Source organism: Bacillus sp. THAF10 (assembly GCF_009363695.1).
Lineage (GTDB): Bacteria > Bacillota > Bacilli > Bacillales > Bacillaceae_I > Sutcliffiella_A.
In genome coordinates this window covers 2,222,742-2,280,412 of the sequence record NZ_CP045403.1, presented here as the reverse complement: position 1 = coordinate 2,280,412, position 57,671 = coordinate 2,222,742, and the positions used below count along the sequence as shown (strand labels likewise).

Here is a 57,671-nt window from a genome sequence, read left to right as displayed (position 1 = left end):
CCTATGGCAATCGCAAAATATAATATTTTCTCAAAATAAAACGCCTGTACGTCTCTTTGGCGAACAGGCGTTTTTCCTATTCATTGCGCTTTCTTGCTTCTTCAGGCCCTTCCATTGCAGTTGCTCCTGGATATTTTAAAGATTGATCACGATCAGATTCCGTTCTTCTTTGTTCCTTTAGCTTTTTTTCTTGACGATCTTTTCCCATGTGACCATTCACCTCTTTCTATTTCAACTGACATTTATTATTTGCCTTCCGATCAAAAACATACACTTGATCATGATTAGCTTTCGGGATTATTAGGCATAATGAGATGGTGAGAGGAGGGGAACTGCATATGGAATCTGCGGGTTTATATTTCTATTTTTTATGCTGGGTTGTTTGGATTATAAGTACATTCTTTTTCCAAAAATCAACCATCAGAACGTTTCTATCTGTTGTTTTGTTATTACTTATTGCAAGCTCTACTACGTATGTAGACATTTTTGGTTTTACTACAAATGTTGCTTTTTTGGTTATACTGGCAACTTCCTTCATTTTATTAATAAAAACGATGAAGCAAAAGTACATACTACTTTACCTGTCCATTACAACATTATCTTTAGCATATGTTTGTTTTTGCATTTTTGAGATTTTTGACCCTGTTTGGATTTTGTTTAATCGAACATGGTTGCTTTCTTTTATCCTATTATATTTAGCGCTAATGTTGTTTAAAGGTAGGATGGAGAGATTTGTATTTATGCTTGCTGGCATTACGCAAGGAGAGATCTTTAAATGTTTATTATGGAAGAATGTTTTTGCGTATTCTGTTATGGGCGAATTTGATTTTCTAGCAGTTCTCACCCTTTCATTGGCAGGCATGTCCACGTGGGTATTGTTCGAAACGATTACAGTTTACTTGGATGCTGTCATACAAAAACGTGTGAAGGAGAAACAAGGATGAACGAATATACGTACCCCATCATTTTTGGTGTAATCGTTGGACTAATAACAAGATTATATATGCTGGTAACGGATTATCGTCAGTATCCCACATACCTTCACGGGAAAATCATTCATTTATCGCTTGCATTTATTGCTTCTGGACTAGGTACCATTGCTGTTCCTGCGATTATGGAACAAGAGTTTGCAGCAATAACCTTTTTAGCATTGGCTGCTTCACAATTTCGTGATGTCAGAAACATGGAACGAAATACGCTTACAGAACTGGATTCCTATGAATTAGTCCCTAGAGGAAGCACCTATATTGAAGGAATTGCCATCGCTTTTGAAGGTAGAAATTACTTGGTCATGATTACGGCATTTTTGTCAACGTTAGCCTATTTAGCGGCTAATTTATGGGTTGGAATAGTTGTGGGACTTCTGGCAGCCTTGACTTCCCATAAATTAATGACAGGAGGCAATTTGAAGGACATTGTCGATATAGAATATGTAAAGCCTCATTTTGAGGGGGCTGGGCTTTATGTTGATAACATTTACATTATGAATATAGGTCTCCCCCAAAGGCAAAAAGAAGTATTAAGGTACGGAATGGGATTTATTTTAACGCCAAAAAATTTCAATGCAAGAAGTACGATTGCTAATCTAGGGCAAAGACAGGCGATATTACATGATATGTCGACAGCACTTGGTGTGTATCGAGATTCAGGAACACCTGCACTCGTTCCACTAGCAAAAAGAGATTTAGATGACGGTAGAGTGGGGGTATTTCTACTTCCTCAAGAGCAGGACCTAGACGTTGGGATAGCGATTTTAGAACGTGTACCAACGCTTGAAAATGCGATAAGAATGCCCACAAAGCACCTGAAAGAAAAGGTGAATAAGCATGAGTAGTGTAGAGCTTCAAAAATACATACTAGCTGTTATAACGACAAATGCCTCGAAAATTGGTGGGGGAGCTCCTGTGTTTTTATGTGAGTCAAAAGAAGAGATGGAGTTCATCTCTGCAAATCTTGAGGCCATTCTTGATGGCATTGCTCATGGACTAGGGGAGGAGATGTATATTATCGTGAAGCATTAAAAATGCTTCCTTCTTTTGTTGAATAGTGTTAAGATAGTCAAGTTAGACCTTCCTAATACAGGAGGGTTCTTTTAATGAGACAAGGGAAATTATTTATTTTATCGGCATTTTTGTATAAACTAAGAAAATAACATTACATACATCAACAGAATAGATTGGGAGGGTGGTTGTTATGCCAAAACCAACCGTAGCGATAGTAGGAAGACCAAATGTGGGGAAATCCACGATTTTTAACAGAATTGTAGGAGAAAGAATTTCTATTGTAGAAGATATACCTGGTGTGACGAGAGATAGAATATATAGCTCTGGCGAATGGTTAAACCAATATTTTAACCTTATTGATACTGGTGGAATCGAAATTAGCGATGCGCCTTTTATGACACAAATCCGTGAACAAGCAGAAATAGCCATTGATGAAGCAGATGTAATTATCTTTATGACAAATGGTAGAGAAGGATTGACTACTGCTGACGAACAAGTAGCGAAGATTTTATATCGTTCAAACAAACCAGTCGTTGTTGCTGTTAACAAGGTAGACAACCCTGATATGAGAGAGAACCTGTATGATTTTTATGCATTAGGTTTTGGGGAGCCTGTTCCGATTTCTGGATCACATGGTTTAGGGCTTGGAGATCTCTTGGACCTTGTTGTTGCAAACTTCCCGAAAAAGGCTGAAGAAGAATATGATGAAGACACGATAAAATTCTCCTTAATCGGAAGACCCAACGTGGGAAAATCCTCATTGGTGAATGCACTTCTTGGAGAAGAAAGAGTAATTGTTAGTAATGTTGCAGGAACAACTAGGGATGCGATTGATACCCCATATAAGTACGACGGGAAAGATTACGTCATTATTGACACAGCAGGTATGCGTAAAAAAGGGAAAGTATACGAGACAACCGAAAAATATAGCGTTTTACGTGCATTGCGTGCCATTGAACGTTCAGATGTCGTCTTAGTTGTCATTGATGGAGAAGAAGGCATTATCGAGCAAGATAAAAAAATTGCTGGCTATGCGCATGAGGCAGGTCGTGCTATTGTGGTCGTCGTAAATAAATGGGATGCGGTCGATAAAGATGATAAAACAATGAAAGCTTTTGAACAAAAGATTCGTGACCATTTTCTCTTTCTTGATTACGCACCTATTGTATTTCTTTCTGCAAAAACAAAGAAACGTATTCATACGCTGATTCCTAAAATTGATCAAGCTAGTGAAAATCATTCCATGCGTGTTGTTACTACGGTATTAAACGATGTCATTATGGATGCAGTTGCAATGAACCCAACACCAACGGACAAAGGACAACGCTTGAAAATTTATTATGCCACTCAAGTAGCAGTGAAACCGCCAACTTTTGTGATTTTTGTCAACGATCCCGAGCTATTACACTTCTCTTATAAACGCTTTTTGGAAAACCGTATTAGAGATGCATTTGGTTTTGAAGGAACACCGATAAGAATTATTGCACGACCACGAAAATAATAATAGGTTGGTGAAACTATGAAAAAAGTTGCTGTTCTAGGAGCAGGTAGCTGGGGGACAGCTCTAGCGATGGTCCTTGCAGATAATAATCATAAAGTATGCTTATGGGGGCATAAGCAAGCTCAAATTGAAGAAATCAACACTAGCCACACAAATGAAAAGTATTTAAAGGGCATAAAGCTTTCCAATAATATAGTTGGATATACTTCCATAGAGGAAGCTGTTCAAGAAGTAGAGGCGATCGTATTAGCCGTCCCAACAAAAGCAATGAGAGAGGTTTGTCAAAAAGTAAAGCAGTATGTAACGTCCCCTACCCTCTTTGTTCATGTTAGTAAGGGAATAGAACCGGATTCACATTTACGAGTATCAGAAATAATTGAAGAGGAACTACCAGAAGCTATCAGAGAGGCCGTTGTGGTATTGTCAGGACCAAGTCATGCAGAAGAAGTAAGTTTGCGTCAACCAACAACGGTAACTGCCGCATCTTTAAACATTGAAGCGGCTGAAAAAGTGCAAGACTTATTTATTAACCAGCATTTCCGTGTTTATACCAATACTGATGTTGTTGGTGTAGAAATTGGTGGTTCCCTTAAAAATATTATTGCCTTAGCAGCAGGAATAACAGATGGACTAGGCTATGGAGATAATGCTAAAGCAGCCCTCATTACTAGAGGTCTTGCAGAAATTGCTCGCCTCGGCAGCTGTCTTGGTGCCAATCCATTGACCTTCCTGGGCCTTACGGGAATGGGCGATCTTATTGTTACTTGTACAAGTGTCCATAGTAGAAACTGGCGTGCAGGGAATATGCTAGGAAAAGGGATGAACCTAGAAGAAGTACTTGAAAATATGGGAATGGTAGTGGAAGGTGTAAGAACAACAAAAGCAGCCTATCAGCTGGCACAAAAGCTTCAAGTTAAAATGCCGTTAACTACCGCACTCTACCATGTTCTTTTTGATAATGTGCATCCAAAAGACGCCGTGGACGAGCTTATGAGCCGTTCAAAGACGACAGAGCTTGATGATCTGTCCCAACTGCTTGGAGAAAGATAGTAAAGCGACTTAGTCCTGTGAAAACATCAAATCCATGCCTTTAAAAAGATAAACAAACACCCATCTAGGTAACGTGCATAACTTATATAGAAGAAACAATAGGAGGGTGCAGAGGGGTAAAAATCCATAATTTTTACAAGCTTTTTTGCTTTAAATAGGCATTTGGCGATACATGCATGATAGTTGTCGCATAAGATGTGTATGAGGATATCACTGGTTGAGCTGTGGGATTGGATTATTTAGTCTTCTTTTAATAGCGCTGAAGCAAAGTTGGCCCCTTTTGCTTCAGCTTTTTTTGTGTTTAGATCAACAAACAAAAATGCGTTTGTTGCACGAAAAGTGAAGCGGCTCGTTCATGTCTAACAAGCATAAGAAGGCTTTTTACAGGAGGCTGTTTGGCCTTTGAAGGAAAGAGGGCTTATGACTAGTGGAGTTACATCTGGAACTAGACAACGCATGTTCGTCGTATACCTTGCGCTTTTGCTCTTTTACATATTATGCTATAATGTTTCACGGAAAAGGAGAGATGAGGATGTCACCTGCATTGATGAAAATGTGGATCTCATTCATTGCGATGGGCTTCATGATTATTTCTGTTTTAACGGTCTATTTTACAAGATTTAAAGTCAAAAATAATATTATCAGAGGGATTTTAAACACAATTGCTTTTCTATTGATTGTACTTGCAGGTCTAATAATTTTTTATGTTGTATTTAGCGGTCCAGTACCAGAGCAATAAGAAGAACAGATGCAAAGGGTGGAAAATACTATGAATCTAAATAGGTTCCTCCTACTAGTAGGAATGGTTGTGGTAAGCAGCGTGCTATCAGGCTGTTTATACCCACAAGAAAGGTTATCGCAAAATCAAGTTCCTTATTTAGACCAACTAGAGGCTGTTCAAACCTCTGTTGACCAATATCAAGAAGCAAATGGTGGCATTCTGCCAATTAAAGATAGGGACATGTCTACACCGATTTTTCAAAAATATCCAATTGATTTTAATAAACTCACTCCACGATTTATGCAAGAGGCGCCTGGAACAGCGTATGAAAGCGGTGGTGTGTACTTGTATGTTCTTGTAAACGTTGAAGAAGACCCAAAAGTCAAACTAATTGATTTACGCATGGCAGAAAAGGTTAGAGACATAAACATTCGGATCGACATGTATAAGAGGGCTAACAATGGGTTTGCTCCTGTAAAAGAAGTCATCAATGATCAGGCGTTCAAAATTGATTGGGACAAGCTTGGCTATAAAAGTGAGCCTACTACAGAAAGTCCTATTTCAGGGAAGAATCTGCCGTTTATTCTAAATAACAAAGGGGAGGTTCAGGTCGACTATTCTATAGACCTTTATCAATACTTAGAAGAACATGAACACTCCTATCAACCTGGCGAGGATATTCGTTCTATCATTGTTGAAAATTCTGTATTTGTCCCAGCTTTTTCTCTGCCTTACACAATAGACGAAAACAACGAACCAATTATTATGGATAAGAAATAGAATTTAGTCATAGACCCTTTTTTAGAGAATACATTCTAAAGAAGGGTTTTTGTTTTTTTAAAATAAACAAAATACCTCCAATTACTAAATGGATAAATATACTGTTTTTATAATAGCGGGATAAATTTTCTAAGAAAAAATAGTCATATTTAATTAGGACAACATCATACACATATAGTGTCATAGATTCTATTCTTACTAGAAAATGTATATCCCAAGATAAATGTCGGGAGGGAATCACTTGGAAAAAGTAGATATTTTCAAAGATATCGCTGAACGTACGGGCGGCGATATATATTTAGGGGTCGTAGGAGCTGTTCGTACAGGGAAATCAACGTTTATTAAAAGGTTTATGGAGTTAGTGGTTCTGCCGAATATCGGAAATGAGTCAGATAAAGCGCGTGCACAAGATGAACTACCACAAAGTGCAGCAGGTAAGACAATCATGACTACAGAGCCTAAATTTGTCCCAAACCAAGCTGTGAAGGTAAATGTGGATGAAGGGCTTGATGTAAATATCCGTTTAGTAGACTGTGTTGGTTATACTGTACCTGGAGCCAAAGGCTATGAAGACGAAAATGGTCCAAGAATGATTAACACCCCTTGGTATGAAGAACCTATACCTTTTCATGAAGCAGCAGAGATTGGAACGAGAAAAGTTATCCAAGAGCATTCCACCATCGGAGTCGTAATAGCAACAGATGGGTCAATTGGGGAAATTCCTCGCAGGGATTATATTGAAGCTGAGGAAAGAGTTGTGGAGGAATTGAAAGAGGTTGGCAAACCATTCATTATGGTCATCAATACCGTTCAACCATTTCACCCAGAGACCGAAGCGTTAAAAAGAGAATTATGTGAAAAATACGATATTCCTGTAATTGCTATGAGTGTGGAAAGCATGAGGGAATCTGATGTCTACAATGTTCTTCGCGAAGCATTGTTTGAGTTTCCTGTGCTCGAGGTTAACGTTAATCTTCCAAGCTGGGTAATGGTCCTCAAAGACAACCACTGGCTGCGTGAGAGTTATCAAGAAGCGGTGAAAGATACGGTGAAGGATATTAAACGCCTGCGTGATGTGGATCGAGTGGTCGGTCAATTTAGCGAATATGAGTTTATTGACCGCGCTGGACTTGCAGGCATTGAAATGGGTCAGGGTATAGCTGAAATCGACCTTTATGCCCCAGATGATCTCTATGATCACATTCTGAAAGAGGTTGTGGGGGTAGAAATCAGGGGGAAGGATCATCTATTGCAGCTCATGCAAGACTTTGCTTTTGCTAAAGCTGAATATGATCAAGTGTCAGATGCCTTAAGAATGGTCAAACAAACAGGATATGGAATTGCCTCTCCAGCTTTATCAGATATGAGTTTAGAGGAGCCGGAAATCATCCGTCAAGGCTCAAGATTTGGAGTGAGACTAAAAGCGGTTGCGCCTTCTATTCACATGATAAAAGTAGATGTGGAGTCTGAATTCGCCCCAATCATTGGGACGGAAAAACAAAGTGAGGAATTGGTTCGATATCTCATGCAAGACTTCGAGGATGACCCACTTTCCATCTGGAATTCAGATATATTCGGGCGTTCCCTAAGCTCCATCGTCCGTGAAGGAATTCATGCAAAGATTTCGTTAATGCCAGAAAACGCAAGATACAAACTAAAAGAAACCTTAGAGCGCATTATTAACGAGGGCTCTGGCGGGTTAATCGCGATCATTCTATAAAAAATGATGTCGAATATGTTTTTTAGCTCTCCTTGAGTGGTATATACATTCAAAGGAGAGCTGTTTTTGTTTTAAAAAATCGAATAAACACTTGATATATAGCTATTCTTGTGTTAATCTACAAACAGAAAATCTTCTCTTAAATGGCGAAATATTCCTATTATTATCTCGTTTTCTAAGAAATTTGTTGAATTGTGGAGGGTAATGGGGTAATATTAGCCTAGTTGTAAGATTATCGCGATTCTATCATGTATAGAATCAATGAAAATTGTGAAGAAATGTATGTAACAAAGGCTTTTACTAGACTAAAACTAAGTTTTGGTTTAGAATAGCGATTAACTCCTTTGGGAGGAGGTGAATGGCATGAACAAGACAGACTTAATCAATGCAGTTGCTGAAGCTAGTGAACTTTCTAAAAAAGACGCTACTAAAGCGGTTGATGCTGTTTTCGATACAATTCTTGACGCACTTAAAAACGGTGACAAAGTACAATTAATCGGTTTTGGTAACTTTGAAGTACGTGAGCGTGCTGCGCGTAAAGGTCGTAACCCACAAACTGGGGAAGAGATCGAAATCGCTGCAAGTAAAGTACCAGCTTTCAAACCTGGTAAAGCTCTTAAAGACGCTGTGAAATAATTGACAGCTACATAGTCAACGATTGTCAGCATAAAGAGGCGCAGTGTTTGCGCCTCTTTATTTTTGCTTTTATTAAAAAACTTATGCTAGAATCACATTACAGCTATTAATGGGTATGTAGGAGGACATAGATCAATGACAGAAGTTAATAAAGCACAAATAGAACAAGCAGTAAGGATGATTCTTGAAGCAATTGGGGAAGACCCAAACAGAGAAGGATTACTAGATACACCAAAACGTGTTGCTAAAATGTATACAGAAGTGTTCTCCGGTTTAAATGAAGATCCAAAGGAACATTTTAAAACTGTTTTTGGCGAAGCACACGAAGAGCTTGTGCTTGTAAAAGATATCTCCTTCTTCTCGATGTGTGAGCACCATCTTGTTCCATTCTTCGGAAAAGCACATGTAGCATACATACCGAAGGGCGGCAAAGTGACAGGCTTAAGTAAACTCGCACGTGCGGTGGAGGCGGTTGCAAAGCGTCCGCAGCTGCAAGAAAGAATAACATCTACTATTGCTGACTCGATTGTAGATTCCCTTGAGCCTCACGGTGTGATGGTTGTGGTTGAGGCTGAACATATGTGTATGACAATGCGTGGAGTGAAAAAACCAGGAGCTCTTACCATCACCTCTGCTGTTCGAGGTGTGTTGGAAAAAGACAATGCAGCTAGAGCAGAAGTACTTTCTTTGATTAAAGGATAAATGAACATCTATATATAAAGGAGGATTGCTATGAGTCAGACAAACTCAAACGATTTTATTGTGATAAAAGCAAAAGAAGACGGGGTGAGCGTTATTGGTTTAACTCGTGGCACAGACACCAGGTTTCATCATTCCGAAAAGCTTGATAAAGGAGAGATAATGATCGCCCAGTTCACAGAACATACCTCAGCAATTAAAATCAGAGGAAAAGCGCTCATTCAATCTTCCCACGGTGAAATGGAAACAGACTAAAGTAAAATGTTGAAAGCAGATGAATACATTATTTCTCTGCTTTTCTTATTTTTTAGACCGTTTCAGGGGTAAACTATAGAAAATCGCGTATTTTAGACAATAGGCACCCCTTATGTGCTATAATTAACACTGTCTATTTTGGATTTTGCTTATCTAGTGAAATCAGGGAACAAGGGTGGTCTTTCGTGAGTCATATACATATTTTATCTATAAAAGAAAAGCTGCATAGCTTAATTACACATCCATACTTAATAAAACATATTGAATATCCAATCGTTGATGATGACAAGCTCTTGCTTCTTTATTCCATCCTGGAGGAGATTGATATGCCACAGGATAAGAAGGAGCAATACATACTTTCTACGATGCTTGTTCAAATCGCCCTTGATACTCATGATATGGTAGCAAATTCAAAGGCCAATCAGCTGGAAGAGGATCAAGTGATCAATCAACAATTGACTGTTCTAGCAGGAGATTATTATAGTGGTCTTTACTACAGACTACTTGCAGAGGTAAATGATGTTTCGATGATTAAAACATTGGCTCACGCCATAAAACAAATCAATGAACATAAAATTGCTTATTACCAAAAGGATTTAGAAGGCATGGAGATCTTAATGGAAAGCATCACAAAAATTGAGTCCTCCCTTATAGAATCGGTATCATGTTATTTCTCTAATGTTCTATTAAAAGATTTGAGTGCAAACTTCTTGTTGTTAAAGCGCTTAATATTGGAGAGGAACCTTTTTTGCAAAGAGAATTCCTCGTTTCTCTTTGAAACGATAAGGAGAATCTCATTTGCCAAAGGAGAGAAACAAGAAATCTCCAAAGACCAGGATACGTATTTGCTTTATATGTTGGACAGGTACATCGAGCATATTAGTAAAACGATAAATGCTCTGATGAAATCCTTGCCGAATAAAAATAAACTATTGGAAACAAGAATAGAAGAATTATTCTTTGAAGTACCATTCTCGTCTAAAAAGTATGTGGAAGAAGGGTAAGCGATGCAACAACCATCAAAGGAAGAAAGAGTTCATCGTGTTTTTGAAAAAATATATAAAAATTATGATCAAATGAATTCTGTCATTAGTTTTCAGCGTCATATCGCATGGCGTAAAGACACGATGAGACGAATGAATGTTCAAAAGGGTGCAAGCGCTTTAGATGTCTGCTGTGGCACAGGTGATTGGGCAATATCTATGGCAGAAGCTGTTGGATCAAACGGAAAAGTCACTGGACTAGACTTTAGTGAAAATATGCTCTCTATTGGGAAAGAAAAAGTGAAAAAACTCGGAATGGAAAACCTCGAATTAGTGCACGGCAATGCGATGGCTCTTCCATTTGAAGATGATTCGTTCGACTATGTTACCATTGGTTTTGGACTTAGGAATGTTCCAGACTACTATCAGGTATTAAAAGAAATGTACCGAGTCGTAAAGCCAGGAGGACAAGTCGTATGCCTAGAGACTTCCCAACCGACAATGCCTATTTTCAGGCAAGTATATTTTTTGTATTTTGGTTACATGATGCCTTTTTTGGGAAAGGTCTTTGCAAAAAGCTACAAAGAATATGCATGGCTACATGAATCTGCAAAGGATTTTCCAGGTATGAAAGAACTAAAGGAAATGTTTGAAGAAGTAGGTTTCCGTCCAGTAGATGTCAAGGCTTATACAGGTGGAGTTGCTGCCATGCATTTAGGAGTAAAACCTAAAAATTAATGTTTAAAGGTGACCTGCATGAAATTAAAGATGATGTATTCTTTTTTAAATAATGATTTGCAAGTTATTGAAGATGAATTGGTTTCCACCATTCAGTCTGAAAGAGCATTACTGCAAGAGGCGTCTATGCACTTGCTGCAAGCTGGAGGGAAAAGAATCCGTCCTGTTTTTGTATTGCTTGCAGCGAAGCTAGGTGACTATAATATCCAAAAGGTAAAAGATGTTGCTGTTGCACTCGAACTGATTCACATGGCTTCTTTAGTGCATGATGATGTTATTGATGATGCGGAAATTAGACGAGGAAAACCAACGATAAAATCCAAATGGGATAACCGAATTGCAATGTATACGGGCGATTATATTTTTGCCCGTTCGCTCGAATTAATGACCAATGTGGAGAGCATCGAAGCTCACCGTATTTTATCAAACACCATTGTGGAACTATGCAAAGGTGAGATTGAACAAATTAGAGATAAATACAATTATGATCAAGACCTCCGTACCTACCTTCGTAGAATCAAAAGAAAAACCGCCATCCTTATTGCTGTAAGTTGTCAGCTGGGAGCAATCGCAGCAAATGTTCCCGAAGATGTGCATAAAAGACTTTACTGGTTCGGATATTACGTAGGGATGTCCTTTCAAATTACCGACGATATTTTAGATTTTACTTCCACCGAAAAAGAGTTAGGCAAGCCAGCCGGAAGTGATCTCCTTCAAGGAAATGTGACATTACCAGCTTTATATGCGATGGAGAACAAAAAGTTAAATCAAAAAATTCGTCAAGTCAATGAAAGTACATCTCCAGAAGAGATAAAAGAAATTATTAAAGATATTAAGGAGTCAGATGGTATTTCTCGGTCTTTTGCCCTTAGTGACCGTTATCTTCAAAAGGCATTCTTAGAGCTTGAGATGCTCCCAGCAGGAGTTGCCAAAAGAACGTTTAATAATATTGCCAAATATATCGGAAAACGGAAATATTAGGCTCTTTTCTAAAAGATTGTTGCTAAAAACTGAAGAAAAAGTCGCCTTAGGACTTTTTCCACTCATTAAGTAAAGGGAATTTGCTACATATTTATTTATCCCTTCACGAAAAGAGAACGACAGCAACCTTGATTACGGAGGTATAAAATATACCCAGAGCAAAAAAAATGCGAAAACAGCCAAATATTAAGATAATTCTCCATCTTCTGTTGCGATTCTATAAAAAGCGTGATATATTTTGATAGGTTAGAGTTTACCTAACCTTACATAATCGTAATGGGGTGGAGAATTATTATGGAAAAAACATTTTTAATGGTGAAGCCTGATGGCGTACAACGTAACTTAATCGGGGAGATTGTTTCTCGTTTTGAAAAAAAAGGCTTTCAACTTGTTGGGGCAAAATTAATGCAAATCCCTACAGAACTTGCAGAAGAGCATTACGGTGAACATAAAGAGCGTCCGTTCTTTGGAGAGCTTGTAGATTTCATCACTTCTGGTCCTGTATTCGCTATGGTTTGGCAAGGTGAAAATGTAATCGCTACCGCGCGTCAAATGATGGGCGCTACAAACCCTAAAGATGCAGCACCTGGAACCATTCGTGGTGAATATGCTGTTATCGTTGGAAAGAACATTATTCATGGTTCTGATTCTCCAGAGAGTGCAGAGCGTGAAATTGGTCTTTTCTTCAACGGCGAAGGTATTGTAGAATACAAACGTGACATTGATAGCTGGGTAAACTAATACCACTATAAATTGAAAACGCTTTAGCAAGCAAAACACCTTTTCTATTATCATGGAGGAGGTGTTTTGCTTTATCATACATATAACTACTTATAGAAGAGAAAGAGATGAATATATTGAGGGACGATTACACGATGTTCATAGAAAAAATAAAAAGGAAAACAGGAATTGATCTTTCTTTATACAAAGAGGGGCAAATGAAACGAAGACTGACATCCCTCTATGAAAAAAGCGGCTATGATAGCTTCTTAACGTACTATCAAGCACTTGATTCTGATCACAAAGAGCTTCATACATTCCTCGACAGAATGACCATAAACGTCTCTGAATTCTACCGAAATTATAATCGCTGGGAAATACTAGAGAAAAAGATTCTCCCAGATATTATTCAACAAGAAAAACGACCGAAAGTGTGGAGTGCGGCCTGTTCAACAGGTGAGGAGCCGTACACTCTTGCAATGGTGTTAAGTAATTTTATGCCTTTTGGTAGCTTTCAGGTTTTAGCTACAGATATCGATGAAAACGCCATAGCCCGAGCAAAACTCGCCACTTATCAAGAACGGGTATTACAGGAAGTCCCTCTAGATAAGAAAGAGCGTTTTTTTACCACGCAAAACGGTCTTTATAAAGTAACAGAAAATGTGAAAAAATCGGTACTCTTTAAAAAGCAAAACCTTCTTGCAGACCCCTTTGAAAAGGATTTGAGTTTAATCGTTTGTCGCAATGTGCTTATCTACTTTACAGAAGAAGCAAAGGAACATCTTTATCATAAATTTAGTAAGGCTTTGAAAAAGGGTGGCATATTATTTGTAGGAAGCACAGAGCAGATTTTTCAGCCAGCAAAATATGGTTTTGAAGTGGTAGATACCTTCTTTTATCGAAAAAAATAAAAGTTGCCATAGGCAGCTTTTTTTATTGAACGTGCATGCTTTTTTCTAAGTCTGCTTTTTTTTACTAGTACAATCCGCTACACTTATGGTATAGTATTACATAATTATTTTACTTACACGCTTAAAAGCTTTAAAGAGATAAAGGAGAGCTGATAAGAATGAGATATTTAACAGCAGGCGAGTCACATGGACCACAATTAACAACCATTTTAGAAGGAGTTCCAGCCGGTCTACCATTAACGGTAGATGATATTAATGAAGATCTCGCCAGACGCCAAAAAGGCCATGGCCGAGGAAGAAGAATGCAGATTGAAAAGGATACCGTTCAAATTTTAAGTGGTGTTCGTCATGGTTACACACTAGGTTCCCCAATCACCTTAGCTGTAGTAAATGATGATTGGAAGCATTGGACGAAAATTATGGGCATAGAAGCCATTTCAGATGAAGCACAAGAAGAGGTAAAGCGAAAAGTAACCAAGCCTCGCCCAGGTCACGCAGACCTTAATGGCGCGATTAAATATGGCCATCGAGATATGCGGAATGTTCTTGAACGCTCTTCAGCACGGGAAACGACAGTCAGAGTGGCTGCAGGTGCCGTTGCTAGAAAATTTCTAGCAGAGCTTGGAATAGTAGTAGCAGGGCATGTGACAGAAATTGGTGGAGTAAAAGCTGCGCCAAAAGAAATTAAAAGTCTTCGTGATCTAAAAGAGAAAACAGAAGCATCTCCAGTTCGCTGTTATGACAAGGTGGTAGAGCAGGAAATGATGGATGCCATTGATACTGCTAAACAAAATGGAGATTCCATTGGTGGAATAGTCGAAGTTATTGTTGAAGGAATCCCAGCTGGTGTCGGAAGCTATGTACATTACGACCGAAAGCTTGATGCGAAGCTAGCAGCAGCTGTGATGAGCATCAATGCTTTTAAGGGTGTTGAGTTTGGAGTAGGCTTTAAAGCTGCAAGTCTTCCAGGTAGCAAAGTGCATGATGAAATTGCATGGAGTGAAGAGCGCGGATATTACAGGCTCTCCAATAATTTAGGTGGCTTTGAAGGCGGTATGACAACTGGCATGCCGATTGTGGTAAAAGGAGTAATGAAACCAATTCCTACGCTTTATAAACCACTACAAAGTGTGGACATCGATACGAAAGAGCCTTTCCAAGCAAGTATCGAGCGATCGGACAGTTGTGCCGTACCTGCCGCTAGTGTTGTAGCAGAAGCAGTAGTTGCTTTTGAAATAGCCAAGGCGATTGTAGAACAATTTGGACAGGATCAAATGAATTCTATCAGAGAAAATGTACAAAGGATGCGAGAAGATGCTAGAAGGTTCTAACATCAAAGAGATTTGTGTGCAGACTGAAACAAAGACCTATCCTGTTTTAGTTGGAAGAAAGGCTTCTACTCATCTTCACGACATTTTACAAAGAATTCCAAACAAGCCATCCAAACTTTTAATTGTAACAGATGATTGTGTAGAGAGGCTTTATCTTCCTTCGATTGTGTCACAGCTAAGCGATGCTTACACTGTTCATACGTTCGTACTGAAACACGGCGAAGATGCAAAATCCTTTGAAAATTTTTATGCTATTCAAACAGTAGCTTTAGAAAAAGGACTAGATCGTCATTCCGCAATTCTTGCCCTTGGTGGAGGAGTTGTTGGAGACATTGCCGGCTTTGTTGCTTCTACCTTTATGCGAGGAATTTCCTTTATCCAACTTCCTACTACACTGCTTGCGCATGATAGTGCAGTAGGGGGAAAGGTGGCTATCAACCATCCACTTGGGAAAAACATGATAGGCTCCTTTTATCAACCAGAAGCGGTAGTGTATGATGTGAACTTTTTGCAAAGCCTTCCAAAAGAAGAATTGCGCTCTGGATTTGCAGAGGTAATCAAGCATAGTCTAATTTGGGATGCTGCCTTCTATAAGTGGTTAAGACATGAAGTATTTACAATGGACGACCTAACTCCCGAGCGTTTACTTGTTTGCCTTGAAAATGGCATAAAAATAAAAGCAGAAGTGGTTGCACAGGATGAAAAAGAACAAGGGTTAAGAGCTATTTTAAACTTTGGTCATACGCTTGGTCATGCACTTGAAGCTTCTTACGGCTACGGTAAGATATCTCATGGTGACGGTGTGGCACTTGGTATGCTATTTGCAACGAAATTAAGCGAACGGCTAAATCCAGAGCTTGTGCTGTCAGAAGAAATGAGTGCTTACTGGAAAATGCTAGGCTTCCCAACTTCTATTAAGAGTGATTTGACACCTTCCCAGATACTAGAATGGATGAAAAAAGACAAGAAAACAAAAGATGGTCATATACATATGGTATTGATGGAGAAAGTGGGCCATGTAAAGGTCAAGAAGGTGCAGGATGATCTCATTTTAGATGTATTAAGTGAGTGCTATTAAGAAGCTTATGGTAAAGGGGGAATTCGGTGATTAGAGGAATTAGAGGTGCTACAACGGTGGTACAGAATTCAGAAAACGAAATTATTGGAAAAACAGAGGAATTATTACACAAGATGATTGCTGCTAATCGCATTGATCCAGACGCCGTTGCTCAGGTTCTGATTTCTGTCACGGAGGATATAACTGCATGTTTTCCTGCAAAAGCATTGAGAAAGTTTGCTGGATGGGATTATGTTCCGGTTATGTGCACGAGAGAAATTGCTGTGCCAGATTCTTTGCCCTTCTGCATTAGAGTGATGCTGACAGTTAATACAGAAATAGAACAGAAGAACGTGCATCATGTCTATTTACATGATGCAGTTTCACTAAGACCTGATTTGAATCAGACAATTTCAGTTGACAATTAAAGGCACCTGTCATAGAGTATGGAGTAAGTAATTGTTAGATTTTTAGATTAGTGTAAGTTAGTTTTAGTTTAGGGCGAAAGCGCCAATATTTGTTAGAGTCGAGTTGAGAAGAGAATAGCTGAGAATGAGTAGAGCTGAGGTTAGGATGTATATTGATTTATATACCCAAAGACTATCCTCTGTCTTTGGGTTTTTATTTTTTCCTCATTCTTTCACACCTCTATATGTTGCTCATTCTCCATTTCTAAAAATGGAGGAGATACGATGCACACTCAAGCGTTTGCTACTTTTTTGAAAGATAGCAAATCATGTAAAACTATCCCAATTGTTGAAACATTTTTTGAAGATACCTTAACACCTGTAGCCATCTTTCAGCGTTTAAGGGAACAAGCTTCCTATATTCTTGAAAGCAAGGAACCTAATTCGGAATGGGCAAGATTTTCATTTATCGGTCTGAACCCTTTTATGAAAATAATAGCCACAAATGCCACAATAGAGTTGAAAAAAACGGGCTCAGGAGAAGTGTTATATTCCTCACCTAGTCTAAAAAAGGTATTAGAGCACACGAATAGTCTTTTGCAAGTGAAGCTTTTGGATAAAAAACTGGGCTTTACAGGGGGAGCAGTTGGCTACTTGAGCTACGATTTTATCCCAAGTATGGAGAAGGTTCCCGTCCATCCTCAATATGGTGGAGAACCGACAGTCAACCTCTTATATTGTGAAGATATTGTCGTATGCGATCATAAAAAAAATGAATTGCATTTCATTCATTACATCCGCTTGAACGGAAAAGAAAGTAAGAATGAGTTAGAACAACGTTATTCCGATGCGAAAAGACTTATAGCCCAAAACGTACAGAAGCTAAGAGTACGAGCAGAATCAGAAAGCTTAATTGAGAGTCATGAAGATAAAGAGAAACTTCCGGTTCATTCTAATTACACAAAGGCAAGCTTTTTAGCTCATGTTGATAAAATTAAGGACTATATACAAGCAGGTGACATTTTTCAATGCGTTTTATCTCAGCGCTTTGAGCTACAAGCAAACATGGATGGCTTTGATGTATATCGTGTGCTTAGAAAACAAAATCCTTCTCCATATCTATTTTACCTAGTGTTTGATGACATGGAGTTAATTGGAAGTTCACCAGAACGGCTAATTCAAATTCAAGATAACAAGCTTGAAATACACCCGATTGCAGGAACTCGCAAAAGAGGAGAGTCAACAAAAGCAGACCAACTGCTTGCAAAAGAACTTCTAGAAGATGAAAAAGAGCAGGCAGAGCATTATATGCTTGTGGATCTTGCAAGAAATGATTTAGGAAGAGTAGCCCGTTATGGTTCTGTGGAAACGCCGGTTATTAAAGAGCTAGTTTATTTTTCTCGAGTAATGCATCTGATCTCAATTGTTACTGCAGAACTGAAGGAAACTTACTCTCCTGTAGATGCCTTGCTCGCAGCATTTCCAGCTGGAACGGTGTCAGGTGCTCCAAAGGTGAGAGCGATGCAAATACTACAGGAATTGGAGCCCTCAAGCCGTAATACCTACGCTGGAGCTATCTGTTATATAGGCTTTGATGGCAATATTGATTCCTGCATTACCATTCGGACCATTCAGAAAAAAGGAAGCTCCTTTTATGTGCAAGCTGGAGCTGGAGTTGTCGCTGATTCTGTTCCAGAGCTGGAATGGGAGGAAACGATTAATAAGGCTTCTGCATTAATTGAGACCATTCAAATAGCAAACAACTATTTTTCCAAAGATACGGAAGGGGCGTTGCCACATGTTTAAGGGTTACTTAACAAAGCTTATTGAAGGGAAACAACTCTCCAGTAAAGAAGCAGAACACGCCATGGACTTAATGATGAACGGGGTAGTAACCTCTAGTCAGATTGCCAGCTTTATCTCCATTCTTCGTTTTAGAGGAGAAAGTGAGGGGGAAATGCTCGGTTTTACCAAGGCGATGCGAAACCATATGAAACCAATTAATTATGCGCATCCTCACTTAATTGATACATGCGGTACCGGCGGTGATGGTGCCTCAACGTTTAATATTTCCACTGCTGCAGCCATCGTAGCAGCAAGTGGAGGTGCAAAGGTAGCCAAACATGGGAATAGGGCGGTCTCTTCTGCGAGTGGAAGTGCTGATGTGCTAGAGCTTCTTCAAGTACCAGTACAGCAATCATTAGTAGAGGCTACCTCTACACTAGAGGAAAAAGGAATGAGCTTTCTATTTGCACCAATCTATCACGAAGCCATGAAGCATGCGGTGGCACCTAGAAAAGAAATTGGATTTCGAACTATATTTAATTTACTTGGACCATTAGCCAATCCCGTAAGATGTAAAAAACAAGTGATTGGGGTGTTTTCTAAGGAATACGCTCATAAGATGGCCAAGGTACTTCAAGAGCTTGGATCTGAGCATGTGATGATTGTGTGCGGTGAGGACGGGTTAGACGAGCTTTCTATCGCAGCAAATACTCATGTAGTGGAAGTGAAAGATGGAAGAATAACCTCCTATACAATCTCCCCAGAGGATGTAGGTTTGGAAAAGGGTCGCATGGAGGATATACAAGTCATAAATAGTAGGCAAAGTGCAACTTTAATTCACAAAATTTTTACAAATACAGCCAATAAAAGTGCAAAACAGATTGTTTGTTTCAATGCGGGAGCAGCTCTTTATGTCTCAGGGCTTGTAAAGGATCTCAAAAGTGGGGTTACACTTGCAAAGGATTTAGTGGAAAATGGTGAGCCGTATCGCTTGCTAGCGAAACTTCAATGTAAGGGAGTGAATGAGCTTGTTAACTAAAATTGTCCAAACAAAAAAACAGGAAGTGGCAAGCTTGGTGCTGCCACCAACAAAAAAAGTGGCAAAATATTCTTTCTATGACGCACTGAAAAACCCAAAAAGGAACATAGGGGTTATTGCTGAGATGAAAAAAGCATCTCCTTCAAAAGGAGTGTTAAAAGAGAGGTATTCTCCTATTGATATTGGTGCCGAATATGAAAAAGTAGGGGTGGATTGCATATCCGTTTTAACAGATCAGAGTTATTTTAAAGGCTCTAAGCATGATCTAATGACTGTGAAAGAAACCACTCAGCTGCCCGTTTTACGTAAGGATTTTATAATCGATTCCTTGCAAATTGAAGAAAGTGTAAGAATTGGTGCAGATGCAATTCTTTTAATAGCGGAAATTTTGCCAGATGAAACATTAGTAAAATTTTATGAGATGGCGATGGAAAAAGGGTTAGATGTACTAGTCGAAGTTCATAGCCTTAAGCGTTTAAAGTCCATGCTAAATACCTTTACGCCGAAAATCATCGGTGTGAACAACCGGGATTTACAGACCTTCACCACTTCAACAAATACAACAAGAGAGCTTGCGGAGTTTATTCCCCCCGAATCGTTGCTAGTTAGCGAGAGTGGTATTTTAACATCGGGAGATTTACAACAAGTGTCAGAGTACGGCGCAAACGCTGTCTTAGTAGGAGAAGCATTTATGAAGGATATTTCTCCGGGGATAGGGGTTAAAAGACTATTTGGTGAGAGTATTCATGTCTAATACCTTATTAAAATACTGTGGAATAAAAAGCCGTGATGATTATTTTAAAGCGCGACAATCCAAAGCGAATTATCTTGGATTTATATTTGCCGATAGTAAACGCCAGGTTCAATCTAAACAGGTTGCAAGCTGGTTAAAGGAAAATCCACCTGGAGACAAAAAGCTTGTTGGTGTATTTGTCAATCAAGCAATAACAGAGATTGTTCAGATAACAAAAGAAGTCCATCTTGATGTTATACAATGCCATGGAGAGGAAGAACCTTCCTTTATTAAAGAGCTAAAAGAAAGCACGAACGCAGAAATTTGGAAGGTCATCCACCATAAGAGCCAAGAACAGTTTAATCTAGCACCCTACAAAGATCTTATACAAGGCATCGTAGTTGACAGTAAAAAGGGTAGTCAATACGGAGGAACAGGAACCCGCTTTGATTGGGAGGCTATACCACACTACCAAAGGCAGGCTAAAGAAATTAGTATTCCCTGTTTTATCGCAGGTGGAGTGAATGGTGAAACAATTGAAGAGTTACTTTCGTATCAACCTGAAGGCATTGATATTTCAAGCGGTATCGAAACGGATTTTAGCAAGGATGTAGCAAAAATGAATTTCATAGAAAGTAAGGTGAAGCATGATGAAACAAGTACAGAGTCCAGATAGCTTTGGTAGGTTCGGAGAGTTCGGCGGTAAATATGTCCCAGAAACATTGATGGTACCTCTTGAAGAACTGGAGGAAGGACTTAAGGAGGCGTTAGAGGACCCGGCATTTCTAGAAGATTATCATTATTATTTAAGAGAATATTCCGGTAGACCTACCGCCCTTACCTATGCTGAAAAACTTACAAGCTATCTTGGTGGTGCGAAAATCTATTTAAAAAGAGAAGATTTGAATCACACAGGAGCACATAAAATAAATAATGCCATTGGCCAGGCGCTACTTGCAAAAAGACTAGGGAAAAAGAAAATTATTGCAGAAACCGGTGCCGGACAGCATGGTGTGGCCGCCGCAACGGTGGCAGCGAAATTCGGTCTTGAATGCAAGGTGTTTATGGGAGAAGAAGATATAGAGCGGCAAGCATTAAATGTTTTTCGCATGAAGCTTTTAGGTGCAGAGGTGATACCGGCAACGAGCGGAAACAAGACATTAAAGGATGCTACAAACGAAGCAATCCGTTATTGGGTTCAGCATTGTGAGGATCATTTTTACATGATCGGCTCTGTGGTTGGTCCTCATCCATATCCTTTCATGGTACGTGAATTCCAACGTGTCATTGGGGAAGAGTCCAAAAAACAAATTCTTGAAAAAGAAGGCAAACTCCCAGATAAAATTGTTGCATGCGTTGGGGGCGGTTCTAATGCTATTGGGATGTTTGCTCCTTTCATTCATGATGACGTTCTCCTAATTGGGGTTGAAGCAGCCGGGAAGGGAATTGATACCCCTCTTCATGCGGCCACTCTGACAAAAGGAACAAAAGGGGTCATTCACGGATCTATGACTTATCTCATACAAGATGAACATGGACAAATTGTGGAGCCTTATTCCATTTCAGCAGGACTTGATTATCCTGGGATTGGGCCTGAGCATGCCTATCTAAAAGAAAGTAACAGGGTACACTATGAAAGCGTCACGGACTCAGAAGCACTAGATGCTCTTCATTTATTGGCTAAAGAAGAGGGCATTATCCCAGCTATTGAATCTGCACATGCTCTAGCAACTGCCTTTAAGGAAGCTCGTAAAATGGAGAAACAGGAGTCCATTCTAATATGCTTATCAGGAAGAGGAGACAAGGATGTGCATACGCTAATGAAAGAGATGGAAGGGGAGAAAAAATGACAACATATACGGAACGATTACCAGATCATCAGAAATTATTTATTCCATTTATTATGTCAGGTGACCCCACTCCTGAACTAACCATTAAGCTAGCCCTAAAGCTACAAGAGGCAGGTGCTTCTGTTCTTGAACTGGGTGTACCTTATTCTGATCCTCTAGCTGATGGACCAGTCATTCAACGAGCATCTAAACGTGCTCTAATGCATAGCATGACGATAAGAAAAACGATGGAGCTTGCCGGAGAAATGCGTCAAAGAGGTCTGAAAATTCCGGTGATTCTCTTTACGTACTACAATCCTGTGTTACAATTAGGAGAAGAATCCTTTTTCGCTTTAGCGAAGGAAAATAATATTGATGGTCTTCTTATTCCTGACCTACCATTTGAGGAAAGTGAGAGAATACGCGAGCAGTGCAACAAGCATGCTTTGACGTATATTTCCTTAGTGGCACGAACTTCCAAAAGTAGAATGAACAGAATAACTGAGAATGCTCAAGGCTTTCTCTATTGTATTTCCTCCCTTGGAGTAACGGGTGTAAGGAAGGACTTTTCCTCTGATCTTCATGAATTTTTAGAAGATGTGCAACAGAAAAGCCAAGTTCCGGTAGCGGTTGGTTTTGGGGTTTCGACATCTGAGCAAGTAAAAGCATTAAAGCCTTATTGTGATGGAATTGTAGTCGGAAGTGCCATCATTAAAATGGTGGAAGAGGATTTAGAGCAATTTAAAATCAACGAGGACGAGACACTTAGAAAATTCAAACACAAAATAGAGGAGCTTATTTCTCCCCTTTTAGCAGAAAGGTGATGCTTTAAATGGATGTAAAAAAACAACTTTTAGATTTAACGCCTTATAAGCCTGGAAAACCAATGGATGAGGTGAAAAGGGAACTGGGCTTAGAAAAAATTGTGAAGCTTGCTTCTAATGAAAATCCATTCGGTTGTTCCAAGAGCGTTCATAGTGCCTTACTGAAACAACTGGCAGCTTCAGCAACCTATCCCGACGGGTATGCAAGGACGCTTAGGGAGGCATTGGCAGCACATCTTTCTGTTGGTGAGAAACAGCTCATTTTTGGAAATGGTTCAGATGAAGTCATTCAAATCATCTGCCGTGCCCTTTTATCACCAGAGAAAAACACCGTCATGCCAACACCTAGTTTTCCACAATACAAGCATAATGCTGTCATTGAAGGTGCGGAAATAAGAGAGGTTCCTCTATTAGATGGTTACCACCAATTGGATGAAATGCTTAAACAAATAGACGATCGTACTGCCATTGTTTGGTTGTGCAGTCCTAATAATCCGACAGGAACGTATATAAAGGAAGAATTGCTATATTCTTTCTTAAAGAAAGTACCGAAGAAAACACTTGTGGTAATTGATGAGGCCTATAATGAATATGTAACAGCCTCAGACTACCCAGACACACTAAAATGGTTAAACGAATTTCCAAATTTATTGATAACTCGTACTTTCTCAAAAGCATATGGGCTTGCAAGTTTCCGTATTGGCTATGGCATAGCTCAGGAGAGGTTATTACAGCAAATTGAACCGGTAAGAGAGCCTTTCAATACAAACTCCATGGCTCAAGCAGCTGCAACAGCAGGAATTAGCGACCAGGAATTTATTCGTGAATGTGTGAAAAAAAATAAAGAAGGACTAGAACAATTTTATGCATTCTGTAAAGAAACGAAGCTAGCATATTATCCTTCAGAAGGAAACTTTATCTTAATTGATTTTGAAACAGATTCAGATATCCTATTTGATTATTTATTGCATAAAGGATATATTGTTCGTTCCGGAAAAGCACTTGGTTTTCCTACTTGCTTGCGTATCACCATTGGAACATATGAGCAAAATGAGGAAATCATCTCACATTTGAAAGAATACAAATTGAAGCAGGCTATTTAGTAGAGAGGAGAAAGGCTCCTCTCTATTTACATATCGATACAACAGCAGGTGGTGAAGGAAATGAAAGGAAAAGTAGTAGTGATTGGACTTGGACTCATCGGTGGTTCAATCGCTCTTGCAATAAAAAAAGAGCATCCTCAAAGCTACATAACTGGCTTTGATATCAATGAACAACAAGCAAAACTTGCTAAGTCACTAAAAGTAGTAGATGATTATTGCGAGTCTTATGAGCAAGCAGCTTTAGAAGCAGACTTTATCGTGATATCCGTTCCAGTTATGCAAGCAACAGAAGTGTTAAAAAAGCTTAGTCAGCTAACCTATGAAAAAGAGCAAGTGATTATTACAGATGTTGGAAGTACTAAGAAAAAGCTTACGTTGCTTGCTTCTACCCTTTTTACTCAAAAAAATGTAAGCTTTATAGGTGGGCATCCGATGGCAGGTTCGCACAAAAGCGGAATAACAGCTGCTAAAAGCCATCTTTTTGAAAATGCCTTTTATGTATTGACTCCTGCAAGTCCAGAACTAAGCCATAAAGAAGTGGCTTTAACGAAAATGTGGCTCGCTGGGACAAAAGCTAATTTTGTTTCGATGTCTGCAGAAGAGCATGATTTTGCGGCGGGTGTGATCAGTCACTTTCCTCATATCGTTGCCGCTGGGCTCGTTCATCAGGCTGAGGAAATGCAACAGCAAAATGCTTTTGTAACAAGACTTGCAGCAGGGGGATTCCGTGATATTACGCGAATAGCATCCAGTAACCCTACGATGTGGAAGGATATTCTTTTGCATAATAAAGAAACACTCCTCTTACTTTTAGATCAATGGATGGGTCAAATGGAAGCGGTCAAACAAAACCTTCTAATGGAAAATGAGGACTATTTCTATACGTTTTTTCAAGATGCAAAGCAATTCAGAGATGATCTCCCTGTAAAGTCCAAAGGAGCAATCCCTTCTTTTTACGACTTATATGTGGATGTACCAGATTACCCTGGGATTATTTCCGAAATAACTGGATACCTAGCAAAGGAACAGATTAGCATCACCAATATACGAATTATGGAGACCAGAGAAGAAATTTATGGAGTGCTACGCTTAAGCTTCCAATCAGAGGAAGATAGACAAAGAGCCGAAGAATGTCTCAAGCAGTATACTATGTATGAAACCTATATCGTGTAGATCGGAGAGTGGAGGTAAATGAACAAACTAACAGATGTCGCTTCAGGTTTAACGGGTACCATCCGAATACCTGGTGATAAATCTATTTCACATCGCTCTGTCATGTTTGGGGCATTGGCAAAAGGAACAACGACGGTAGAAAATTTCCTGCCTGGTGCTGATTGCCTGAGTACCATTAGCTGTTTTGAAAAGCTTGGTGTGAAAATAGAAAGAACAGGGACAGAAGTGACTATTAACGGAGAAGGACTTGAGAAGTTAAAAGAACCCTCCGAAATTTTAGATGTCGGCAACTCGGGAACAACAGCACGGTTAATGATGGGTATTTTATCAGGATTATCCCTACATAGCGTTGTGATTGGAGACGAATCTATTGCTAAAAGGCCAATGAAGCGAGTAACAGAACCCCTAAGACAGATGGGAGCAAGAATTCAAGGTAATCAAGATGGAAACTTTACTCCCATTTCTATTCAAGGAGGAAAGCTTCAGGCAATAGAGTATGTTTCCCCTGTTGCAAGCGCCCAAGTTAAGTCTGCGATCCTCTTAGCTGGCCTCCAAGCGGATGGAATCACAACAGTAAAAGAGCCGTTTAAATCTCGTGACCATACCGAACGAATGCTACGGGCATTTAGAGTAGAGGTGGAAGAAAGGGATGATTTGAGTGTTTCCATAAGGGGTGGGCAAGCACTTGTGTCCAATCAACATATTGTCGTACCAGGTGACATCTCCTCTGCTGCATTTTTCCTTGTGGCTGGAGCGATTGTACCTGATAGTAAGATAACTCTCCAAAAGGTAGGATTAAACCCAACTCGTACTGGAATTCTGGAAGTGTTAGAGAACATGGGAGCCAAGATTTCTTATAGCAACGAGGAAAAAAACGGTCCAGAGCCTTATGCAGATATTACAGTGGAAACATCGTCATTACACGGAGTAGAAATTGGTGGCAACATCATCCCGCGCTTAATTGACGAAATTCCAGTTATTGCATTAATGGCAACACAAGCAAATGGGACTACTGTGATTAAGAACGCAGAGGAATTAAAGGTAAAAGAAACAAATCGTATTGACACGGTGGTGAATGAGCTAACGAAGCTTGGGGCCAATATTCAAGCCACAGAAGATGGAATGGTCATTCACGGAAGAACCCCGTTAACTGGTGCTAAGCTAGAAAGCTATGGCGATCACCGAATTGGCATGATGGGTGCTATCGCTAGCCTTATTGCCAAAGGAGAAACAACCTTGAATAACCCTGAAGCAATCAACGTGTCCTATCCAGACTTCTTTGCTCATATTGAGGAATTACGAAAAGGATAAACGGTAAAAGCCTCTTCAATGGAGGCTTTTACTTATATTAATTACCATTCATATCTTCTAGGCATCCTGCATAGCTTGTCTTAAGACAAACGAAAAGGAGGATGCTATGGAATACTTGATGGAAGATGTTAATGTTCTAAAACTAAACAAAAACCTCCAACAAACGAACATCTATGTTAAACATCATAAGATTCATTATATGAAAGAAAATCCTTATCCTAACAAAGGTACCATGAAAATGAACCTTGCTTCCTACCTCTTAACACCAGGTCATGTTATGCTTTTGGACATGGAAGATCACATGCCTTTTCAACCATTCAAAACCCACCTTACTCTTCACTATTTAAAAAAGGGCTGCACGTCTCTTTTATGTTTATTTTCAGTAGAACGAGAACGCGACTTTGGCATCCGTTTAAAAAAGGCAAGGACAAGCATGCTTAACAGTCCTTTAGACTTTTATTTTGCTATTCGAATACCAATTAGAAAACTTACCACCTCTCTACTAAGACAATGTAAACGTCATAAAATAGCGGCTGTATTTCTAGAATTGGAGGATGAGACTGAATTACATTCCATACCTTGGGGTTGGATAAAGGATGCTCTTTATCAATTTCCTATAACATTTTTGCCATGCTTAAGGAATGTCTCACCGGCAAAGCGGAACAAAAAGAAAAAAGAGTGGAACATGGTAATGAAAAATGAAAGGCTTTCCCACTCAAGAGATTGTCCGAAAGAAGCTGCTCCTCTTGAAATGGATCTCCTAATGAAAATTGGTATCTATCCTTCAAAAGGAGATTTGCGAGTTGGTGGCGAATTAGATTATAACCTCTATCTAGTGCCAGAAGGTCATATCATTGAAACAATTCAAAATCTGGATTATGATAGTCATATTCCAGAGGTTACCGTGCATAATGGAACCATTATTCATTCTGGGAATCATGTATTATTTCGCCCGGGATTCGGAAAAGAATGTAAGGTAAGTGTTCCTGGCCATTTTTTACTTGAAAAGTTTTAAACGAAGGAAGGTAGTAATTTGTCACATACACTAATAGATCAAGCACTAGAACTAATAGATAATGGAGAAACCGAAAAAGGATTAGCACTATTAAAAGAAAATGAAACCAAGCTTGGTGAAGAGGATTTGTTCCAAACAGCACAAATATACCAGCAGTTAGGTATGCTCGAGGAAGCAAAGGAAATCTTCCAGAACCTCCTTTACCAATTTCCAAACGAGCCAGATTTAATTATTTCCCTTGCCGAGGTTCATATCGATCTTGATAATGAGGATGAGGCAATCGCACTTCTTGAGAATATCTCAAACGATGAAGATGTTTACCTACAATCCTTGCTATTGTTAGCAGACCTATATCAGGCACAGGGACTTTTTGAGGTAAGTGAAAACAAATTACTTTCTGCAGAAAAACTTGCTCCAAAAGAACCGATTATCAGCCTGGCATTAGCAGAGCTAAATCTTTCACAAGGTGATTACAAAAAAGCAATACCGTATTATGAAAGAGTTGCAAACCAAGCTGATGAATTGGAGTTCCCGATAGAGGAAAGGCTAGCCGAATGTTACAGTGCTACTGGTCAATTTGAAGAAGCAATGCCATACTATGACCAAGCCTTGCAGAAACAGTTGAAAATTGACGTATTATTTCAGTACGGATTTACCGCGTTTCAGGCAGGATATTTTAAGACATGTATCGAAAAACTTAAACAGGTAAAAGAATTGGATCATGAATATTCTTCCCTTTACTTATACCTTGCAAAAGCATATGAGCATGAAGGAATGCTTCAAGAAAGTCTCCATTCAGCAAAAGAAGGCTTAACGGTGAATGAATTTAACAAGGAGCTTCAATTATATGGAGCTAAGGTTGCAATCAAGCAGCAGAATATCTCAGAAGCTGAAAAACTGTTGCGTGATGCAATCGCGATAGATCCTGGATATGTGGAGGCTGCTTTAACATTAACGAAGCTTTTCCTCCAAGAAGAGCGTTTTGACGATGTGGTGGATACCCTACAGGAGCTCATCCGGTTTGGGGAAACGGATCCTCAGTATGACTGGGACCTTGCAGTTGCTTATCAGAACCTAGAAAAATATTCTGATGCATTAAACCATTACCGTCATGCATATACTTCTTTTAAAGAAGACAGCAGCTTCCTACATGATTATGTGTATTTCTTGTTAGAGGAAGGAAAGCGAGAAGAAGCAAAACCGCTTATTGAAAAGCTAATACAACTAGACCCAACTAATATAGAATGGCAAGACTTGTATTTAAATTTACAAGAGTAACGAATAATCTACGCAGAGGAGGGACGATAGTTGTGGCTACCCCTGTATCTGTCAACGAGAAGAAGGACTTTATAAGGTGGTTCTTAGGAAACTATCAGTTAAAAAGACGAGAGTGTGTATGGATTTTAAACTATTTGATGAGTCATGACCAATTGATGAAGAAAGTTCATTTTGTTGAGCAAGCGCAGTTCTGTCCAAGAGGAATCATCATGTCAACCCATTGTGTAGAAGAAGTACCATTCCGATTCTATAAAGAAAATGTCATGACTACAGATGCTGAAAAGTCCTTCCACGACATCCGTCTTAATCGAGATGAAGACATTTACATTCAATTAAATTTCAGATCGGTCTATCATTCTCCACAATATGCTGCAGTTCTTGAAGATAATCCGTTCATGCCAAAGCAGTCCCAAATTAACGAAAAGGACCGTATTTTAGCAGAACGTATGCTAGAGGAGTCCATTTATACCTTTCAAAAAGAAAAGCTTCTTAAAATGATTGATGAAGCCCTAGACCGTCAGGACCAAGAAGCATTTGTAAAACTGACAGACCAATTAAAGAGATTATAAAACCCTGCTGATTTGGCAGGGTTTTGTTTTTATTAAAGGCGGTGTTGAAACGTATAAATATTTGACCTATACAATCACAAATCATATAGTTAAAGAACAAATAAAACCTAGTAGAAAGAGCTGAATGCAAACGATGAAATGGTCAAGCAAAGATATCTCCCAATACGTACAAGCAAGAGAATATATTGATACGGTGGTGCTTCCTTTAATTCCGATAAATTTTAAAGAAAACATCCAAACCCTTGCCTCCCAAGGAGAATATATAACGATACTAAGTTACGAATTAGAACGCCAGTTCAAAGGTAGAATCATCCTCATGCCATCATACAGCTATCCTGAAGATTTGACAGAGGAACAAAAAATCGCTCACCTACATGCTCTATCGCTTCATATGAAAGAAAGCGGAGTAAAGCATGTATTCCTTTTAACCTCCGATAGCACATGGATTCAACATGAACAACAGCTTGAAGGGAAGCTAATATGGCTTCCAGCTATTCCGATGCAGGATATGGAAGAGAAATATCAACAAAAAATCATCCAAGACCAAATGAATCAGCTGCTCCCAATGTTTATTCAAAAATGGCAGAATTAAAAAATATTTTCAGCGCAAAATAATCTTAAAGTATACCTTTTAGCAGAATAATTTTTTAAAAGCAATAGAAATGGATGAAAAAAATCAGACTCTCAGAAATAAGTCACAACCTTGCCATTTTTTCAAGGCAGGAGATTATTGACCTTAGGACAAGATTGATATATCATGAGAATGTCCTAGTTTTCTATGTGTTAATCATCTACTGTCCGTATTGGACTTAGTTCTTCTTATAGAGGGGGGAAAACAATTGAGTGAGAAAAACCATCGCGTGTCTAGACGTCAATTCTTAAACTATACCCTGACTGGTGTAGGCGGTTTCATGGCTGCAGGAATGCTTATGCCAATGGTCCGTTTTGCAATTGACCCAGTTTTAAAAGCTGGTACGGAGCAAGATTTAGTACCCGTTTGTGAAGAGAGTGAATTAACTGCGGAACCGCAAAGCTTCCCTTTCAAGATTAAGCAAGTGGATGCCTGGTACGAATCTGAAGAGCCAAGAACAGCTTGGATTTACAAGGATGGAAATGGCAAAATCGTTGCTTTATCTCCAGTGTGTAAACACCTTGGCTGTACGGTAAACTGGGGATCAGATCCTAAAAACCCAGATAAATTCTTCTGTCCATGCCACTACGGGTTATACGAAAAGAATGGTAACAACGTTCCAAATACACCACCACTTTCTCCACTTGATGTCTATGTGCATGAAGTGAAAGATGGAGTAGTGTATTTAGGTAGCGCGAAGCCAAAAGGGGAGGCGTAATAATTGTTAAACAAGATTTATGATTGGGTTGACGAAAGACTAGATATTACGCCGATGTGGCGCGATATTGCGGACCATGAGGTTCCTGAACACGTAAACCCTGCACATCACTTCTCCGCATTTGTATATTGCTTCGGAGGATTAACCTTCTTCGTAACAGTCATTCAAGTACTATCAGGAATGTTTTTGACAATGTATTATGTTCCAGATATCAAAAATGCGTGGGAATCTGTTTATTATTTACAAAATGAAGTAGCGTTCGGTCAAATCGTGCGCGGTATGCATCACTGGGGCGCCAGTCTTGTTATTGTAATGATGTTCTTACATACACTGCGTGTTTTCTTCCAAGGTGCATATAAAAAACCACGTGAGCTTAACTGGGTGGTAGGGGTACTTATCTTCTTCGTTATGCTTGGTCTTGGTTTTACTGGCTATTTATTACCTTGGGATATGAAAGCGTTATTCGCAACAAAAGTAGGTTTAGAGATCGCTGCAGCAACTCCATTAATTGGGGACATGGTAAAAACATTACTTGCTGGGCATCCAGAAATCGTTGGTGCACAAACACTAACACGTTTCTTTGCGATTCATGTCTTCTTCTTACCTGCAGCTCTATTTGGTTTAATGGGAGCTCACTTTGTCATGATTCGTAAACAAGGTATCTCTGGACCGCTATAAGAACCATTATTTTGATAACAAAGGAGGGGAACCTATATGCATAGAGGAAAAGGGATGAAATTTGTTGGTGACTCTCGTGTCCCAGCAACTCGAAAACCTAATATTCCAAAAGATTATTCCGAGTTTCCTGGTAAAACGGAAGCTTTCTGGCCAAACTTCTTACTGAAAGAATGGATGGTTGGAGCAGTATTCTTAATTGCGTTCCTATGCTTAACAGTGGCACACCAATCTCCACTTGAACGTGTAGCAGACCCTACTGATACTGCGTATATTCCATTACCAGACTGGTACTTTTTATTCTTATATGAATTACTTAAATATCGATTCGCTGCTGGGGATTACACACTTGTTGGTGCAATCATTATGCCAGGTCTTGCTTTTGGTGCCCTGTTACTTGCTCCATTCTTGGATCGTGGACCAGAGCGTCGTCCAAGCAAGCGTCCGATTGCAACCGGTTTGATGTTACTTGGTATCGCTTCTATCTTCTTCTTAACTTGGCAGTCTGTAGATTCTCATGACTGGGAAGCAGCTGCAGAGCAAGGGGAAATCACAGAAGAGATTGATGTTGAAATTGATATGGAAGCAGAAGGCTATGCTGTTCTGCAAGATAATACCTGTCTTTCTTGTCATGGTAATGACCTTCAAGGAAACCCAGGTATGGCACCATCTCTAATTGACAACCCTAACTACGCATCTGAAGATTACCAAAAAATTGCTAAAGAAGGTATTGGTGAAATGGGAGCCGGTATTTTCAAAGGCAACGATGAGGAACTTAAGATTCTTGGGGATTATTTAGTTGAAATGAATAAGCTTGCTGCTGAAGAAGCAGAGTAAATGAAAGCTGGCTAATTTAGCCAGCTTTTTTTATAATGGAAGCTATTAATCGATAAAGTGAGGAAGTAGAATGATTGCATGGTTTATTCATTTATTAAAGACACCAATCTTACTTTGGTTGGTTTTCATCATTAATCTATTTGGAACAATCTATGGGTATATTTGGTATGAGGTCCAGTTAGTAAAAACACCGGCAATCTTCTTAGTTTTTGTACCAGATAGTCCAACAGCAAGCCTCTTCTTTTGCTTCGTGTTAATTGGATTTATTCTCAAGAAAAATTTCCCTTTAATGGAAGCGTTGGCAACTGTCACACTTGTTAAATATGGAATTTGGGCAGTTGTCATGAATATTCTAACATTAATGGAAACAGGTTATCTGCCAATTGAAGGGTACATGTTAATATTTTCCCATGGTGCGATGGCGGTTCAAGCTGTGCTATATAGTCCTTATTATCGATTTAAAGTTTGGCATCTTATTGCTGCGGGAATTTGGACTTTACATAATGATGTAATTGACTATGTATTTGAGATGATGCCCCGCTATGGAAGCTTGATGCAGTATCTACCGCAAATTGGATATTTTACGTTTTGGTTGAGTATTTTCTCTATTACAGTAGCCTACTACTTTGCAATCAGACCAAACCGATACAAGTTATCGTTAGATTAATGTTCTAACCTTGTCCAACTCCTCATAACATTTAGTATTGAATATGGGAGGGACATGGGATGATTCAAAAGCTGTTACTGGTCATTATACTATTCATTACATTATGGACTCCGATAAATGGACAAGCACACTCTCATGAAGAGGAAGTTCAATCGTTAATGTTAAATTTTATTATGGATGATGCATTATGGTTGGCGCAAACAGAAAGGTATATAGAGGCACATCATTTATTGGAAATTTTTTCAGAGGAGTTCACGAAAATGATGGCAGAGAATCCTCAGCTTCAAATGGCGGAGGTGCGAATAATCTCTGTTGCACATCAACAAACCTTAGCTTCCCTTTCTGATACCACTCTACCTCATGAGGAGAAAATAAGACAGCTAAAAAAAATGAGGCTAGTTGTAGATGCCATGACATCAAAGTATCAGCCAATGTGGGTAGCAATGGAAGATCCTATTATCATGACGTTCCAACAATTAAAAGACACAATAGACACTAGAGATGCAGCATCCTATCAGCAGATGTACCAAAGATTGCTGCTTGAATATGACATGATACACCCGAGTGTCAGAATGGATATTAAGCCAGAACAAATCCAAAAGGTGGATGCTCATATGGAGTATCTTGATAAAAATAGAGATGCCCTCCTGGCACATTCAGAGGAATTCAATGATGTAGAGGTCATTGAGGCAGATTTAAAAGCGCTATTTAAAGAATTTAAAGAAGATGAAACAGATCCAGCCCTACTTTGGGTCATGATTTCAACTGGGAGTATCATCTTATTGACTCTCTTTTATGTTGGATTTCGAAAATATTTCGCTGCAAGAAGGCTGGAATTACGAAAAAAGCAAAAAGATTGACAGGGATAAAATACAGACAATAAAATAATCCTAATAAGACTACTGATGAAGCAGGAGGACTTACTAATGGGATTAGGAATGTATCTTATCTACTTTGCTGTATTATTAATTGTACCTCTTTGGGCACAGTCCCGGGTAAAGAGCGCTTATAAGAAATATTCAAAGGTAGCATCTTCCTCAGGAATGCCTGGAGCAGAGGTTGCTAGAAAAATTTTGCAGGACAATGGAATTTACGATGTGAAGGTAGAAGAGACACGAGGTCACCTTACGGACCATTATGATCCGAGATCCAAAACGATTCGTCTCTCTTCCCATAACTATCACGGTCATTCAATTGCTGGTGCTGCTATTGCAGCTCATGAGGTTGGACATGCGATTCAAGATAATCAGGACTATGCATTTTTACGCTTTCGACATACCCTTGTTCCATTTGCAAGCCTTGGCTCTAATATGTCATTCTTTATCATTTTCGCGGGTTTAATTTTTGGTATTAGTAACCTTATTCTGCTTGGCATCATTTTTATGGCAGTAGCGGTTCTATTCCAGTTAGTGACGTTGCCTGTTGAGTTTGATGCCTCAAATAGGGCAATGGACCAAGTGGTGGCTCTTGGTATTATTAACAATAATGAAGAGAGAGAAACGAAGAAGGTACTTAATGCAGCAGCTCTTACGTATGTTGCAGCGGCGGCGGTTGCTGTGGCGGAGCTGACCAGATTTATTCTCATCTACCTTGGAAATCGTGAATAAACTAGCTCTTTTCTAAAAGATTGTTGCTATTAACCCGGAAAAAGTAGGCTTTAAGGCTTTTTCCAATCTGCATCCTAAGAAAAGTTGCCACATGTTTAAATCTTGTTTCACGAAAAGAGCACGACAGCAACGTTGATTACGGGTGTCTTAACTATACGCAGTAGCAACAAAGTTTACGAAAACAGCCATAAACTAAAAGCCCAATTCCATCCGAATTGGGCTTTTTAAATGCCATTTATCTCTCTAGAGGATTTTTGTTTTCATCTAGTGTAAAGCCTTCTCCAAGCACATCATGTACGTCACTTACCGCAACAAAAGCATGTGGATCCACAGATGTGATGACATTTTTTAGCTTTACAATTTCATTTTTCGCGACTACGCAATACAACACGTTTCGCTCCATCTTCGAGAATGAACCAACACCCTTTAGAATGGTAACACCACGATCCATCTCCTGATGCACTTTTGCAGAAATCTCTTCATGCTTATTGGAAATTATCGTAGCACCCTTTGCTGCATATGCTCCTTCTTGCATAAAATCAATGACACGAGCGGCAATAAAAACGGCGACTAATGTGTACATGGCTTCTTGATAAGATAAATACATGATAAGGGATAGAATAATGACAACTGCATCAAATAAGAACATTGTTTTCCCCATACTCCAGCCAACATACTTGTGAGCAAGCCTCGCAATAATATCGACTCCTCCAGTTGTGCCACCATATCGGAAAATAATTCCTAATCCAATACCGATAAACACACCAGCAAAAAGAGCAGCAAGTGTCATATCATCGGTTAAAGGTGGAAACATTAAAGGAGTTCTTTGAAACAGCCACAAAAATAAGGACAAACTAAAGGTACCTATTAAAGTATAGATAAAGGTATTGCGTCCAAGCAGCTTCCAACCGATAAAAAATATCGGTATATTTAATATAAGATTGGAATAGGAGGGGTCGATGTTGAACATGAAATATAACAACAAGGTAATTCCTGTAAATCCACCCTCCGCCAGGTTGTTTTGCATATTAAAATTTACTAATCCGAATGCAAAAATAGCCGAACCAATAAGAATATAAATAATGTTTGTAACTTTTAAGCCTTTTAACATAAGGAACCTCCTGATATCTCAATAGAATGCAACCACTCCATTATAATAGACAGAAAGAAGAGAAGTAAATATAATATTAAAGCTAAAAAGTTTGTCAAATCACGGTCTTTTAGCTAACATAATAAGGTGAGGTGACGATTGGTGAAGGATAAAACGATGCAACAGCTTCAAAAAGAAGTAGACGACTATATTTCTCAATTTAAAGAAGGATATTTCACTCCACTTGCCATGTTAGCGAGAATGACAGAGGAGCTTGGAGAGCTTTCCCGTGAAGTTAACCATTACTATGGTGAAAAACCTAAAAAAAATACGGAAAAAGAAAACACAGTAGAAGAGGAGCTTGGTGACATGCTTTTTGTGATGATTTGCTTTGCTAACTCTTTAAATATCAGTTTAGAAGAGGCACATAACCGAGTGATGCATAAATTTCAAACAAGAGATAAAGACAGATGGACGCGTATCGGAGAGGGTGAGTAAAATGAAAGATACCATTAAAATTATACTAGCAGGACCTCGAGGCCGCATGGGGCGAGAAGCAGTGGACCTTATACATAGAGAACCGCATTTTGAGTTGGTTGCATGTCTTGACCGTATGAATGAAGGAAAGCAGTTGTCTGAAGTGGAAGGTTTCCCAGCAATTAATGCTCCCATTTATAAAGACCCATTAACTTGTTTTACAGAAGTAAAAGCAGATGTGCTTATCGACCTTACCACACCTGAAATCGGAAAAATACATACTAAGCTTGCAGTGGAGCATGGAATTCGTCCTGTAGTTGGAACAACTGGCTTTACAGAAGAGGAATTAGAAGCATTAACAGAACTTGCAGATGAAAAAAAGGTCGGAGTCATTATTGCTCCTAACTTTGCAGTTGGTGCCATATTAATGATGAAATTTGCTCAAATGGCAGCAAAGCATTTTCAAGATGTAGAGATAATGGAACTGCATCATGACCGTAAGCTTGATGCTCCTTCTGGTACGGCCATTAAAACAGCAGAATTATTGTCTAAAACAAGAGAACCAAAACGTCAGGGGCATCCAGAAGAAGAAGAAGTTATTAACGGAGCACGAGGAGCAGAAACAAAGGATGGCATTCGTATACATAGTGTTCGTCTTCCAGGTCTTGTTGCTCACCAAGAGGTTCTTTTTGGCGGAGAAGGACAGTCTCTATCCATCAGACACGACTCCTATAATCGTGCAAGCTTCATGTCAGGAGTAAAACTAGCTGTAGAAACAGTAATCAATTTAGATGTTTTAGTCTATGGACTAGAAAATATTATCGAATAAGGGGGAGAAGTCCATGAAGATTGCTTTAATCGCACATGATAAGAAGAAGCCTGACATGATACAGTTTGCCACGGCTTATAAAACGATTTTGGAAGACCATGAGATCTTTGCAACCGGAACCACGGGTTTACGAATTTCTGAAGCAACAGGCTTACATGTTCATCGTTTTCAATCTGGACCGCTTGGTGGGGATCAAGAAATAGGTGCATTGATTGCACAAAACAAAATGGATTTAGTTATCTTCTTCCGAGATCCGTTAACTGCTCAGCCGCATGAACCAGATGTAACCGCTCTATTAAGGCTTTGTGATGTATATGCCATCCCTCTTGCTACGAATATGGGTACTGCCGAAGTATTGATTCATGGACTGTCTAGAGGGGAGCTTGCCTGGAGGAATATCGTACACGGCAGCAAAGGAAATAACCATGAAGGCTCTTGATATCCTAGCGTTTGGTGCTCACCCTGATGATGTGGAGATAGGCATGGCTGGTACCCTTGCAAAATACAAAGAGCAAGGGTATACAACAGCAATATGCAATTTGACCATGGCCGAAAAATCCTCCAACGGAACCGTGGAAACACGTCAACAAGAGGCAGAAGTTGCAGCGAAGATTTTAGAACTAGACGATAGAATCCAGTTAGCCCTTCCTGATCGAGGTCTGTTCCTTCAAGATGATTTCATAAAGGAAATTATATCTGTAATTAGAAAATACAAACCGAGGATTGTGTTTGCACCTTATCATGTGGATCGCCATCCAGACCATGGGAATTGTGCAAAGCTTGTAGAGGAAGCTGTATTTTCTGCGGGAATAAAAAAAATGAAAGATGATGATAACCTTCCTGCTCACAAAGTAGAAAAAGTGTTTTTTTATCAAATAAATGCCATGCATCATCCACAATTTTACATAGATATAACGAATCAGATACATAAAAAAATTAAAGCATTATCCTCATACAAAAGCCAGTTTGAGAAGTCACCTGATGGGGAGGACACGCCTTTAACAGATGGATACGTAGAGGCTGTTGTTAGCAGGGAGCGTGCCTATGGAAAACAAATAGGCTCTAGTTATGCAGAAGGATTTTTTTCGAAAGGTCCAATAATACTTAATAAAGATATACTAGGTGGGATTTAAGTGAAATTAAAAATAGGCATTACCTGCTACCCAACTGTAGGGGGATCTGGGGTAATTGCAACCGAGCTTGGCAAATTGTTGGCGGAAAAGGGACATGAGATCCATTTTATTTCCTCCAGCATGCCGTTCCGATTAAATAAAGTTTATAGCAATATTTATTACCATGAAGTTCAAGTTAACCAATATTCAGTTTTTCAATATCCTCCTTATGATCTCGCGCTAGCAAGTAAAATGGCCGAGGTTGCCAAACGAGAGAAGCTAGATATACTCCACGTTCACTACGCGATTCCGCATGCTGTTTGTGCCTATCTTGCAAAAAAAATGCTGAATGATTCATTAAAAATTGTGACAACCCTTCATGGGACAGATATTACGGTTTTAGGCTATGATCCTTCCTTAAACGATATGATTCGTTTTGGTATTGAGGGCTCAGATGAGGTGACCGCCGTTTCTGAATCTCTTGTACAACAAACCTATGATTTATTACAGCCTCAAAAAGCGATTAGAACGATGTATAATTTTATCGATGAGCGTGTGTATTATAAAAAGGATACAGCTGATTTAAAAGCACAATATGGCATTAAAGAGGAAGAGAAGGTCATTATTCACGTCTCAAACTTCCGAAAAGTCAAAAGAGTGCAGGATGTCGTGCGTTCCTTTGCATTAGTTGAAAAAGAAATCTCAGCTAAATTATTATTAGTGGGAGATGGACCTGAAATTTCGGTAGTCTGTAATTTAGTACGAGAGTTAGGCATTCAGGATAGGGTATTGTTTCTAGGCAAGCAGGAAAATCTAGAAGACCTCTATTCCTTTAGTGATTTGATGCTATTGTTGTCTGAAAAAGAAAGTTTTGGCCTTGTTTTGCTTGAAGCGATGGCGTGTGGAGTCCCTTCCGTTGGAACAAAGATTGGCGGGATACCAGAAGTGATCGAGGACGGAAAAACTGGATTTATTAGTGAGGTCGGAGATATTGAGGACATCGCGATGAATGCAATTAAGATTCTAAGTGATTCTACTCTTCATAACACCTTTGCGTCAAACTCTATTAAAAGAGTGAAAGAACATTTTAGTTCCCAAAGTATTGTTAGTCAATATGAAGACCTATATATGCACCTAGTTAACCGAAAAGAACCAGTGTAATCGGAAAGTGGAGGTTAGAGCAATGGATAAGGCTTTTCAGCAGGGTATTACCATCATCAAGCAGTTAGAAAATAATGGCCATGAAGCGTATTTCGTTGGTGGAAGTGTCCGTGATACGTTGATGAAAAGAAATATTGGAGATATTGACATCGCAACCTCTGCGACCCCGAAAGAGATACAGGAAATCTTTCCGAAAACAATCGATGTTGGTGCAGAGCATGGAACCATCGTTGTCATGTTAGATGAACATGATAGCTTTGAAGTAACCACTTTTCGTACCGATGGCGAATATACAGATAAAAGGCGTCCAGATCAAGTTACCTTTGTAAAAAATCTTGAAGAAGATTTAAAACGAAGAGATTTTACCATGAATGCGATCGCCATGACAAAAACAGGTAGAATTATTGATCCTTTTGGTGGCCAAGAGGATATTAGAAGAAAAGTGATACGAACCGTTGGAAAAGCTTCAGATCGCTTTCAAGAGGATGCTTTAAGAATGCTTAGAGCAATCCGGTTTATCAGCCAGCTTTCTTTTTCACTAGAAGTAGATACCTTTTTAGCGATAAAACAAGATTGTGCACTTATAGAACATGTATCGGTAGAGAGAAAAACCCTTGAAATGGATAAACTTTTAGAAGGACAAGGATATCATTATGGCATGAACTTACTTGTAGCATCTGGGCTTTATCAATACCTTCCCGGCTTGAGAATGAAACAAGATCAACTATTAGAGCTTGCTGACAAAGACAGATATGCGTCTAGCAGGTCTGCCAAATGGACCATTCTATGTGCTGGTCTTGAAATTTTAGATGTGGAAGAATTTTTGCAAGAGTGGAAGCTTCCAAAGAAAATAATCAAAACAGTGTCAGAAAATATTCTGTACATAAAGTTGGTCCAAGAAGAAGGTTGGACAAAGGAGCTACTTTACCGAGCAGGATTAGATCAAGCTTTAGAAGTACATCTTGTACTTGTAAAGCTAGGGTTGGATGAGGCTTGCTCAAAAGAAGAAATTTTGGAAATGATTCAAAGTTTGCCTATAAAAAGTCAGCAGGACATTGTCATTAATGGGAATGATGTTTTGCAACTTGCAGAGAAAAGACGAGGAAAGTGGATGTCACAGTTAGTTCAGGATATGGAAAGGGCGCTGCTCTATCAAGAAGTGTTAAATGAGAGAGCGGCTTTAAAGGAGTGGGTTAAAGAGTGGCTACAGAAATACGAACAAAATTGTTAAAAATGTTTACAGAAATAGAAGGCGAATTTTTGTCAGGTCAAAAGATAAGTGAAGAACTTGGCTGTTCGAGAACTGCTGTCTGGAAACATATTGAGGATTTGCGTCACGAAGGCTATGAGTTAGAGGCTGTTAGAAGAAAGGGCTATCGCATCCATAAAATTCCCGATAAGATATCCCTTAACGAAATTTCATTAGGTTTAAAAACAAACACATTAGGTAGGAAGATTCATTTTGAGGAATCAGTAACATCCACACAAAAAATAGCGCACCAGTTGGCCTATGATGGTGTTCCAGAAGGTACCCTCGTTGTTTCAGAGGAGCAAACAACAGGAAGAGGAAGATTAAACAGAGCTTGGTACTCTCCTAAATACACAGGAGTATGGATGAGCTTGATTCTCAGACCAAATCTTCCACCTGCCAAAGCCCCCCAGCTCACCCTTTTAACTGCTGTTGCCATTACACAGGCTATTGAAGAAGTAACAGGATTACGTCCAGACATTAAATGGCCAAATGACATTCTAATAAATAAAAAGAAAACAGTTGGAATACTAACAGAAATGCAAGCAGAAGCGGATAAAATTAACTCTGTCATCATTGGGATTGGCATAAATGTCAATCAAACCAAGAATCATTTCCCACAAGAACTACAAGATATTGCTACATCTCTTTCCATTGAACGAGGAGAGAGTGTAAATCGAGCAAAGCTTATTCAAACCATCCTGTTGAAATTTGAAAATCTTTATATGAGCTACCTCGTGCATGGATTTTATCCAGTTAAGCTACTTTGGGAGTCTTACGCCATCAGCATCGGTAAAAGAATCATTGCACGGACGATTACCGGTACTCTAGAAGGTCTTGCAAAAGGCATTACAGAGGAAGGGGTCTTAATGCTAGAGGACGATGATGAAAAAATCCATTTTATCCATTCCGCTGACATACAATTAGGGGAAGATAGCTAAACGGAACTTAGTCAAAAAAGATGGCATCTTTCCCACAAATCTTTTATAATAAAAGCGACGGGCAGTATCTTCTAAAAGAACTGCACCAGTTGTTACACCCTATTTTTATAAACCATATATCTGCCTTGATCCAAAGGACTAGGACAGAGGGATTGAACTGAACCTTTAACGTATTATTATACACTCTATCCTTCTTTCGTTTGTGAAAAGAAGGATTTTTTTCGGTTCATTTCCTCTCCTTAATTAAAAGGAGGAAGGAAAATGAAAACAACGTCAGATTTTTTAAAGATGAAAAAAAACGGGGAAAAGATTACGATGATCACAGCATACGATTATCCATCTGCTAAGCTGTCTGAACAAGCAGGAGTGGATATGATTCTTGTTGGTGATTCCTTAGGCATGGTCGTTCTTGGATATGACTCGACAGTACCTGTAACAATTGATGATATGATTCATCACACAAAAGCAGTAAGACGTGGGGCTCCATCAACTTTCACGGTTACAGATATGCCATTTATGAGCTATCATCTTTCTATGGAAAATACGATGACCAACGCAAAACGAATGGTGCAAGAATCAGGAGCTCATGCCCTCAAAGTGGAAGGGGGAGGCGATACCATTCACGTCATTTCCTCTCTGACATCTGCTGGCATTCCGGTGGTTGGTCATTTAGGATTAACTCCACAATCTGTTGGTGTGCTTGGTGGCTATAAGGTACAAGGAAAAGATATAGAAAGTGCAAAGAAAATGATTCAGGAAGCAAGAAGGACGGAAGAAGCTGGTGCGATGGCTCTTGTTCTAGAGTGCGTGCCTCAACAGCTAGCCAAAGAAATTGCTGATCAGCTGACGATTCCCGTTATTGGCATAGGTGCTGGCGCAGGTGTTAATGGACAGGTTCTTGTTTTTCATGATGTTATAACCTATGGTGTGGAACGTGTGCCGAAGTTTGTAAAAACGTATGCAGATGCTCAAACACCAATTAAGGATGGCATTATGAATTATGTTACGGAAGTTAAATCATCGGCATTTCCTCAAGAAGAGCATAGCTTTAATATGAAAGAGGAAACCTTGCATAGATTATACGGGGGAGCATGAAGTGAAAGTAATTAACACGATTACAGAAATGCAAAATGTAAGCAAAACAGAAAAAAGAAATGGTAAAAAGATCGGCTTTGTTCCAACAATGGGGTTTTTACATGAAGGGCATCAGGAATTGCTAAAACAAGCAAGAGAGACAAATGATATTGTCGTGCTCAGTATTTTCGTCAACCCTTTACAATTTGGTCCGAACGAAGATTTTGATGCCTATCCTCGGGACTTTGAGCGTGATGAACATATTGCTGAAAAATTAGGCGTAGATTTCCTCTTTTACCCATCAATTGATGAGATGTATCCTGGGGATAGAACGACTGTTATTAAAGTGGAAAAAAGAGTGGATGTTTTATGTGGGAAGCACCGACCGGGCCATTTTGATGGTGTTGCTACAGTGGTGATGAAACTGTTTCAAATCGTACAGCCGCATTACGCTTATTTTGGCATGAAGGATGCTCAACAGGTAGCCGTCATTGAAGGGCTAGTAAATGATTATCATCTAGATGTAGAAATCATTAGAGTAGCTACGATAAGAGAAAAGGACGGGCTTGCGAAAAGTTCACGAAATGTCTATTTGCGTTCAAATGAACGTCAGGAAGCAAGCCGCCTTTATCACGCATTAACCATAGCAAAAGAAATGATGGTGTCAGGAAAGAAACAGGAAGATATAAAAGCTTATGTTAGAGATTCTATACAACAACACACCTCAGCAGAAATGGAATACGTGGAGATTTATGCTTATCCTGCCTTGGAGAAAATGGAAAACCTTAATCAACATACAGACATCATTATTGCCATTGCTGCAAAATTTTCAAAAGCAAGGTTAATTGATAATATTGTATTCCATCCAACAGAGACCAAGCAATAAAGGGGAGAAGATAGTATGTTCAGAACATTAATGAATGCAAAAATACACCGTGCACGAGTGACAGAATCTAACCTAAATTATGTAGGAAGCATCACAATAGATGAGGATATTCTAGATAAGGTAGGTATGGTTGCCAATGAAAAGGTGGCAATTGTCAATAACAATAATGGCGCCCGTTTTGAGACGTACATTATTCCAGGGGAAAGAGGCAAAAAAGAATTTTGCCTAAATGGAGCTGCTGCTAGATTAGTTCAGCCAGGTGATGTTATTATTGTCATTTCATATGCCATGATGGCGGAGGAAAAAATAGCGTCGCATCAACCGAAAGTCGCAGTGATGAACGAACAAAACGAAATTGTGGAGATGCTGGGAACAGAACCGGCTGCTACCATAAAGTAATAACCATCCCCTTTCTATCACAGGCAGAAAGGGGTTTTTCTTTTTTGTTTTGGAAAATATAAGGAGGAACAATATTACTTGAAAAGATTTGATGCTTTTTTTACAAAGTAGGTTGTGATACCTTAGTATAAGCTACAAAGAAATAATGAGGTGGAGCTTCATGAAGCAGCGATTTGTTGTATTAGATTTGGAAACCACAGGTAATTCTCCGAAAAAAAATGATAAAATTATACAAATTGGCGCTGTTTTAATTGAAGGTGGGGAAATTATTGAGCGTTTATCTAGTTTTATTAACCCTGGATGTACCATTCCTCCATTTATAGAGCAATTAACAAATATAAACCAGGAGATGGTAAATCAGGCTCCATCCTTTCATGAAATTGCCCCTTTAGTTTGGGAAATGCTTGATGGAGCGTCACTTGTTGCACATAACGTTCCTTTTGACTTATCCTTTCTTCAAGCAGAACTTGTCTCCAACGGCTACCCAGCCTTTAAAGGAAATACATATGATACGGTAGAATTGGCGCGAATTCTTCTACCGACACAAAAGCGCTACAAACTCTCGGACTTATCAAGCTTTTTTCAATTAAAGCATTCTAGCCCTCATCGTGCAGATAGTGATGCAGAGGCTACTGCACACATTTTTCTGAAGCTGATTGATAAGATTAACGTATTGCCGAAAAAAACGGTATCTCAACTGCACACTCTGTTATACAGTATGAAAAGTGATATATATTTATTGTTTCAAGAAGACAATAATAATTCTATAGAAGGAGATTTTCTTTCTTACAAAGGAAAAATCCTTGTAAAAAAGACTTCCTCTTCACAAAAAAGACAGACCTTTGAAAATGAAGAAAACATAAGCGAAACCGAAGTATTAGATGATCAATTACATGCATGCATAGAAGAGGTGAAAAGCTTATTAGAATCTCGTCAGCACGGCGTTATTGAGCTCTCACCTAAACAAAACACATGGACTGCCTATTGCCAAGGTGCATTAAGCTTTGCTTTACAAAGTGGGAAAAAAGTAGTGATTAGTTCCTCTACAGCCGCTGCTTGCAAAACATTAGCGAAAAGTCTACGAAACAAAGTGGCAGTTCATGCAGATACTTTTGCAGAAATTAATGAAGCACATCAGTATTTATCCTTGCCAAGATTTTTAAAATTGATGAACGAGCAAGAGGATAGTTATGATGCAGTACTTACGAAAGCCCAAATACTTGTTTGGCTCACAGAAACTGAAACAGGAGACCTTCAAGAACTATCCTTGTCCTCAGGAGGAAAACTCATTTGGGATTCGATTAATTGCACATTAGAAGGAGAATCAGAGGCAGAGGTGAACGATTTAGAATTTTGCTATTATAAAAAAGCAAAAGCTCATTCTCAATCCGCAAAAATCGTTCTAACCACACACTCCTTTTTGGCACAGGAAATAAACGAAAGAGATTTATTTTTAGGCGTTGACCACTTTCTTGTGGATCAGGCACATGCCTTTCATCAGCACGTTAGCAGATTTCTTGGAAAAGAAGTAAGCTACCTTGATCTTTATTTTGCGCTTACTAAATTCCCAGATGGCATGGCCGTTGCCGAGGCAAAAGAGGAATTAGATGAGGTCTTCCGGCTAATTAGAAGCTACACCCTTTCTAGATCCAATAAGAACAGGCCAAAAGCTTATTATTCGTATTCTGTTCGAAATGAAAATAATCCAAGTTGGTTTGCCGTCCTTGAATCAGGACAAAGGCTGATAATGAAATTAACAGATGTGGTGCATCTTTATCAGAACTCCTATTCTGAGGAAGCCTATGTATTGATGAATTGGAGGGATACCTTCTATTCACTTCTCTATGAAGAAAATACAGACAAGCATGCATGGTTTGATGTATACACAAAAGGTGCAAGAAACTCTGTGACGATTTACGAGCGTCCGCTTGGAATAGGGGAGTTTTTGGCGGAGAAATTTTATCAACAAGCTGCAAGTGTGGTATTTATTTCACCAGCAATGAGTGTAGATGACGATTTTTCCTTTATGGTAGAGGAGCTCGGGTTAACTGATTTTTATCCAAAAGAGGTGCAGCATCCTGCAACTAATGACCTTATTGACATTTACATTCCAACTGATATGCCTATTTTATCTAAAGACAAAAATGATCAATATATTCAAACCTCAGCCCATCAAATACTGGAATTATTAAATAATATAGGAGGAAGGGTGCTCGTTTGTTTTTCCTCCACAGAAATGCTAAACAATGTTTATCAAGAGTTAAGGTCGCTTCCTGATACGGAAAATACCATGATTATTAGCCAAAACAATGTAAATGGAAGCAAGCAAAAAGTGTGGAAAACAGCGGCAAGCTTTGAAGAAGCCATTATTCTTGTTACAAACAGTTTTTTAGAGGCCTCTCCACACCTAGAAGAACAAGTAGATACGCTTGTTATAATGCGTCTTCCGTTTACGGCATTAGAAGATCCTATAATGGTCGCGAAAATGCAACTTGCTGAAAATCAGGGAAAAAATTCATTTGCCGCTGTTTCCTTACCGATTGCTGTACTCCGATTCAAGCGGATGATTTTTTCCTTTTTAGAAGGCAAAGTAGGAAAAAACATTTATATTTTCGACAGAAGAATTGTGGAAAAACGGTATGGAGTCAGTTTTATGCACGCAATCCCAAATTATATTGTAAGAAAGGGTAACTTTTATTCCTTCATAGCAAATTGGAGAAAAAAAAAGGGTGAGTCTTCCTAAAAAGAAGATTCACCATCAAGTTTGGTGTGGGATAGAAGTAAATTTTATACTTTCACGTACATCGTTGTACGAAACTGAACAATTATTGTTATAATGTGTTTGAACACTATAGATGATTCAGTAATAGTATTTTAACCATCAGGAGCCATCTATATGAGTAACAAAAATTGTTTGAACGCAGGAGGATTTTGGGATGGAAAGCAAAATAGAGGTACTTTCAACCGTTACAGTGGAAAATTCACCAGATCTATACAAAGTAGTAGACACACTGAACAGAACGTTAAAAAGAGAAAATTTGATGTTTGGACTTGCCCTTGATCAAAACGATCAAAATAAAGCAATTTTAACAATATATCGTACATAAAGAGTGATGAAATGAAAAATTGGATTATTATCAGTAGTATCTGCATCGTTATTCTTTTGATTTGGCAATTTTCTTCCGTTTATTTTACTGCCATGTCTCCAATCAAAGAAGCAAAAGAAAAGGCGGAGAAAATAGCTATGCAGGAAGCGAATTTGCAATCAGTGGAAGAAATATCGACATATAATGGAACAAAAGCATACACCATTATACAAGGCACCAACAGCGATGGAGAGAGCGTTATAGTATGGGTAAATGATAAGCAGAAAGTCGTTCATGCTGCGTTAGAGAAAAATGGTATTGCAAAAGAAGAGGTATTAAACTATCTCGAAACAGACAGAGATCCACAAGAAATAATTTCCATTACATTGGCGATGGAGAAGAATACGCCATTGTGGGAGATAAAATTTAAGGATACACAAAACCAATATAACCTTTACTATATTAAGTATGAAAATGGAGAATATTTTCAACGCATTATTTTTTAATGGTAGCAGGAGGAAAAACAATGAAATTAGCCAAAAGAGTATCAACTTTATCACCATCCACCACATTGGAAATTACAGCTAAAGCAAAAGAATTAAAGGATGCAGGACATGATGTTATCGGCTTAGGTGCTGGAGAACCTGACTTTAATACACCCGCACATATTCTACATGCTGCAAAGGAAGCAATGGAGAAAGGATACACAAAGTACACTCCATCTGGCGGGCTTCCTGCATTAAAGAAGGAAATCATGAAAAAGCTTGAAACAGATCAAGGAATTTCCTATAAGCCAAATGAGGTTATCGTATGCATTGGGGCCAAACATGCACTGTATACCTTATTTCAAGTGCTATTGGATGAAGGCGATGAGGTCATCATTCCCACACCATATTGGGTAAGCTATCCTGAGCAAGTTAAGCTTGCTGAAGGAACACCTGTTTATGTAGAAGGGAAAGAGACAAATCATTTTAAAATAACCCCAGAACAATTGAAGCAAACGATCACATCCAAAACAAAAGCACTGATTTTAAACTCACCAAGTAATCCTACTGGAATGATTTATACAAGAGATGAACTAGAGGAAATCGGAAAAGTTTGCTTAGAGCATGATATCCTAATTGTATCAGACGAAATTTATGAAAAGCTACTTTATGATGGAAACAAGCATGTGTCGATTGCGGAACTTTCTCCTGAGTTAAAGGAACAAACCATCATCATTAATGGAGTTTCAAAATCACATTCCATGACAGGATGGAGAATTGGTTATGCGGTTGGGAACCAAAAAATTATTAGTGCGATGACGAATCTTGCTAGTCATAGTACCTCCAACCCAACTTCCATCTCCCAATATGCGACCATTGCAGCATATCAAGGACCACAAGACGATGTAGAAATGATGAGACAAGCGTTTGAAGAACGATTAAATATCATCTTTGAAAAGCTAAATCGTATCCCTGGTTTCCGTTGCTTAAAGCCTCAAGGTGCCTTCTATCTTTTCCCTAAAGCGATAGAAGCAGCAAAAATGGCTGGCTTCCAAGATGTTGACAGCTTTGTAAAAGCGTTACTGGAAGAAGAAAAAGTGGCACTTGTTCCTGGTTCCGGCTTTGGTGCAAATGACTATGTTAGACTGTCCTATGCAACGAGTTTAGATTTACTTGAAAAAGCAGTTGATCGCATTCAAAATTATATGGCTAAAGTAGTTACCAAATAATATAACAATTGCCCTTGTGATAGGCACAAGGGCAATTCTATCTTTAGAAAAGTGTTTGCTTACCATTAATCAGGCTTGTATAATAGTTGTTATGTACATAAGATGGTGTCTTATATAACGATTAGAATAATGTTGGAGGGAATAAAGTAGTGAAAACAACGATTTCAGAAGTACATAAATTTGTTGGCGAGCACGTGACCATTGGTGCATGGATTGCTAACAAACGTTCAAGTGGAAAGATAGCCTTTTTACAATTACGTGATGGCTCAGGTTTTATTCAAGGGGTAGTGGTGAAGGCTGAAGTGGATGAAGCTGTGTTTCAAGCAGCGAAAGCAGTCACACAAGAAACATCTGTTTATGTAACAGGTGTGGTACGTGAGGATGAAAGATCACCTTTTGGGTACGAATTAGGTGTAACAGGACTGGAAATCATTCATGAAGCAGTGGAATATCCAATCACACCAAAGAACCATGGTACAGAATTCTTAATGGATAACAGACATTTATGGTTACGATCCAAGAAGCAACATGCTATCATGAAAATTAGAAATGAAGTAATTCGAGCAACTTACGAATACTTTAATGAAAATGGTTTCTCAAAGGTGGATCCTCCAATTTTAACAGGAAGTGCGCCTGAAGGTACTTCTGAGCTTTTTGCAACTAAATACTTTGATGAAGATGCCTATCTTTCTCAAAGCGGACAGCTTTACATGGAAGCCGCTGCGATGGCATTAGGAAAAGTTTTTTCTTTTGGTCCAACTTTCCGTGCCGAAAAGTCTAAAACAAGAAGGCATTTAATTGAATTTTGGATGATTGAGCCGGAGATGGCTTTTTATGAATTTGAAGACAACTTAGTGGTTCAAGAAGAATATGTTTCATACATTGTGCAATCCGTATTGAAGAACTGTAAATTAGAATTAGGAATTCTAGAGCGAGATGTAGCAAAGCTTGAAAAAATTCAAGCACCATTCCCTAGAATTAGCTACGATGATGCCATTACATTCCTAAAAGAAAAAGGCTTTGATGACATTGAGTGGGGAGATGATTTTGGTGCTCCTCATGAAACAGCTATTGCAGAAAGCTTTGATAAGCCTGTGTTCATAACACATTATCCAGTTGGAATTAAGCCGTTTTATATGCAGCCTCACCCAGAACGCGATGATGTAGTGCTTTGTGCTGACCTTATCGCTCCAGAGGGCTATGGTGAAATTATTGGTGGTTCTGAGCGTATTCACGACTATAAACTCTTGGAAGAACGTCTAAAAGAACACAATCTTGACCCAGAAAGCTATGGTTGGTACTTAGAGCTTCGCCGTTATGGCTCTGTCCCACATTCTGGCTTTGGATTAGGCCTGGAAAGAACAGTGGCATGGATTAGTGGAATTGAGCATGTTCGAGAAGCCATTCCATTCCCAAGATTATTAAATCGCTTATATCCTTAATTTTAAGGCTATGTTAAAGAAGAATGTTGATAAATAGATGTTTCTAGCTCTTGATTGTAGCAAAGGTGGAGACTCCTGCGGGAATGAAGCGATTGACTGGAGACCCTACAGGCGTAGCTGAGGAGGCTTACAAATGGCCCCGCGGACGCGAGCCATTTGCGGAAATCAACAGCGGTGTAAAACAGGGCTAATTTTAAAATAAAGTCACCCGCAAGAAAGAAGCGGGTGGCTATTTTCATGGTCTCTGATGTAGAAACAAGATAAATCTGATATACTGATGTATGAGGTGTCTCACAATGAAAAAAGAGCAATTTTTGCAATTTATGGAACAAGGCAATTTATCGATTCCAAAATATTTATTAACGAACTATGTAAAATTAGGTTTAAATGAAAAAGAGTTTCTTCTCTTATTACATGTCCATTCCTTTGTGGAACAAGGCATCATTTTTCCAACACCTGCAGAAATTGCAGAGAGAATGACCATTGAACCAACAGAGTGCATGGATATACTCCGCCATTTGCTACAAAAAGGATATGTTTCCATCAGTGATGAAATTGATGAGTACTCCATTAAATATGAAAGATACTCCTTGCAACCCTTATGGGAAAAAATGATTTCATTCATGATGAATGAGTCAAAGCATACAACTGAACAATCCCAAGCTAATCAAGAATCCAGCCTCTATTCTGTATTTGAACAGGAATTTGGACGACCACTGTCTCCATTCGAATGTGAAACATTAGGCATGTGGATGGATCAAGACCACCATGATCCAACCATCATAAAAGCTGCATTAAGAGAAGCAGTCATTTCGGGAAAACTTAATTTCCGCTATATTGACCGCATCTTATTTGAATGGAAAAAGAATGGAATAAAGACCATTAATCAAGCTGATGAATATGGAAAAAGATTTAGAAAAAATCAACAAAAACAAGCTCCACAAGCTTCACAAAGTAAAACAAGGAATAATACGGTACCATTTTATAACTGGTTAGATTAGAGGTGAGAGTGTAGTATGTTAAATTTGAATCAAATTCGAGAGGTCCTTGATACGATGGGGGATATGTTTCCAGATGCTCATTGTGAGTTAAATCATAAAAACCCCTTTGAGTTAGTTATAGCGGTTGCTCTATCTGCCCAATGTACCGATGCACTTGTAAATAAAGTAACCAAAAACCTCTTTGAAAAATACAAAACCCCACATGACTATCTAGCTGTACCCCTTGAGGAGCTGCAGCAAGATATTCGCTCTATTGGCCTATATCGAAATAAAGCGAAAAATATCCGTAGCTTATGTCAACTATTGCTCGATGATTATGAAGGAGAAGTACCAACAGAACGTGATGAACTTGTTAAGCTTCCGGGAGTAGGGAGAAAAACGGCCAATGTGGTCGTATCCGTAGCATTTGGCGTACCTGCAATTGCTGTCGATACCCATGTGGAAAGAGTTAGCAAACGGCTGGGTATCTGTAAGTGGAAGGACAGCGTCTTAGAAGTGGAGAAAACCTTAATGAGAAAAATACCTAAGGAAGAATGGTCCGAAACTCATCATCGGCTTATTTTTTTTGGTAGATATCATTGCAAGGCACAAAACCCGCAATGTGATAGTTGTCCTCTTTTAGAAATGTGTAGAGAAGGGAAAAAGCGAATGAAAAAGAGGGTGGGATAAATGAGGGTACCTGAAGCTTTTTGGCATCCTTACTTTTATTCAGAAGGGGATAGTCTCCATAGCAAATCTTTTTCATCAGAAGATATCATAGAAGTCCCATTTAAATTCGATATCGCATATTATTTAGGTGCAGCACCTGATAATCTTCCGTGGGAAAGTTTAACTGATAGCATTCCATTATTGATAGTAAGTTGGAAAGCCCAGATGAGGATTTTGACAGAGCTTCATGAAAAACGAAGTCGTCAACAGGCAAGGCAATACATAATACCTTCAATCTCCTGGTACTTACAAATGTTATTTTGGATAAATGATCAACCTGTTAGAGGGTTAACTAACTGGAAGGTAGATTGTGATGCTCTAAAGTGGAAGCCTGTAAATGTGGTAGAAAGAGTAGATTTTGCTCTAAAAAAACCAAATCTTTATCACTCCTTCATACAGCTTCAACAGCTCTTTAATGAAACAGAAAAAATATTTTACAAAAAACAAGCCTTAAAAATCAAATAAAAAGGACTGCATGCTAACTTGCATGCAGTCCTTTTATCATTAGTCTTCATCTTCTCTATCACGTTGACCACGGTTGGAGTTAGTTCCTTCTCCATCACCATCCCCAGGTGGTTCTTCACCATCCCCAGGTGGTTCCTCGCCATCCCCAGGTGGCTCCTCGCCATCTCCAGGCGGTTCTTCACCGTCTCCAGGTGGTTCCTCGCCATCCCCAGGTGGCTCCTCGCCATCCCCTGGCGGTTCTTCGCCATCTTCAGGTGGCTCTTCGCCATCTCCTGGTGGAGAAGGAAGTTCAGGGATGATGCTCTCATCTTCTTCCTTTACTGGTGTGGTCACAGATTTAGTAACTGGATCACTTTTGTTTTCTGCGTTTTCATCCTCTACAGCAATTACTTCAAACGTATACTTAGTACCTGGCTCTGGATTTTCGACCACCAGTCCCAAATCCTTTGTTTCGGTCAATGGTTGAGAGGATTCTTCATTCACTGCTACATTCACTACGAATGTAACGCCATCTTTTCTGTCTTCAGGGTATTCCCAATTCAAGTTGATAACATTTGCTTCTTCATCGTACGTCGCTTTTAAGTTAGCAGGGGAAGGGAGTTTATCATATTCCTTGGAAACTTCCTTCGGTTCTGTACCTTTAATAAAGTACTCATTTGTAATCTGTTCCTTTGGTGTAAACTCACTTGCTTTTAAAGGTGGATTGGTTCCTTTTTCAATAGGTACGCGCACTACACTGTTTGGAACAGGGAAGTCTGCTTTATCTTCTTCAGAAGTTGAAATACTCTCTATGAGACTCTTGAAGATTTCTCTTGATAAATATTGATCACTGTTTGTTCCGTCAATGGGTCTTAAATAGTTGTTTTCGCCCGTTCTTTTGAACCCAGTCCAAACTGCTGCAGTATAGGTAGGGGTATAACCGGCAAACCACGTGCTTGGAACACCGCCCTTTGGAATTCCAAATTCCTCAATAGTTTCAGAACTGAAGTTAGTTGTTCCTGATTTACCTGCAATATTTAGTCCTGGAACATGAGCACGATTTGCTAAACCACTACGTACAGAGGTTTTTAGCATATCTGTAATCATAAAAGCAGTAGAATCCTTCATAACAACCTCGGACTCTTTATTTAAATCAACACTTGAGCCATCCTGAAACACAACTTTTGTAACGGCATAAGGCTCTGTATAGGTTCCGCCACTTCCAAAGGAACTATAAGCTCCAGCCATTTGAAGAGGGGATATCCCATTGTTAAATCCACCGATAGAATAGGCTTCTACAATTTCTTCCTCCAAAGGTATCCCAAGATTAACTGCGAAATCACGGGCCTTGTCAAGACCAACCTCTTGCAGTGCTTTCAGTGCAGGAATGTTCCTTGAATCAGCCAAGTGCTGTCTTATGCTTAAATAACCTTTATGTTTGTTATCCCAGTTGTTTATTGGGTCACCATTCGTGTATTGATAAGGTTCATCATTAATCTGATGATACGTTGACCAATCTAGATATTCAATGGCTGGTGCATAATCAAGAATAGGTTTAATAGCAGAAGCAGGCTGTGCACGTAATTCAGTTGCATAGTTTGTTCCTGTTTTCATATGATTTCTGCCGCCACCAATGGCACGTATTTCACCTGTTTGTGTATCAAGCAAGGAAATACCAACCTGGTAATCCTCATTATCTGGATGCGGAATTCCACTTTCATCAGAAAGAAGATACTCTACTTGCTCTTGAGCCTTTATATCAAGTGTTGTGTAAATCTCTAAGCCATCTGTTTGTGGATCAACATCACCTAATTGTTCTGTAATTTCTTCAATAACTCGGTCTACAAACGCATTATACTTATTAGAGTAATTTGTTCTTTCGGCATCCTCTGAAAGAGTGGAATCCACAGTTACTGCTTTTGCTTCATCGGCTTCCTCTTGTGAGATTTTCCCGTGCTGAACCATTAGACTTAGGACAATATTGCGTCGTTTTTCTGCGTTTTCTGGGTTTGTTATTGGGTTATATCGATTAGGACTTTGTGGAAGTCCTGCAAGCATGGCTGCTTCATGTAATTCTAACTCATCTAAAGACTTTCCATAATAGTTCTTCGCTGCATTGGAAATGCCATAAGCATAATTTGAAAAATAAATGCGGTTAAGATACATCTCAAGAATCTCATCTTTCGTAAAACGAGATTCTAATTGATAGGCAAGGTAAAACTCTTGCGCTTTTCTTTTTAACGTTTTATCAGGAGATAAAAAGGATAGCTTCACAAGCTGTTGCGTAATGGTACTACCACCTTCAGAACCGAAGCCTCGCGTAACATTTGCTAGTGCTGCTCCAGCAAGACGACGGTAATCTACTCCATTATGCTCATAAAACCTAACATCCTCTGTAGCTAAAAATGCGTTTTTCACGAGATCTGGTATGTCATCAGCATCCACATATTCTCTTGCTTGTTGTCCGCCAATTTCCGCTGCAAGCTCTCCATTCATGTCGTACACTTTGGAGGGAACGGGTACCTTAAGTAAGGTTTCATCTAAAGGAGGGGTGCTGCTGACGTAATAAGCAAAAGTTCCAATACCGGTAAGTAAACCTACTATTCCAACAATTAGTGCAGCCAAAAACACTTTTTTAAATGTCGCTTTTTTAGATGTTTTCTTTTTTGTTCCTTTTCCAAGGTTTTTTTCATCTTGCATTGCTTTTCTTCTTTGTTCTCGTGTTTGATACTTATCAGACATGTATTTGACCTGCCTTTCTTTCCTCATACCTTAATCTGTCTTAAAAATGTTGGTCAATAACTTTGAGGTAGTCTAGTCTTGGCTGATAACCGATTGGAATAAGGTATCCATCCGCTTCAATTTCAGCCTTTGCTATTGATTTTCTTAGCCCAGCCTGCATTCTTTCCCAATAGATGAATAGCTTTTCTGCTGGGAGCAAATATACCTCATTAAAAGAACTGAACATTAATATGACGAAACAAATCCCATTTTGTTTCACAACTTGCTTCATATGATGAATTTGGTGCTCATGAAAGTTTTGCAGTGGGAAGGAGGTTTTGTTTTTCGTTTCCTTTGCTTCAAAATCAAGATATCGTCCTTTATATACCCCGTTAAAGTCGGTTGTAGAGGCTTGTTTAAAATAAGCTTCCTTAATCACAGCAGCACTTCGCTTAGGGTAATGTACATCAACAATTTGGATGGGAGTAGGTTTTTTATGAACCACAGCTATATCCTGATGTAAATAATAAACGTTTGTCTCTTGTAAGTCTTCTTCTAGACTCATTCCGCGATTTCCATATAGCGTGGTGGATGTTTTTGTGGTTTTGACCGCGCCTTTGTCATGATAAATTTTTCCGTTTGGATATCTAATAGTCATAAATTTCCCCCTCTAAACCAAAACTAACCTAAAAAAAGAAAAAAACGACAAAATATTTAAATGGAGGACTTTTCCCTTGAAAGACATTTATAAAAAGATTGCACAGGATAGAAAATTGTTAAAGTACTCCATTCAAGAAGATAAGTTTATCACTACCATAAAAAAAAATACAGCAAAATACAATGCTGACAACATTTCCAGAACAAAAGCATATATGACATTTTACGAAAGAAATCCCGAGATTAGGTGGTCATTTCTAGCAAGTATGGTTTCAAGAAATGCAGGTTGGAGCATGACAGATCTTGAAGGTAGATGGTTTAAGTTAGCTCTTGGATGGCAGCAACGGTTTTCCTTCTTCTTAACCTATGAACTTGCAAACTGGCTTATTTTCCGTGACGCATTTCCTCAATTAAAGGTTTATGAATTGTCTCTTCATTATAACAAACCACTCTTTCATTTGTTGCAGGCTTTCGATGTGTCATGCTTTATGGAAGCGGAATGGAAGGCTTTTTGGGAAAGGAGAGATAAGGAGAGGTTGGTTAGTTCATTAATAATAAACGAGCAAAATCTTATTCAAGAACCTGTACTGAGAAATCACTATTTGAAAAAAAATGTATTTGGCAGTGGATCGTATTTTTTTCAAGATATCGGTCATTTTAGCAGTGTTGTTTTCCCAACGTTAGAAGGGAAGTTGTATGGATATTCCGTTCATGGGTTTCAAAAGCTGAAAAATAGAATCTTGCTTGGCAGAAAGCTTGCTCATCTTTTATTTCATCCTTCTTTGTATGAAAAGTTTCACCTATTTTCTTTGAATACAGAGCATACAGGAGCAAGATTTGATTATGAACAATATTTTTCAGAACGTTTATCTAGAGAGACGCCAATTTTAAGAGCGATCTATCCGGTTGTAAAGCATCCTCATAAAGGAGACTCTAATGATTGGATTTTTAAGAATAGAAAATATCTCCCATCTTGGAGAAAGCCACTATCACCAAAAGAACAGCATTACGAAGAACTGACCAAATGGTTCATACATAAACAACATCAAATGGATGGCTTTATTGCAATCAAAAAATGGCTTTAAAAAAGGGTTAAAGAAGAATGTTGATAGTGAGTTGTTTCTAGCTGTTTTTTGCAGCAAAGGTGGGAGACTCTTATCGGGAATGTAGCGAAAGACTTGTGACCCCGCAGGGAAGCTCTGGGAGGGTTATAAATCTCTCTGTGGACGCGGAGCCAATTAGCGGAAATCGTTAGCGAAGTTTAAAAAAGAAAAAAAGAAAAGTGGCTGGGACAAAAAGTGTTTTAGCCTAAGCAGAAACCGAACTGATTGGAGTATTTGATCAAATCAGTTCGTGTTTTTAAGTTTTGTCCCAGCCTCTTCTTTAGCCTCGTTATTCTTAGGTAGAAGGACGATTTGGGCCCTTCAACTTTTTATCCTCTTGTCCAGGAGTACTTTCCACTTGGTTTTTTCTTTGCTGTTGTTGCTCCTTGCTATCATTCTTCGTCATTAATTTTCCTCCAATCATTTTATCGTTCATTGTTATTTTTTCAAAAAATGTTCTATTCATTCAGAAACATGAAAAGTTCGTGATGTCAGGTTAACACTTTCTTTGACGAATCTCTTCTAGTTTTGTCACATAGGAAGGGTGTGAGAGGTTAACGCCGAAAACATTATTACACGAATAAAATGTGGAGGGGAAAGTAAATGTCCAACATTGTTTCTAAAAGTGAAATTACTGATTTGTTTAATGAAATGATGCTGCAGATGGATGTGTTAGAGCAAACGATGGCAAATTCTCTTAAAATAGAGCGTGAAGAAATGGAAGAGGTTATGAAGCAACAAATAAGCAGACTACATTTTACTTTAGATGAAGTAGAAAAAGTAATGAAAGATCAAAGACAGGGGATACACCCTTCAAATTCGCGCATTGATTTTCAAGTGAATGCTTACTCCGTATTGTAAATTATGTTAATATGTATTGCTAGAGGTGAGAAAATGACTAGCGAGCATAATGAACTAATTTCAATAACAGAAAAGCTTTGCACGTTCATTAATAAAATAGAAATGTGCTTTGAGAAAACACAGCAAAGGAAAGAAGAGCCAGATTTTTTTGCAACAGTTAAACCTTTTGCAGACGACGTTTATCAAACCGTCAAAGCATGGGAAGATGCATCAAAAAAGTGGATTACGTCGCAAAGACCTAAAAATATTCATATACAGCAAATAGACAGTACGGTAGAAAACATAAATATGGTTTCTGTTCAATGCTTTTATCCCGACACCAAGTCGAAACGCTTCAAAGGAATGATTCAGTCCATTCATTATGTCTTAGAGGATATTTTAAACAAAGCGAAAGCCTGACATTATGTCAGGCTTTTCATTATTTTCTCT

Annotated in this window: 65 protein-coding genes (1 of these 65 only partly in view); 60 read left to right on the top strand and 5 right to left on the bottom strand. The window is 38.9% G+C overall.

Features of this window, described 5'->3' with window-relative positions; all coding sequences use genetic code 11:
• On the top strand, positions 1-23 hold the end of the coding sequence (gene fni, locus FIU87_RS11905; RefSeq protein WP_152444801.1) for a type 2 isopentenyl-diphosphate Delta-isomerase. The gene continues 1,033 nt to the left of window position 1, outside the view; the window shows 23 of its 1,056 coding nt (coding positions 1,034-1,056); the start codon falls outside the window, past its left edge; the stop codon is at positions 21-23.
• Positions 24-76: 53 nt separating this feature from the next.
• On the opposite strand, the gene FIU87_RS11900 is transcribed toward fni, so the two are convergent.
• Positions 77-208: a YpzI family protein gene (locus FIU87_RS11900; protein ID WP_152444800.1), complete on the bottom strand. Its 132-nt coding sequence runs from the start codon at positions 206-208 to the stop codon at positions 77-79.
• 130 nt (positions 209-338) lie between these two features.
• On the opposite strand from FIU87_RS11900, the gene FIU87_RS11895 reads away from it, so the two are divergent.
• The 38 genes from FIU87_RS11895 (at position 339) to FIU87_RS11710 (ending at position 34,287) form a co-directional block, all read left to right on the top strand.
• Positions 339-944: a YphA family membrane protein gene (locus FIU87_RS11895; protein ID WP_152444799.1), complete on the top strand. Its 606-nt coding sequence runs from the start codon at positions 339-341 to the stop codon at positions 942-944.
• Positions 941-1,834, top strand: a complete 894-nt coding sequence (locus tag FIU87_RS11890) for a YIEGIA family protein (RefSeq protein ID WP_152444798.1) — start codon at positions 941-943, stop codon at positions 1,832-1,834. The genes FIU87_RS11895 and FIU87_RS11890 overlap by 4 nt, the downstream gene beginning before the upstream one ends.
• Positions 1,827-2,021 (top strand): capping complex subunit for YIEGIA, encoded by a 195-nt coding sequence (locus FIU87_RS11885; protein WP_152444797.1) that lies wholly within the window; start codon positions 1,827-1,829, stop codon positions 2,019-2,021. The genes FIU87_RS11890 and FIU87_RS11885 overlap by 8 nt, the downstream gene beginning before the upstream one ends.
• Before the next feature lie 172 nt (positions 2,022-2,193).
• A complete protein-coding gene (gene der / locus FIU87_RS11880) occupies positions 2,194-3,504 on the top strand; it encodes a ribosome biogenesis GTPase Der (protein WP_152444796.1) in 1,311 nt (436 codons plus the stop codon).
• Between the two features lie 18 nt (positions 3,505-3,522).
• The gene (locus FIU87_RS11875) at positions 3,523-4,554 is read left to right on the top strand and encodes an NAD(P)H-dependent glycerol-3-phosphate dehydrogenase (protein WP_152444795.1); all 1,032 of its coding nucleotides are present in this window, start codon (positions 3,523-3,525) and stop codon (positions 4,552-4,554) included.
• Between the two features lie 532 nt (positions 4,555-5,086).
• Complete coding sequence (locus FIU87_RS11870) at positions 5,087-5,293, top strand: DUF2768 domain-containing protein (protein ID WP_152444794.1); 207 nt, start codon at positions 5,087-5,089, stop codon at positions 5,291-5,293.
• Positions 5,294-5,323: 30 nt separating this feature from the next.
• On the top strand, positions 5,324-6,055 hold the full coding sequence (locus FIU87_RS11865) for a hypothetical protein (RefSeq protein WP_152444793.1): 732 nt from the start codon (positions 5,324-5,326) through the stop codon (positions 6,053-6,055).
• A 241-nt stretch (positions 6,056-6,296) separates the two neighbouring features.
• Positions 6,297-7,775: a stage IV sporulation protein A gene (spoIVA, locus tag FIU87_RS11860; RefSeq protein ID WP_152444792.1), complete on the top strand. Its 1,479-nt coding sequence runs from the start codon at positions 6,297-6,299 to the stop codon at positions 7,773-7,775.
• Positions 7,776-8,138: 363 nt separating this feature from the next.
• The gene (gene hbs, locus FIU87_RS11855; RefSeq protein ID WP_010193643.1) at positions 8,139-8,411 is read left to right on the top strand and encodes a non-specific DNA-binding protein Hbs; all 273 of its coding nucleotides are present in this window, start codon (positions 8,139-8,141) and stop codon (positions 8,409-8,411) included.
• Between the two features lie 135 nt (positions 8,412-8,546).
• Complete coding sequence (gene folE, locus FIU87_RS11850; RefSeq protein WP_152444791.1) at positions 8,547-9,113, top strand: GTP cyclohydrolase I FolE; 567 nt, start codon at positions 8,547-8,549, stop codon at positions 9,111-9,113.
• A gap of 30 nt (positions 9,114-9,143) precedes the next feature.
• Positions 9,144-9,365, top strand: coding sequence for a trp RNA-binding attenuation protein MtrB (gene mtrB, locus FIU87_RS11845; protein WP_152444790.1), 222 nt, complete (start codon positions 9,144-9,146; stop codon positions 9,363-9,365).
• Between the two features lie 185 nt (positions 9,366-9,550).
• Positions 9,551-10,369, top strand: a complete 819-nt coding sequence (locus FIU87_RS11840) for a heptaprenyl diphosphate synthase component 1 (RefSeq protein WP_172971043.1) — start codon at positions 9,551-9,553, stop codon at positions 10,367-10,369.
• A gap of 3 nt (positions 10,370-10,372) precedes the next feature.
• Positions 10,373-11,086, top strand: coding sequence for a demethylmenaquinone methyltransferase (gene menG / locus FIU87_RS11835; protein WP_152444788.1), 714 nt, complete (start codon positions 10,373-10,375; stop codon positions 11,084-11,086).
• Between the two features lie 18 nt (positions 11,087-11,104).
• Positions 11,105-12,067 carry a heptaprenyl diphosphate synthase component II gene (gene hepT, locus FIU87_RS11830; RefSeq protein WP_152444787.1) on the top strand — a complete coding sequence of 321 codons (963 nt, stop codon included), beginning with the start codon at positions 11,105-11,107 and terminating at the stop codon, positions 12,065-12,067.
• Positions 12,068-12,361: 294 nt separating this feature from the next.
• A complete protein-coding gene (ndk, locus tag FIU87_RS11825; protein ID WP_152444786.1) occupies positions 12,362-12,808 on the top strand; it encodes a nucleoside-diphosphate kinase in 447 nt (148 codons plus the stop codon).
• A 107-nt stretch (positions 12,809-12,915) separates the two neighbouring features.
• The gene (locus FIU87_RS11820; protein ID WP_152444785.1) at positions 12,916-13,698 is read left to right on the top strand and encodes a CheR family methyltransferase; all 783 of its coding nucleotides are present in this window, start codon (positions 12,916-12,918) and stop codon (positions 13,696-13,698) included.
• A 158-nt stretch (positions 13,699-13,856) separates the two neighbouring features.
• Positions 13,857-15,029 (top strand): chorismate synthase, encoded by a 1,173-nt coding sequence (aroC, locus tag FIU87_RS11815; RefSeq protein WP_152444784.1) that lies wholly within the window; start codon positions 13,857-13,859, stop codon positions 15,027-15,029.
• Between the two features lies 1 nt (position 15,030).
• Positions 15,031-16,107: a 3-dehydroquinate synthase gene (gene aroB / locus FIU87_RS11810; protein ID WP_152446529.1), complete on the top strand. Its 1,077-nt coding sequence runs from the start codon at positions 15,031-15,033 to the stop codon at positions 16,105-16,107.
• A gap of 26 nt (positions 16,108-16,133) precedes the next feature.
• The gene (gene aroH / locus FIU87_RS11805; RefSeq protein WP_152444783.1) at positions 16,134-16,514 is read left to right on the top strand and encodes a chorismate mutase; all 381 of its coding nucleotides are present in this window, start codon (positions 16,134-16,136) and stop codon (positions 16,512-16,514) included.
• A 264-nt stretch (positions 16,515-16,778) separates the two neighbouring features.
• A complete protein-coding gene (gene trpE, locus FIU87_RS11800; RefSeq protein WP_152444782.1) occupies positions 16,779-18,299 on the top strand; it encodes an anthranilate synthase component I in 1,521 nt (506 codons plus the stop codon).
• Positions 18,292-19,317: an anthranilate phosphoribosyltransferase gene (trpD, locus tag FIU87_RS11795; RefSeq protein WP_152444781.1), complete on the top strand. Its 1,026-nt coding sequence runs from the start codon at positions 18,292-18,294 to the stop codon at positions 19,315-19,317. Before trpE ends, trpD begins: the two co-directional genes overlap by 8 nt.
• Positions 19,307-20,071: an indole-3-glycerol phosphate synthase TrpC gene (trpC, locus tag FIU87_RS11790; protein WP_152444780.1), complete on the top strand. Its 765-nt coding sequence runs from the start codon at positions 19,307-19,309 to the stop codon at positions 20,069-20,071. The genes trpD and trpC overlap by 11 nt, the downstream gene beginning before the upstream one ends.
• Positions 20,064-20,726 carry a phosphoribosylanthranilate isomerase gene (locus tag FIU87_RS11785; protein WP_152444779.1) on the top strand — a complete coding sequence of 221 codons (663 nt, stop codon included), beginning with the start codon at positions 20,064-20,066 and terminating at the stop codon, positions 20,724-20,726. The genes trpC and FIU87_RS11785 overlap by 8 nt, the downstream gene beginning before the upstream one ends.
• On the top strand, positions 20,701-21,900 hold the full coding sequence (gene trpB / locus FIU87_RS11780; RefSeq protein WP_152446528.1) for a tryptophan synthase subunit beta: 1,200 nt from the start codon (positions 20,701-20,703) through the stop codon (positions 21,898-21,900). Before FIU87_RS11785 ends, trpB begins: the two co-directional genes overlap by 26 nt.
• Positions 21,897-22,703: a tryptophan synthase subunit alpha gene (gene trpA / locus FIU87_RS11775; RefSeq protein WP_152444778.1), complete on the top strand. Its 807-nt coding sequence runs from the start codon at positions 21,897-21,899 to the stop codon at positions 22,701-22,703. Before trpB ends, trpA begins: the two co-directional genes overlap by 4 nt.
• Before the next feature lie 8 nt (positions 22,704-22,711).
• Complete coding sequence (gene hisC / locus FIU87_RS11770; protein WP_152444777.1) at positions 22,712-23,806, top strand: histidinol-phosphate transaminase; 1,095 nt, start codon at positions 22,712-22,714, stop codon at positions 23,804-23,806.
• Between the two features lie 60 nt (positions 23,807-23,866).
• Positions 23,867-24,979, top strand: coding sequence for a prephenate dehydrogenase (locus FIU87_RS11765; RefSeq protein ID WP_152444776.1), 1,113 nt, complete (start codon positions 23,867-23,869; stop codon positions 24,977-24,979).
• Positions 24,980-24,997: 18 nt separating this feature from the next.
• Positions 24,998-26,290, top strand: a complete 1,293-nt coding sequence (aroA, locus tag FIU87_RS11760) for a 3-phosphoshikimate 1-carboxyvinyltransferase (protein WP_152444775.1) — start codon at positions 24,998-25,000, stop codon at positions 26,288-26,290.
• Between the two features lie 106 nt (positions 26,291-26,396).
• Positions 26,397-27,305 (top strand): hypothetical protein, encoded by a 909-nt coding sequence (locus FIU87_RS11755; RefSeq protein WP_152444774.1) that lies wholly within the window; start codon positions 26,397-26,399, stop codon positions 27,303-27,305.
• Positions 27,306-27,323: 18 nt separating this feature from the next.
• Positions 27,324-28,583, top strand: a complete 1,260-nt coding sequence (locus tag FIU87_RS11750; protein ID WP_152444773.1) for a tetratricopeptide repeat protein — start codon at positions 27,324-27,326, stop codon at positions 28,581-28,583.
• A 32-nt stretch (positions 28,584-28,615) separates the two neighbouring features.
• The gene (locus tag FIU87_RS11745; RefSeq protein WP_152446527.1) at positions 28,616-29,152 is read left to right on the top strand and encodes a ReoY family proteolytic degradation factor; all 537 of its coding nucleotides are present in this window, start codon (positions 28,616-28,618) and stop codon (positions 29,150-29,152) included.
• 133 nt (positions 29,153-29,285) lie between these two features.
• Positions 29,286-29,744: a YpiF family protein gene (locus FIU87_RS11740; RefSeq protein ID WP_152446526.1), complete on the top strand. Its 459-nt coding sequence runs from the start codon at positions 29,286-29,288 to the stop codon at positions 29,742-29,744.
• Positions 29,745-29,991: 247 nt separating this feature from the next.
• The gene (locus FIU87_RS11735) at positions 29,992-30,501 is read left to right on the top strand and encodes a Rieske (2Fe-2S) protein (RefSeq protein WP_152444772.1); all 510 of its coding nucleotides are present in this window, start codon (positions 29,992-29,994) and stop codon (positions 30,499-30,501) included.
• Between the two features lie 3 nt (positions 30,502-30,504).
• Positions 30,505-31,179 (top strand): menaquinol-cytochrome c reductase cytochrome b subunit, encoded by a 675-nt coding sequence (qcrB, locus tag FIU87_RS11730; protein WP_152444771.1) that lies wholly within the window; start codon positions 30,505-30,507, stop codon positions 31,177-31,179.
• Positions 31,180-31,215: 36 nt separating this feature from the next.
• Complete coding sequence (locus FIU87_RS11725; RefSeq protein WP_152444770.1) at positions 31,216-32,013, top strand: menaquinol-cytochrome c reductase cytochrome b/c subunit; 798 nt, start codon at positions 31,216-31,218, stop codon at positions 32,011-32,013.
• Between the two features lie 70 nt (positions 32,014-32,083).
• Positions 32,084-32,680, top strand: coding sequence for a lipoprotein heptaprenylglyceryl N-acetyltransferase LhaT (locus FIU87_RS11720; RefSeq protein ID WP_152444769.1), 597 nt, complete (start codon positions 32,084-32,086; stop codon positions 32,678-32,680).
• A 59-nt stretch (positions 32,681-32,739) separates the two neighbouring features.
• Positions 32,740-33,540 (top strand): sporulation protein YpjB, encoded by an 801-nt coding sequence (locus FIU87_RS11715; protein WP_152444768.1) that lies wholly within the window; start codon positions 32,740-32,742, stop codon positions 33,538-33,540.
• Between the two features lie 66 nt (positions 33,541-33,606).
• Positions 33,607-34,287, top strand: a complete 681-nt coding sequence (locus tag FIU87_RS11710; protein ID WP_152444767.1) for a zinc metallopeptidase — start codon at positions 33,607-33,609, stop codon at positions 34,285-34,287.
• Positions 34,288-34,522: 235 nt separating this feature from the next.
• Here FIU87_RS11710 and FIU87_RS11705 read toward each other — a convergent pair whose 3' ends face one another.
• A complete protein-coding gene (locus FIU87_RS11705) occupies positions 34,523-35,398 on the bottom strand; it encodes a YitT family protein (RefSeq protein ID WP_152444766.1) in 876 nt (291 codons plus the stop codon).
• Between the two features lie 156 nt (positions 35,399-35,554).
• Here FIU87_RS11705 and FIU87_RS11700 point away from each other — a divergent pair, with 156 nt between their 5' ends.
• The 18 genes from FIU87_RS11700 (at position 35,555) to FIU87_RS11615 (ending at position 51,921) form a co-directional block, all read left to right on the top strand.
• Entirely contained in the window at positions 35,555-35,875 is a 321-nt protein-coding gene (locus FIU87_RS11700; protein WP_152446525.1) for a nucleotide pyrophosphohydrolase, read from the top strand.
• A 1-nt stretch (position 35,876) separates the two neighbouring features.
• Entirely contained in the window at positions 35,877-36,683 is an 807-nt protein-coding gene (gene dapB, locus FIU87_RS11695; RefSeq protein WP_152444765.1) for a 4-hydroxy-tetrahydrodipicolinate reductase, read from the top strand.
• Between the two features lie 13 nt (positions 36,684-36,696).
• Positions 36,697-37,122 (top strand): methylglyoxal synthase, encoded by a 426-nt coding sequence (gene mgsA, locus FIU87_RS11690; RefSeq protein ID WP_152444764.1) that lies wholly within the window; start codon positions 36,697-36,699, stop codon positions 37,120-37,122.
• Positions 37,109-37,816: a bacillithiol biosynthesis deacetylase BshB1 gene (gene bshB1, locus FIU87_RS11685; RefSeq protein WP_152444763.1), complete on the top strand. Its 708-nt coding sequence runs from the start codon at positions 37,109-37,111 to the stop codon at positions 37,814-37,816. Before mgsA ends, bshB1 begins: the two co-directional genes overlap by 14 nt.
• Positions 37,817-38,956, top strand: a complete 1,140-nt coding sequence (gene bshA / locus FIU87_RS11680) for an N-acetyl-alpha-D-glucosaminyl L-malate synthase BshA (RefSeq protein WP_152444762.1) — start codon at positions 37,817-37,819, stop codon at positions 38,954-38,956.
• Between the two features lie 22 nt (positions 38,957-38,978).
• A complete protein-coding gene (locus FIU87_RS11675) occupies positions 38,979-40,187 on the top strand; it encodes a CCA tRNA nucleotidyltransferase (RefSeq protein WP_152444761.1) in 1,209 nt (402 codons plus the stop codon).
• Positions 40,188-40,189: 2 nt separating this feature from the next.
• A complete protein-coding gene (locus FIU87_RS11670) occupies positions 40,190-41,146 on the top strand; it encodes a biotin--[acetyl-CoA-carboxylase] ligase (RefSeq protein WP_152446524.1) in 957 nt (318 codons plus the stop codon).
• Between the two features lie 261 nt (positions 41,147-41,407).
• On the top strand, positions 41,408-42,241 hold the full coding sequence (gene panB, locus FIU87_RS11665) for a 3-methyl-2-oxobutanoate hydroxymethyltransferase (RefSeq protein WP_152444760.1): 834 nt from the start codon (positions 41,408-41,410) through the stop codon (positions 42,239-42,241).
• A 1-nt stretch (position 42,242) separates the two neighbouring features.
• On the top strand, positions 42,243-43,106 hold the full coding sequence (panC, locus tag FIU87_RS11660) for a pantoate--beta-alanine ligase (protein ID WP_152444759.1): 864 nt from the start codon (positions 42,243-42,245) through the stop codon (positions 43,104-43,106).
• Positions 43,107-43,121: 15 nt separating this feature from the next.
• The gene (panD, locus tag FIU87_RS11655) at positions 43,122-43,505 is read left to right on the top strand and encodes an aspartate 1-decarboxylase (RefSeq protein ID WP_152444758.1); all 384 of its coding nucleotides are present in this window, start codon (positions 43,122-43,124) and stop codon (positions 43,503-43,505) included.
• Positions 43,506-43,665: 160 nt separating this feature from the next.
• Complete coding sequence (locus tag FIU87_RS11650; RefSeq protein ID WP_172971042.1) at positions 43,666-46,248, top strand: exonuclease domain-containing protein; 2,583 nt, start codon at positions 43,666-43,668, stop codon at positions 46,246-46,248.
• 193 nt (positions 46,249-46,441) lie between these two features.
• Positions 46,442-46,612, top strand: coding sequence for a YpmA family protein (locus tag FIU87_RS11645; RefSeq protein WP_152444756.1), 171 nt, complete (start codon positions 46,442-46,444; stop codon positions 46,610-46,612).
• A gap of 11 nt (positions 46,613-46,623) precedes the next feature.
• The gene (locus tag FIU87_RS11640) at positions 46,624-47,097 is read left to right on the top strand and encodes a cell wall elongation regulator TseB-like domain-containing protein (protein WP_152444755.1); all 474 of its coding nucleotides are present in this window, start codon (positions 46,624-46,626) and stop codon (positions 47,095-47,097) included.
• Positions 47,098-47,117: 20 nt separating this feature from the next.
• Positions 47,118-48,305, top strand: a complete 1,188-nt coding sequence (locus FIU87_RS11635; protein ID WP_152444754.1) for a pyridoxal phosphate-dependent aminotransferase — start codon at positions 47,118-47,120, stop codon at positions 48,303-48,305.
• 149 nt (positions 48,306-48,454) lie between these two features.
• Positions 48,455-49,747 carry an asparagine--tRNA ligase gene (asnS, locus tag FIU87_RS11630; protein ID WP_152444753.1) on the top strand — a complete coding sequence of 431 codons (1,293 nt, stop codon included), beginning with the start codon at positions 48,455-48,457 and terminating at the stop codon, positions 49,745-49,747.
• A 296-nt stretch (positions 49,748-50,043) separates the two neighbouring features.
• A complete protein-coding gene (locus FIU87_RS11625) occupies positions 50,044-50,748 on the top strand; it encodes a DnaD domain-containing protein (RefSeq protein ID WP_152444752.1) in 705 nt (234 codons plus the stop codon).
• 15 nt (positions 50,749-50,763) lie between these two features.
• Positions 50,764-51,417: an endonuclease III gene (gene nth, locus FIU87_RS11620; protein WP_152444751.1), complete on the top strand. Its 654-nt coding sequence runs from the start codon at positions 50,764-50,766 to the stop codon at positions 51,415-51,417.
• Positions 51,418-51,921: a YpoC family protein gene (locus FIU87_RS11615; protein ID WP_152444750.1), complete on the top strand. Its 504-nt coding sequence runs from the start codon at positions 51,418-51,420 to the stop codon at positions 51,919-51,921.
• Positions 51,922-51,960: 39 nt separating this feature from the next.
• Here FIU87_RS11615 and FIU87_RS11610 read toward each other — a convergent pair whose 3' ends face one another.
• Together FIU87_RS11610 and recU are read right to left on the bottom strand one after the other, a co-directional pair.
• Positions 51,961-54,642 (bottom strand): penicillin-binding protein 1A, encoded by a 2,682-nt coding sequence (locus tag FIU87_RS11610; protein WP_152444749.1) that lies wholly within the window; start codon positions 54,640-54,642, stop codon positions 51,961-51,963.
• Positions 54,643-54,682: 40 nt separating this feature from the next.
• Positions 54,683-55,279, bottom strand: coding sequence for a Holliday junction resolvase RecU (gene recU, locus FIU87_RS11605; protein WP_152444748.1), 597 nt, complete (start codon positions 55,277-55,279; stop codon positions 54,683-54,685).
• Between the two features lie 76 nt (positions 55,280-55,355).
• Between recU and FIU87_RS11600 the strand changes: the two genes are divergently transcribed.
• Positions 55,356-56,363: a DUF2515 family protein gene (locus FIU87_RS11600; protein WP_152444747.1), complete on the top strand. Its 1,008-nt coding sequence runs from the start codon at positions 55,356-55,358 to the stop codon at positions 56,361-56,363.
• 313 nt (positions 56,364-56,676) lie between these two features.
• On the opposite strand, the gene FIU87_RS21235 is transcribed toward FIU87_RS11600, so the two are convergent.
• Positions 56,677-56,817, bottom strand: coding sequence for a hypothetical protein (locus tag FIU87_RS21235; RefSeq protein WP_216647582.1), 141 nt, complete (start codon positions 56,815-56,817; stop codon positions 56,677-56,679).
• 167 nt (positions 56,818-56,984) lie between these two features.
• On the opposite strand from FIU87_RS21235, the gene FIU87_RS11595 reads away from it, so the two are divergent.
• Together FIU87_RS11595 and FIU87_RS11590 are read left to right on the top strand one after the other, a co-directional pair.
• Positions 56,985-57,242, top strand: coding sequence for a hypothetical protein (locus tag FIU87_RS11595; RefSeq protein ID WP_152444746.1), 258 nt, complete (start codon positions 56,985-56,987; stop codon positions 57,240-57,242).
• 33 nt (positions 57,243-57,275) lie between these two features.
• Positions 57,276-57,641, top strand: a complete 366-nt coding sequence (locus FIU87_RS11590) for a YppE family protein (RefSeq protein ID WP_172971041.1) — start codon at positions 57,276-57,278, stop codon at positions 57,639-57,641.
• Positions 57,642-57,671 lie beyond the last annotated feature (30 nt).

Coding starts and splice junctions, on each gene's coding strand:
- menG (WP_152444788.1), top strand. CDS start 10,373: ATGCAACAACCATCAAAGGAAGAAAGAGTTCATCGTGTTTTTGAAAAA.
- FIU87_RS11865 (WP_152444793.1), top strand. CDS start 5,324: ATGAATCTAAATAGGTTCCTCCTACTAGTAGGAATGGTTGTGGTAAGC.
- FIU87_RS11610 (WP_152444749.1), bottom strand. CDS start 54,642: ATGTCTGATAAGTATCAAACACGAGAACAAAGAAGAAAAGCAATGCAA.
- FIU87_RS11590 (WP_172971041.1), top strand. CDS start 57,276: ATGACTAGCGAGCATAATGAACTAATTTCAATAACAGAAAAGCTTTGC.
- FIU87_RS11725 (WP_152444770.1), top strand. CDS start 31,216: ATGCATAGAGGAAAAGGGATGAAATTTGTTGGTGACTCTCGTGTCCCA.
- der (WP_152444796.1), top strand. CDS start 2,194: ATGCCAAAACCAACCGTAGCGATAGTAGGAAGACCAAATGTGGGGAAA.
- trpE (WP_152444782.1), top strand. CDS start 16,779: ATGCACACTCAAGCGTTTGCTACTTTTTTGAAAGATAGCAAATCATGT.
- mgsA (WP_152444764.1), top strand. CDS start 36,697: ATGAAGATTGCTTTAATCGCACATGATAAGAAGAAGCCTGACATGATA.
- FIU87_RS11765 (WP_152444776.1), top strand. CDS start 23,867: ATGAAAGGAAAAGTAGTAGTGATTGGACTTGGACTCATCGGTGGTTCA.
- trpD (WP_152444781.1), top strand. CDS start 18,292: ATGTTTAAGGGTTACTTAACAAAGCTTATTGAAGGGAAACAACTCTCC.
- FIU87_RS11710 (WP_152444767.1), top strand. CDS start 33,607: ATGGGATTAGGAATGTATCTTATCTACTTTGCTGTATTATTAATTGTA.
- FIU87_RS11870 (WP_152444794.1), top strand. CDS start 5,087: ATGTCACCTGCATTGATGAAAATGTGGATCTCATTCATTGCGATGGGC.
- hisC (WP_152444777.1), top strand. CDS start 22,712: ATGGATGTAAAAAAACAACTTTTAGATTTAACGCCTTATAAGCCTGGA.
- trpA (WP_152444778.1), top strand. CDS start 21,897: ATGACAACATATACGGAACGATTACCAGATCATCAGAAATTATTTATT.
- FIU87_RS11705 (WP_152444766.1), bottom strand. CDS start 35,398: ATGTTAAAAGGCTTAAAAGTTACAAACATTATTTATATTCTTATTGGT.
- hbs (WP_010193643.1), top strand. CDS start 8,139: ATGAACAAGACAGACTTAATCAATGCAGTTGCTGAAGCTAGTGAACTT.
- aroC (WP_152444784.1), top strand. CDS start 13,857: ATGAGATATTTAACAGCAGGCGAGTCACATGGACCACAATTAACAACC.
- FIU87_RS11885 (WP_152444797.1), top strand. CDS start 1,827: ATGAGTAGTGTAGAGCTTCAAAAATACATACTAGCTGTTATAACGACA.
- FIU87_RS11895 (WP_152444799.1), top strand. CDS start 339: ATGGAATCTGCGGGTTTATATTTCTATTTTTTATGCTGGGTTGTTTGG.
- FIU87_RS11625 (WP_152444752.1), top strand. CDS start 50,044: ATGAAAAAAGAGCAATTTTTGCAATTTATGGAACAAGGCAATTTATCG.
- aroA (WP_152444775.1), top strand. CDS start 24,998: ATGAACAAACTAACAGATGTCGCTTCAGGTTTAACGGGTACCATCCGA.
- trpB (WP_152446528.1), top strand. CDS start 20,701: ATGAAACAAGTACAGAGTCCAGATAGCTTTGGTAGGTTCGGAGAGTTC.
- dapB (WP_152444765.1), top strand. CDS start 35,877: ATGAAAGATACCATTAAAATTATACTAGCAGGACCTCGAGGCCGCATG.
- FIU87_RS11700 (WP_152446525.1), top strand. CDS start 35,555: ATGCAACAGCTTCAAAAAGAAGTAGACGACTATATTTCTCAATTTAAA.
- FIU87_RS11755 (WP_152444774.1), top strand. CDS start 26,397: ATGGAATACTTGATGGAAGATGTTAATGTTCTAAAACTAAACAAAAAC.
- FIU87_RS11615 (WP_152444750.1), top strand. CDS start 51,418: ATGAGGGTACCTGAAGCTTTTTGGCATCCTTACTTTTATTCAGAAGGG.
- FIU87_RS21235 (WP_216647582.1), bottom strand. CDS start 56,817: ATGAACGATAAAATGATTGGAGGAAAATTAATGACGAAGAATGATAGC.
- FIU87_RS11675 (WP_152444761.1), top strand. CDS start 38,979: ATGGATAAGGCTTTTCAGCAGGGTATTACCATCATCAAGCAGTTAGAA.
- FIU87_RS11595 (WP_152444746.1), top strand. CDS start 56,985: ATGTCCAACATTGTTTCTAAAAGTGAAATTACTGATTTGTTTAATGAA.
- mtrB (WP_152444790.1), top strand. CDS start 9,144: ATGAGTCAGACAAACTCAAACGATTTTATTGTGATAAAAGCAAAAGAA.
- hepT (WP_152444787.1), top strand. CDS start 11,105: ATGAAATTAAAGATGATGTATTCTTTTTTAAATAATGATTTGCAAGTT.
- nth (WP_152444751.1), top strand. CDS start 50,764: ATGTTAAATTTGAATCAAATTCGAGAGGTCCTTGATACGATGGGGGAT.
- FIU87_RS11635 (WP_152444754.1), top strand. CDS start 47,118: ATGAAATTAGCCAAAAGAGTATCAACTTTATCACCATCCACCACATTG.
- FIU87_RS11820 (WP_152444785.1), top strand. CDS start 12,916: ATGAATATATTGAGGGACGATTACACGATGTTCATAGAAAAAATAAAA.
- FIU87_RS11645 (WP_152444756.1), top strand. CDS start 46,442: ATGGAAAGCAAAATAGAGGTACTTTCAACCGTTACAGTGGAAAATTCA.
- FIU87_RS11890 (WP_152444798.1), top strand. CDS start 941: ATGAACGAATATACGTACCCCATCATTTTTGGTGTAATCGTTGGACTA.
- ndk (WP_152444786.1), top strand. CDS start 12,362: ATGGAAAAAACATTTTTAATGGTGAAGCCTGATGGCGTACAACGTAAC.
- FIU87_RS11900 (WP_152444800.1), bottom strand. CDS start 208: ATGGGAAAAGATCGTCAAGAAAAAAAGCTAAAGGAACAAAGAAGAACG.
- FIU87_RS11875 (WP_152444795.1), top strand. CDS start 3,523: ATGAAAAAAGTTGCTGTTCTAGGAGCAGGTAGCTGGGGGACAGCTCTA.
- bshB1 (WP_152444763.1), top strand. CDS start 37,109: ATGAAGGCTCTTGATATCCTAGCGTTTGGTGCTCACCCTGATGATGTG.
- FIU87_RS11650 (WP_172971042.1), top strand. CDS start 43,666: ATGAAGCAGCGATTTGTTGTATTAGATTTGGAAACCACAGGTAATTCT.
- folE (WP_152444791.1), top strand. CDS start 8,547: ATGACAGAAGTTAATAAAGCACAAATAGAACAAGCAGTAAGGATGATT.
- recU (WP_152444748.1), bottom strand. CDS start 55,279: ATGACTATTAGATATCCAAACGGAAAAATTTATCATGACAAAGGCGCG.
- FIU87_RS11785 (WP_152444779.1), top strand. CDS start 20,064: ATGTCTAATACCTTATTAAAATACTGTGGAATAAAAAGCCGTGATGAT.
- FIU87_RS11670 (WP_152446524.1), top strand. CDS start 40,190: ATGTTTACAGAAATAGAAGGCGAATTTTTGTCAGGTCAAAAGATAAGT.
- panD (WP_152444758.1), top strand. CDS start 43,122: ATGTTCAGAACATTAATGAATGCAAAAATACACCGTGCACGAGTGACA.
- panB (WP_152444760.1), top strand. CDS start 41,408: ATGAAAACAACGTCAGATTTTTTAAAGATGAAAAAAAACGGGGAAAAG.
- FIU87_RS11740 (WP_152446526.1), top strand. CDS start 29,286: ATGAAATGGTCAAGCAAAGATATCTCCCAATACGTACAAGCAAGAGAA.
- FIU87_RS11720 (WP_152444769.1), top strand. CDS start 32,084: ATGATTGCATGGTTTATTCATTTATTAAAGACACCAATCTTACTTTGG.
- FIU87_RS11715 (WP_152444768.1), top strand. CDS start 32,740: ATGATTCAAAAGCTGTTACTGGTCATTATACTATTCATTACATTATGG.
- FIU87_RS11640 (WP_152444755.1), top strand. CDS start 46,624: ATGAAAAATTGGATTATTATCAGTAGTATCTGCATCGTTATTCTTTTG.